This is a genomic window from Paenibacillus wynnii (assembly GCF_030812855.1).
Taxonomy (GTDB): Bacteria; Bacillota; Bacilli; order Paenibacillales; family Paenibacillaceae; genus Paenibacillus_AQ; species Paenibacillus_AQ wynnii_A.
Genome location: NZ_JAUSTK010000012.1, coordinates 57672 through 115342, shown reverse-complemented (window position 1 = coordinate 115342; position 57671 = coordinate 57672). Strand labels below are relative to the sequence as shown.

The 57671-nt window shown below is 44.8% G+C and carries 49 protein-coding genes, 2 pseudogenes and 2 riboswitches (2 of these 53 cut by a window edge); of the genes and pseudogenes, 10 read left to right on the top strand and 41 right to left on the bottom strand.

All coding sequences use genetic code 11. The features are described 5' to 3' along the window. The 3 genes from ribD to J2T20_RS13920 form a co-directional block, all read right to left on the bottom strand. Positions 1-210, bottom strand: partial view of a bifunctional diaminohydroxyphosphoribosylaminopyrimidine deaminase/5-amino-6-(5-phosphoribosylamino)uracil reductase RibD gene (gene ribD / locus J2T20_RS13930; protein ID WP_307589264.1) — the start only. It extends 924 nt beyond the left edge of the window; only the first 210 of its 1134 coding nucleotides appear in the window; its start codon is at positions 208-210; the stop codon falls past the left edge of the window. A gap of 221 nt (positions 211-431) precedes the next feature. Continuing rightward, a riboswitch (FMN riboswitch) is annotated at positions 432-606 on the bottom strand. A 125-nt stretch (positions 607-731) separates the two neighbouring features. Next, on the bottom strand, positions 732-1127 hold the full coding sequence (mscL, locus tag J2T20_RS13925) for a large conductance mechanosensitive channel protein MscL (protein ID WP_307589262.1): 396 nt from the start codon (positions 1125-1127) through the stop codon (positions 732-734). Between the two features lie 179 nt (positions 1128-1306). Continuing rightward, complete coding sequence (locus J2T20_RS13920; RefSeq protein ID WP_307589261.1) at positions 1307-4807, bottom strand: LPXTG cell wall anchor domain-containing protein; 3501 nt, start codon at positions 4805-4807, stop codon at positions 1307-1309. Positions 4808-5231: 424 nt separating this feature from the next. Between J2T20_RS13920 and J2T20_RS13915 the strand changes: the two genes are divergently transcribed. After that, entirely contained in the window at positions 5232-5990 is a 759-nt protein-coding gene (locus J2T20_RS13915; RefSeq protein ID WP_307589259.1) for a YwaF family protein, read from the top strand. A 62-nt stretch (positions 5991-6052) separates the two neighbouring features. On the opposite strand, the gene J2T20_RS13910 is transcribed toward J2T20_RS13915, so the two are convergent. From J2T20_RS13910 to J2T20_RS13885, 6 genes are all read right to left on the bottom strand, one after another. After that, a complete protein-coding gene (locus J2T20_RS13910) occupies positions 6053-6484 on the bottom strand; it encodes a peptidylprolyl isomerase (RefSeq protein WP_307589258.1) in 432 nt (143 codons plus the stop codon). A gap of 200 nt (positions 6485-6684) precedes the next feature. Further along, the gene (gene lysA / locus J2T20_RS13905) at positions 6685-8016 is read right to left on the bottom strand and encodes a diaminopimelate decarboxylase (protein ID WP_307589257.1); all 1332 of its coding nucleotides are present in this window, start codon (positions 8014-8016) and stop codon (positions 6685-6687) included. A gap of 113 nt (positions 8017-8129) precedes the next feature. Continuing rightward, positions 8130-9824: a spore germination protein gene (locus tag J2T20_RS13900; RefSeq protein ID WP_373457801.1), complete on the bottom strand. Its 1695-nt coding sequence runs from the start codon at positions 9822-9824 to the stop codon at positions 8130-8132. Positions 9825-10373: 549 nt separating this feature from the next. Then, positions 10374-10799, bottom strand: a complete 426-nt coding sequence (locus tag J2T20_RS13895) for a stage V sporulation protein AB (RefSeq protein WP_307589256.1) — start codon at positions 10797-10799, stop codon at positions 10374-10376. Then, positions 10796-11458 (bottom strand): stage V sporulation protein AA, encoded by a 663-nt coding sequence (locus tag J2T20_RS13890; RefSeq protein WP_307589254.1) that lies wholly within the window; start codon positions 11456-11458, stop codon positions 10796-10798. The genes J2T20_RS13895 and J2T20_RS13890 overlap by 4 nt, the downstream gene beginning before the upstream one ends. 305 nt (positions 11459-11763) lie before the next feature. After that, positions 11764-12726, bottom strand: coding sequence for a DMT family transporter (locus tag J2T20_RS13885; RefSeq protein WP_307589253.1), 963 nt, complete (start codon positions 12724-12726; stop codon positions 11764-11766). A gap of 126 nt (positions 12727-12852) precedes the next feature. Then, a riboswitch (FMN riboswitch) is annotated at positions 12853-13001 on the bottom strand. Between the two features lie 155 nt (positions 13002-13156). Between J2T20_RS13885 and J2T20_RS13880 the strand changes: the two genes are divergently transcribed. After that, positions 13157-14626 carry an N-acetylmuramoyl-L-alanine amidase family protein gene (locus tag J2T20_RS13880; protein ID WP_307589252.1) on the top strand — a complete coding sequence of 490 codons (1470 nt, stop codon included), beginning with the start codon at positions 13157-13159 and terminating at the stop codon, positions 14624-14626. A 108-nt stretch (positions 14627-14734) separates the two neighbouring features. Here J2T20_RS13880 and J2T20_RS13875 read toward each other — a convergent pair whose 3' ends face one another. From J2T20_RS13875 to J2T20_RS13800, 16 genes and pseudogenes are all read right to left on the bottom strand, one after another. Further along, a complete protein-coding gene (locus J2T20_RS13875; RefSeq protein WP_307589251.1) occupies positions 14735-15211 on the bottom strand; it encodes a DinB family protein in 477 nt (158 codons plus the stop codon). Then, positions 15208-16689 carry a carboxylesterase/lipase family protein gene (locus J2T20_RS13870; protein ID WP_307589249.1) on the bottom strand — a complete coding sequence of 494 codons (1482 nt, stop codon included), beginning with the start codon at positions 16687-16689 and terminating at the stop codon, positions 15208-15210. Before J2T20_RS13870 ends, J2T20_RS13875 begins: the two co-directional genes overlap by 4 nt. 18 nt (positions 16690-16707) lie before the next feature. Further along, positions 16708-17862, bottom strand: a complete 1155-nt coding sequence (locus J2T20_RS13865; protein ID WP_307589247.1) for an AI-2E family transporter — start codon at positions 17860-17862, stop codon at positions 16708-16710. A gap of 129 nt (positions 17863-17991) precedes the next feature. After that, complete coding sequence (locus tag J2T20_RS13860; RefSeq protein ID WP_307589245.1) at positions 17992-18801, bottom strand: GNAT family N-acetyltransferase; 810 nt, start codon at positions 18799-18801, stop codon at positions 17992-17994. A 132-nt stretch (positions 18802-18933) separates the two neighbouring features. Then, complete coding sequence (locus tag J2T20_RS13855) at positions 18934-20808, bottom strand: DUF2264 domain-containing protein (RefSeq protein ID WP_307589242.1); 1875 nt, start codon at positions 20806-20808, stop codon at positions 18934-18936. Between the two features lie 301 nt (positions 20809-21109). Continuing rightward, on the bottom strand, positions 21110-22246 hold the full coding sequence (locus J2T20_RS13850) for a glycoside hydrolase family 88 protein (protein WP_307589241.1): 1137 nt from the start codon (positions 22244-22246) through the stop codon (positions 21110-21112). A 22-nt stretch (positions 22247-22268) separates the two neighbouring features. Next, positions 22269-23357 carry a heparinase II/III family protein gene (locus tag J2T20_RS13845; protein ID WP_307589239.1) on the bottom strand — a complete coding sequence of 363 codons (1089 nt, stop codon included), beginning with the start codon at positions 23355-23357 and terminating at the stop codon, positions 22269-22271. Beyond that, complete coding sequence (locus tag J2T20_RS13840) at positions 23358-24074, bottom strand: hypothetical protein (protein ID WP_307589237.1); 717 nt, start codon at positions 24072-24074, stop codon at positions 23358-23360. 68 nt (positions 24075-24142) lie between these two features. Beyond that, entirely contained in the window at positions 24143-24637 is a 495-nt protein-coding gene (locus tag J2T20_RS13835; protein WP_307589235.1) for a helix-turn-helix transcriptional regulator, read from the bottom strand. Then, positions 24610-25299 (bottom strand): hypothetical protein, encoded by a 690-nt coding sequence (locus tag J2T20_RS13830; RefSeq protein ID WP_307589233.1) that lies wholly within the window; start codon positions 25297-25299, stop codon positions 24610-24612. Before J2T20_RS13830 ends, J2T20_RS13835 begins: the two co-directional genes overlap by 28 nt. A gap of 172 nt (positions 25300-25471) precedes the next feature. Continuing rightward, positions 25472-26018 (bottom strand): annotated as a pseudogene (locus J2T20_RS13825) (carbohydrate ABC transporter permease); the annotation flags it as partial. Positions 26019-26154: 136 nt separating this feature from the next. Then, positions 26155-26517, bottom strand: coding sequence for a (2Fe-2S) ferredoxin domain-containing protein (locus J2T20_RS13820; protein ID WP_307589232.1), 363 nt, complete (start codon positions 26515-26517; stop codon positions 26155-26157). Between the two features lie 97 nt (positions 26518-26614). Continuing rightward, positions 26615-27880 carry an extracellular solute-binding protein gene (locus J2T20_RS13815; RefSeq protein ID WP_307589230.1) on the bottom strand — a complete coding sequence of 422 codons (1266 nt, stop codon included), beginning with the start codon at positions 27878-27880 and terminating at the stop codon, positions 26615-26617. 38 nt (positions 27881-27918) lie between these two features. After that, complete coding sequence (locus J2T20_RS13810; RefSeq protein ID WP_307589228.1) at positions 27919-29478, bottom strand: response regulator transcription factor; 1560 nt, start codon at positions 29476-29478, stop codon at positions 27919-27921. A 19-nt stretch (positions 29479-29497) separates the two neighbouring features. Beyond that, the gene (locus J2T20_RS13805; protein ID WP_307589226.1) at positions 29498-31294 is read right to left on the bottom strand and encodes a cache domain-containing sensor histidine kinase; all 1797 of its coding nucleotides are present in this window, start codon (positions 31292-31294) and stop codon (positions 29498-29500) included. 76 nt (positions 31295-31370) lie between these two features. Next, entirely contained in the window at positions 31371-33176 is a 1806-nt protein-coding gene (locus tag J2T20_RS13800; protein ID WP_307589224.1) for a glycoside hydrolase family 66 protein, read from the bottom strand. Positions 33177-33750: 574 nt separating this feature from the next. Between J2T20_RS13800 and J2T20_RS13795 the strand changes: the two genes are divergently transcribed. From J2T20_RS13795 to J2T20_RS13780, 4 genes are all read left to right on the top strand, one after another. After that, positions 33751-36300 (top strand): glycoside hydrolase family 31 protein, encoded by a 2550-nt coding sequence (locus J2T20_RS13795; protein WP_307589222.1) that lies wholly within the window; start codon positions 33751-33753, stop codon positions 36298-36300. A gap of 111 nt (positions 36301-36411) precedes the next feature. Then, the gene (locus J2T20_RS13790) at positions 36412-36627 is read left to right on the top strand and encodes an alpha-amylase family glycosyl hydrolase (RefSeq protein WP_307589220.1); all 216 of its coding nucleotides are present in this window, start codon (positions 36412-36414) and stop codon (positions 36625-36627) included. Then, positions 36542-36769, top strand: coding sequence for an alpha-amylase family glycosyl hydrolase (locus J2T20_RS13785; protein WP_307589218.1), 228 nt, complete (start codon positions 36542-36544; stop codon positions 36767-36769). The genes J2T20_RS13790 and J2T20_RS13785 overlap by 86 nt, the downstream gene beginning before the upstream one ends. 164 nt (positions 36770-36933) lie before the next feature. After that, a complete protein-coding gene (locus tag J2T20_RS13780; protein WP_307589216.1) occupies positions 36934-37164 on the top strand; it encodes a hypothetical protein in 231 nt (76 codons plus the stop codon). 4 nt (positions 37165-37168) lie between these two features. On the opposite strand, the gene J2T20_RS13775 is transcribed toward J2T20_RS13780, so the two are convergent. From J2T20_RS13775 to J2T20_RS13755, 5 genes are all read right to left on the bottom strand, one after another. Next, positions 37169-38266: a GerAB/ArcD/ProY family transporter gene (locus tag J2T20_RS13775; RefSeq protein WP_307589214.1), complete on the bottom strand. Its 1098-nt coding sequence runs from the start codon at positions 38264-38266 to the stop codon at positions 37169-37171. Positions 38267-38300: 34 nt separating this feature from the next. Next, positions 38301-39509, bottom strand: a complete 1209-nt coding sequence (locus tag J2T20_RS13770) for a Ger(x)C family spore germination protein (RefSeq protein ID WP_307589212.1) — start codon at positions 39507-39509, stop codon at positions 38301-38303. Continuing rightward, positions 39506-41071: a spore germination protein gene (locus J2T20_RS13765; RefSeq protein ID WP_307589210.1), complete on the bottom strand. Its 1566-nt coding sequence runs from the start codon at positions 41069-41071 to the stop codon at positions 39506-39508. The genes J2T20_RS13770 and J2T20_RS13765 overlap by 4 nt, the downstream gene beginning before the upstream one ends. A 193-nt stretch (positions 41072-41264) precedes the next feature. Then, the gene (locus J2T20_RS13760; protein ID WP_307589208.1) at positions 41265-43205 is read right to left on the bottom strand and encodes an FtsX-like permease family protein; all 1941 of its coding nucleotides are present in this window, start codon (positions 43203-43205) and stop codon (positions 41265-41267) included. Beyond that, positions 43195-43965 (bottom strand): ABC transporter ATP-binding protein, encoded by a 771-nt coding sequence (locus J2T20_RS13755; RefSeq protein WP_307589206.1) that lies wholly within the window; start codon positions 43963-43965, stop codon positions 43195-43197. The genes J2T20_RS13760 and J2T20_RS13755 overlap by 11 nt, the downstream gene beginning before the upstream one ends. A gap of 245 nt (positions 43966-44210) precedes the next feature. Between J2T20_RS13755 and J2T20_RS13750 the strand changes: the two are divergent. After that, positions 44211-44615, top strand: a pseudogene (locus J2T20_RS13750) (aldo/keto reductase); the annotation flags it as partial. Between the two features lie 26 nt (positions 44616-44641). Beyond that, positions 44642-44812: a hypothetical protein gene (locus tag J2T20_RS13745; RefSeq protein ID WP_307589204.1), complete on the top strand. Its 171-nt coding sequence runs from the start codon at positions 44642-44644 to the stop codon at positions 44810-44812. Between the two features lie 173 nt (positions 44813-44985). Here J2T20_RS13745 and J2T20_RS13740 read toward each other — a convergent pair whose 3' ends face one another. From J2T20_RS13740 to J2T20_RS13715, 6 genes are all read right to left on the bottom strand, one after another. Continuing rightward, positions 44986-45969 (bottom strand): bile acid:sodium symporter family protein, encoded by a 984-nt coding sequence (locus J2T20_RS13740; protein WP_307589202.1) that lies wholly within the window; start codon positions 45967-45969, stop codon positions 44986-44988. A gap of 224 nt (positions 45970-46193) precedes the next feature. After that, entirely contained in the window at positions 46194-47084 is an 891-nt protein-coding gene (locus J2T20_RS13735; RefSeq protein ID WP_307589199.1) for a copper amine oxidase N-terminal domain-containing protein, read from the bottom strand. Positions 47085-47567: 483 nt separating this feature from the next. After that, positions 47568-48323 (bottom strand): RNA polymerase sporulation sigma factor SigF, encoded by a 756-nt coding sequence (gene sigF / locus J2T20_RS13730; RefSeq protein ID WP_036657416.1) that lies wholly within the window; start codon positions 48321-48323, stop codon positions 47568-47570. A gap of 11 nt (positions 48324-48334) precedes the next feature. Beyond that, a complete protein-coding gene (gene spoIIAB, locus J2T20_RS13725) occupies positions 48335-48790 on the bottom strand; it encodes an anti-sigma F factor (RefSeq protein WP_307589196.1) in 456 nt (151 codons plus the stop codon). After that, entirely contained in the window at positions 48787-49140 is a 354-nt protein-coding gene (gene spoIIAA, locus J2T20_RS13720) for an anti-sigma F factor antagonist (RefSeq protein WP_036657420.1), read from the bottom strand. Before spoIIAA ends, spoIIAB begins: the two co-directional genes overlap by 4 nt. 141 nt (positions 49141-49281) lie before the next feature. Then, complete coding sequence (locus tag J2T20_RS13715; protein WP_373457798.1) at positions 49282-50508, bottom strand: D-alanyl-D-alanine carboxypeptidase family protein; 1227 nt, start codon at positions 50506-50508, stop codon at positions 49282-49284. A gap of 128 nt (positions 50509-50636) precedes the next feature. On the opposite strand from J2T20_RS13715, the gene J2T20_RS13710 reads away from it, so the two are divergent. Both J2T20_RS13710 and J2T20_RS13705 read left to right on the top strand, forming a co-directional pair. Continuing rightward, positions 50637-51662 carry a serine hydrolase domain-containing protein gene (locus tag J2T20_RS13710; protein WP_307589192.1) on the top strand — a complete coding sequence of 342 codons (1026 nt, stop codon included), beginning with the start codon at positions 50637-50639 and terminating at the stop codon, positions 51660-51662. A gap of 11 nt (positions 51663-51673) precedes the next feature. After that, positions 51674-52117: a hypothetical protein gene (locus tag J2T20_RS13705; RefSeq protein ID WP_307589190.1), complete on the top strand. Its 444-nt coding sequence runs from the start codon at positions 51674-51676 to the stop codon at positions 52115-52117. Between the two features lie 589 nt (positions 52118-52706). Here J2T20_RS13705 and J2T20_RS13700 read toward each other — a convergent pair. The 5 genes from J2T20_RS13700 to xerD all read right to left on the bottom strand — a co-directional run. After that, positions 52707-54038: a pyrimidine-nucleoside phosphorylase gene (locus tag J2T20_RS13700; RefSeq protein ID WP_307589188.1), complete on the bottom strand. Its 1332-nt coding sequence runs from the start codon at positions 54036-54038 to the stop codon at positions 52707-52709. Further along, entirely contained in the window at positions 54035-54904 is an 870-nt protein-coding gene (locus tag J2T20_RS13695; protein ID WP_307589186.1) for a purine-nucleoside phosphorylase, read from the bottom strand. Before J2T20_RS13695 ends, J2T20_RS13700 begins: the two co-directional genes overlap by 4 nt. 39 nt (positions 54905-54943) lie before the next feature. Beyond that, positions 54944-55768, bottom strand: coding sequence for a purine-nucleoside phosphorylase (locus J2T20_RS13690; protein ID WP_307589184.1), 825 nt, complete (start codon positions 55766-55768; stop codon positions 54944-54946). A gap of 18 nt (positions 55769-55786) precedes the next feature. Next, entirely contained in the window at positions 55787-56965 is a 1179-nt protein-coding gene (gene deoB, locus J2T20_RS13685) for a phosphopentomutase (RefSeq protein WP_307589182.1), read from the bottom strand. Positions 56966-57159: 194 nt separating this feature from the next. Further along, positions 57160-57671, bottom strand: partial view of a site-specific tyrosine recombinase XerD gene (gene xerD / locus J2T20_RS13680; RefSeq protein WP_307589180.1) — the 3' portion only. The gene runs 382 nt beyond the window's last position; 512 of the gene's 894 nt are visible here — the last part of the coding sequence; its start codon lies beyond the right edge, outside the window — the gene reads right to left on this strand; it ends in the stop codon at positions 57160-57162.

Sequence of the window (57671 nt, the reverse complement as noted above, 5' to 3'; positions counted from 1 at the left end):
CGTGCTTCCCGCGGCCTGTCCTGCCGCCATGTTAAGTGCATGAACTTCAGCATGGCCGCTTCCCCTCTGTAGATGGGTTCCAAGCCCAATCATAGCTCCATTCTTGACAATTACGCAGCCAACAACAGGGTTTATACCTGTTTGTCCTTGCGCACGTTCAGCCATATCAAGAGCCAGGGACATATAAAACTCGTCATTCATCGTGTCCATAACTACCTCCGTTCCGCAGTTGTCCATCTTTATTGGAGACAAAACACATAAAAAAACCACCTTAAGTCTCCAGGGGAGAGCAAAAGATGGGATGCATGAGAGGTGGCGGCAGATTAAATAAAGTTGTGCGGAAATAGCCGTCCAGGACGGTATTGTGAAATAACGCACATGACATTAAAAAAAACTGCAATTCACTTGTCAGAAAAAAAAACAAGCGTCATTCTCTCCTTCTTCCATCCAGACTATACTGTCGGTCCCGGAATTTCACCGGGTCCACCGCCTGCGTTAACAATAACAACAGCCGGGTAGCGGACTAAGTACTGCAGACTAAACTTGTAGTCTATAAGCAGTATCATCACCGCCGGTAGGGAATTACACCCTGCCCTGAAGGATCAAACCTATATTCAATTTAAGAACTAATAAAATTAAATTAACATTTACACTCTTAAAATGCAAGTGTAAATATTACACTTACTTAATTAAGGTAACTGGAATGCCGAAATTCCTCTCGTCAACAATTCTTACTTGGACCCGCTCGTTTGATTGGCATGCAACAAGTCACGAATTTCAGTAAGCAAGGCAACTTCAGGTGCAGGTGCAGCTTCGACTACTTTTACCACTTCTACTTCTTTACGCTTGAATTTGCCGGCCAACTTGATTACCAAGAATATGGAGAATGCGATGATGAAAAAATCTACCACCGTTTGTAAAAAACCACCATAACTCAAAACCACATCGCCCCGGGTGTAATTAATATCCTTCAAATTAATGCCGCCAAAAAGCAGACTGAATACTGGCATAATAATATCATTAACCAGAGAGGTGACTATCTTCCCGAAAGCAGCTCCGATAATAACTGCAATCGCCAGGTCCAGAACATTACCTTTCAGAGCAAAAGCCTTAAATTCTTTCCACATGTTAAATCTCCTCACCGATTATTTTTTTATATTATACCATTCAGGCACTCCTTAATATAGTTAGTAAATGGACAGGTCGTTTGCATCCGGTTATTTTAGCCCTAATAGAAATCATAAAAGGCACCCGGAGTTTCCTCCAGGTGCCACTATATGGAAATAATTTCTAACTATTGTAAGTATTATTCTGATCTTTTCCCTCTTTTAAAGACCCGATTCAGAACATAACCTGCAACGATCAAGCCCATACCCATCAGATACAACGGTAATGAACTTTCCTCTCCTGTTTTAGGGAGCTTCTGTACATCAGGATCTGTATCACTTGGATCCGTTACCGTTCCTTTCGGAACATCATCCTCGTCAATATCGATGCCACCGACAGGAACATTGTCATCAGGCACCTCCTGAACTACAGGCGATGATGTAGGTTGAGTCGTTTGAACAACACCCGGTCCGGCAGGCACCGCCGATTCGACGATTACAATTTCACCAGGAATGGTGGAAGTCGTCGGCGTTGGTGAAGCCGTTTCTGTCGTTGATGTCGGCGTTGGTGAAGCCGTTTCTGTCGTTGATGTCGGCGTTGGTGAAGCCGTTTCTGTCGTTGATGTCGGCGTTGGTGAAGCTGTTTCTGTCGTTGATGTCGGCGTTGGCGAAGCCGTTACTGTCGTTGGTGTCGGCGTCGGAACAACAACCGGCTTCTTATTCGTAACTGTCAACACAACATTTGCTCCCGGACTAAGAGTCACTGCCCGTTCCTGCGAATCAAGTATATAACCATCAGGAGCTGTCATTTCTTTTAGAATATAATTTCCTGACAGGATGCTGCTAAATACGGCAGTGCCATTCGGTTGCGTGGTCTGGGTATCAATAAGAATACGTTCTGCGTTCGAGATGCGGTAAAGATTAAATACCGCCCCGCTAAGAACCACAGTACTATTCTCAGAATCAACCTTCTTAACCGTTAATGTACTTCTTTCTCCACTACCGGTTCCAGAACCGCTGGAAACTCCGACAATCATTAGTTTTGTGATTTCTCTGCTGACCAATGTTACATTATCTCCTGTTAATTTGGCGGTATTAGTAACTCTTTCGCCATGGTTAGCAGCAATTAAGGATTGGTATAACAAGATATACGGAGTCTTGATATCCTTATTAAACTTTAGAACAAAAGTTTGTTTACCCGAAGCATCTGTAAAAAAGTCCAATGTATAATCTTTATCTGTTCCTCTAACCAGTTCGGTTGTGGACATAACAGGTATTCCATTAGAACCTACTGTAGTTGGATACAAATGGAAGGAATTCAGAATAAGCTTTTGATTAGAACTAGGTGTATCCGTAATTACTGCATTTTTGATATATGACTGTCCCCTGTTAATAGGTAGCGTCCATTTAATCTTGTCACCAGCCTGAATGCCGTTTTTGTCTACAATCTCACCGCCGTAAGGGATGTTTACAGTAGCTTTTAAATCCTTAGATTTTAAGTTTTGGCCATCATATAGGTTGGCTTTATTTTCTACCTTAGAACTTGTCAGCTTACCTTCAAGACTTGTTTTAAAGACAACATAGTATGCCGAATTAATGGAACCCAACTTCACATTTAACAGTGTATCATTGGCTACTGTCTCAACGGAGTAGTTGGTTAAATTAACTTCATCCCCTTGAGTTGGGGTGCCATTAACCGCAATATTCATTTTAAAGACCTTGATAGAATTCTCAAGCAGAGTCTGCGGAGCCTTCAACAGATCCGAAACTCTGGCATCATCAAGAGTTCTGCCATTATAGTTTACCCCGACCGTCCAAGTGATTTCCTTAGTCGCCGCATTGTACGATCCGAATTTAAAACCGTTATTCTTCACTTCATCTCTTGGATCAAATAGACCCATGGCCGATGCAGAATGCGTTACTAATGAGTCATCCACCCAGTTAATTAGTGCTGTGTTGTGGAATTGCTCTGTATTCGTGGTAATCCATTCATTATTGAATTCAACGGAATAACTAATCGTGTAACTACCTCTAATCATGGAATGAAAGCTTACTTTGAAACTGTAGTTTGGTTGAACCGGATTAATATAATCCAGGTCGTATTCTGAGGCGTTCACCAAATTACCCAATCCATCCCGTACTACAAGAGTACCTGGAATAAACTTAAGGCCTCCTTCAGGAAAAGTATCCGTTACTTCCACATTTCCCATAGGATAGTTATCGCCGTTAATCGTTATCTTCCAGTCTGCTGTTTTGGTATTGTAATTGACTCCGTTCAAATTCTTATAAATGACAGTCGGACGAATCACTTGGGTTGCATCATCACTATACGTACTGTTAGAGACTGTATTAGTGATCGTAGTATTGTTCAAGATTCGAACTGCTGATTTGGTTTGATATTCTACGTGATAAGCTGAAGAGATATCTGATTCAAAGATCAGCTTAAAGCCGGTTTTATCTACACCTTCTGCGATTCCCAATGAATAGTCTATATCTTCTGTCAGTACGGTTCCCTTTGTGGCATTTCCTGCAGAGTCAAAGGTTACCGGATAAACTTTAAGAGATCCTTCCACCAAGTCCTGAGTATTCGTGAACAGATCCGTTAAAATAGCATTCCCTTGTGCAATTTCCTTCTCACTATAGTTATAGTCGATTGCCCAGGAAATGATCTGTTTACCCCAGTCGTAACCTGTAACATATTTATTTAAATTCTCACCACGAGCCACCGTTACAGTTGCAGTAGAGTCAACAGGTGCAAGATCCTTCCCGCTAAAAGTAGCTTTATTGACAAAACTTTTTTTGGTTTCATCCGTTATAGAACTGGTGTACTCAATCCGATAAGCAGATGTAAGAGTTGAGTTAAAGGAAACCTTAAGAATTCCGTTCGTTACTTCAGCCGAATAATCGGTAGGTGGAACCAGATCTCCTTTTGTTCCAGTGCCGTTAAGAGCTAAATTTAACCGGTACACCGAAACGTCAGCTCCAACGTCTACCAAGGATAAACCCGCCGGGATAGGATCGGTTACCATAGCAGATTCAACCGTATCCAGTTTCTTGTTCACATCAACGGTCCAAGTGATTTTTTTAGCATTAAACCCCTGAGGAAGTCCCTTTTTATCAATCGTCGCACCTGACGGTTTGAAAATTAATGTAAAGGTCTGAACCCCATCAGTAATTGGGAATAGAATCTGCTGCTCAACGTTTTCCTTAATAACCTGCTCATCAAATTTAGTATTGATCCTGAGTGTGCCATGAACATTATCGTGATCTTGTATGTAGCTATTAAAAGTCATGATCACTTTGTGGGTACTCTGATTGATTATAAAGGTTCCTACAGTACCTTCATCGGATTCAAGTGACCCCTGAATATCATTAAAAAGTTTAAACTGGGCCGGGAGTTGAAAGGTAAAATAATCACCAGAATGGTAACCATGTCCGTTGGGCAATGCCCAAGTATAATCCAACGTTACACTGGAACCCTGCTCATATACGGGACCGGGATCGATCTGACCGTCAGGATCATAAACTGAGAGTGAAACACTTGTAACGATGTTAGACGAAATTTCATACACTGCTGAAGTGACACTGGTTGTCTCCCCGGTTCCTTCTGCCTTTACTTGAGCCGGAACACCCAGGCCATAAGTGTATTGTGCGATGAACATTACGATAATGACCAGTATGCTTAGTCTTCGCTTAACCATTGACTCAACCCCTTATTTATATTTTTAAATCTCTTGTCCCTGCCGCACCATCAGGAAAGTGGCCATCACAGCTTCGTTCATAAAATAAACAATAGGTTTGCTGGTTATGTAATCACAAAATTTGCTCAACCTGCACGACACATTAATCCCCTATATTACAGGAGGTTGATATGCTTTTAAGGGCAGTCGACTTAGGCAGCAAAGTTATGTAGTCACTTGCTATAATTTGTTCATTTTATGAACATTCGCAAAATGATATGACATTGATCAATTTATTTAAAACGTATATACTTATATCACCTTCAACTAGCCCTTTAGAATCATATTTTATTAAATAAATAATCGGGATAATATCCTTGATTTCTAGCGATATTCACCCATTGTCTTCGCGTGAATATATACATACTAGGAGGGCTGTCCCACTGTGGACTTTTCGACACTTTTCGACCGCCGTCATTCCGATGATTTTATAATGTTTTCAATGTCTCATTGGTTAGCACTCTTACTTCTAATTGCAATAGCCCTTTTTCTCTATTTCTCAAGATTTACGATCCGTTCAACACGGGGACTTCGAAACGGCCTTCGGGTGCTGTTGGTGATTATACTTATTTTTTGTGAGGCGGGACTCCAACTATGGTACTTGTCACAGGATGTCTGGAAACCCACAAATTCGCTACCCTTGGAGCTGTGCGGAATTACACTAATGCTCTCGGTAGTCATGTTAATAACACGAAGTCGTTGGCTCTACTCCTTCCTCTATTTCGCCGGAATCGGCGGGGCCTTCATTGCATTGGTTACGCCAAATCTGGTCTATCCTTTTCCGCATTTCCGTTTTCTGTTGTTCTTTATAGTCCATGGAGCCATCATACTAGCGTCTTTATATATGACGTGGGTGGAAGGCTTTAGACCTACCTGGAAATCACTCGGGTTCACAATGGTCTCTCTTAATGCTGTTGCTGCAGCTGTATGGGGATCCGATCAGGTTCTTGGAGCCAATTATATGTTCCTGTCACATAAACCCGACACTTACTCTTTTCTTGATTATTTCGGTCCTTACCCTTATTACCTACTGATTGAAGAACTATTTGCATTCGCCGTATTTCTAATGATGTACGTACTGTTCTTTTGGGTGCCGGATCGGTTCAGGACCAGGTATCAAAAAGCCCAGCATTTTCATTCTTAACACAAAAAAAGCCCGATCCGTTAAGGATCGAGCTTTTTTTATTTACAATTTGTGTTTGTTTCTTATGCTTCAAAAACTTCTACAGAAGTCATTTTGTCGCGGCCTTTGAAAGTATCAACTTGGTCCATACCGCTAACAACTTTACCGAATACTGTGTGTACTCCGTCCAGATGCGGTTGTGGAGCATAGGCAATATAGAACTGGCTTCCGCCTGTGTTCTTGCCTGCATGAGCCATTGCAATGGATCCACGCTCATGTTTGTTCGGGTTGATCTCGCAGTTAATCGTATAACCAGGTCCACCGGAACCTGTTCCAGTAGGACAACCGCCTTGTGCAACAAAGCCCGGAATTACGCGGTGGAATACCAAACCGTTGTAGAAACCGGAGTTTGCCAGCTTCTCAAAGTTGGCTACAGTGTTAGGAGCATCTTGTTCGAACAAATCCAGCAGCACTACGCCGCCGTTTTCCAATGTAATCTTCGCTTGCTTAGCCATATGTAAATGACCCCTTTCGAAATTAACAAATGTTAGACACTTTTATTAGTTTACTATGAAATTCGCTGCTAAGCAAAAAAAGGCAAGAAAAATGTTGTTCATAATTTCCGCAAACCCCAAATGAAAGAAAGACTGCCACCCCAAAGGTAAGCAGTCTTTCTGTGGTTCGATTGGACTATAGACTCTATTTCAACAGTGGATTACTTGAGGATTGCTTGCTTCGCGATACGCTCTGGAACAATATCATTAGCAACGATATCACTGTGGCTCTCCCGGCGTACTACAAGATCACTCCGGCCGTTCTGCACGAACACTACCGCCGGGCGGCGAATACGGTTATAATTGCTCGCCATAGAGTAGTTATAGGCTCCAGTACAAGCAACTGCAAGTAAATCACCGCTTTCTGCCTCAGGAAGATCCAGATCCCAAATGAGCATGTCACCACTCTCACAGCATTTGCCGGCAATGGATACCTTCTCAGTAGCTGCATCGTTGGCACGGTTAGCAAGTATCGCTTCGTATTTCGACTCATACAGTGCCGGACGAGGGTTATCCGTCATTCCCCCATCTACAGCGACGTATTTGCGTACGCCTGGAATGTTCTTATGGGTTCCTACGGTGTAAAGAGTAGTTCCTGCATCTCCCACGATACTGCGGCCTGGCTCCACCCAGATTTCCGGCAGAGAACTATTTATTCCGGCAAAATGAGTCTTAACAGCATCCGTGATCGCTGCCACATATTCGGACACTTGAAGAGGAGTATCTCCTTCAATATAACGGATTCCAAAGCCGCCCCCCAGATTGACTACACGAAGCTCTACATTTAATCCTTCTTTGACGCTTCGAGCAAAACCTGCTACGCGCTCAACCGCAAGTTGGAAGCCCTCTGTCTCAAAAATTTGCGATCCGATGTGGGAGTGGACTCCCAACAGTGTCAGGTTACTCTTCGCTTCAGCCTGTTTTACAGCTTCATAGGCCGAGCCGTTTCCGATATCGAAACCGAATTTTGAATCCGTCTGCCCTGTGGAAATATATTCATGTGTATGGGCCTCAACACCAGGCGTTACCCGCAGCAGAATGTTTACGGTTGTTCCCTTATCTGCCGCAATAGCTTGCAATAGGCTAAGTTCTACCAAATTGTCAACGACAAAGCAGCCGATCCCTGCATCAATTGCCATTTCGATCTCATCAGGTGTCTTGTTGTTCCCGTGAAAATGAATACGCTCAACGGGGAACCCTGCTTGCAGTGCCGTATATAATTCACCATCCGATACGACATCCAGGGACAGGCCCTCCTCATCCGCCAAACGGCACATCGCCATTACTGAAAACGCCTTACTCGCATAAGCCACCTGAAAGCCAAGTCCGGAGGCTGTAAAAGCATCTACATATTCCCGGCACCGGTGCCGGACCAGTTGCTCGTCCATAATATATAGCGGAGTTCCATAATCCGCCTTCAATTCCGTTACATCACATCCGCCGATTTCCAGATGTCCAGCATCATTAATCCGGCTCGTCCCGTGTAAAAACATTGTGCAGTCCTCCAATTTCTGTGGAATATCCATTCCATCTGTCTAATGTATTCAGTATAGCAGAGGGAAGGAACGCCATTGAATGGATTAATTTGCAGTTGATTTGTATTTTCCTACGATTGTCTCCGGTTTGATTCAGATTGCGGGACCCTCGTATTGTCAGTAGTTTTATTGAAAGACGGCCTTAATTTGGCACTTAATACAGGCTTACGCAGTAAGATGGCACCCATGCCCTTTGCATTAAAGGGTATAAACGGCCATAGATACGATGAATTATAGGAACGGTTCAGTGTTAGCAGGACAACCAACAGCGTTGAACCGATTACGAATCCTGGCACCTGAAAAGCGGAGACCGCGAGAAGCAGTACAAGCCTGACTATACGGTTTGCGAGTCCCAGTTCATAACTTGGTGTTGCGAACATCCCAATGGCGGCTACGGCCATATACAGTACCACTTCATTCACAAATAATCCGGTCTGGACAGCAATATCACCAATCAATATGGCGGCAATCAGACCCATGGCTGAGCCCAGTGGTGTAGGCGTGTGTACAGCTGCCATCCGTAACAAATCGACTCCGAATTCAACGAAAAGAAATTGTGCGAGCAATGGAATTCTGGCCATCTTTTGCGGACCTATAAACTCAAGTGCAGCCGGTTTGAGCTCAGGATGAAGCACAAGCAGCATCCACAACGGCAGCAGGAACATCGATGAGAAAACACCAATAAAACGGACCCACCGTAAATAGGAACCTATAAAAGGGGTCTGACGGTTTTCCTCAGCATGCTGGCAGAGATCAAAAAATGTTGTCGGAAGTACTATAACACTCGGAGAGGTATCCACAAAAAGAACGATACGCCCCTCAAGCAAATGGGAAGCCACTACATCCGGCCGCTCGGAATAACGAACCAGAGGATAGGGATTCCAACCGCCTCCCATGATCGCCTCCTCCAATTGTTTATCAGCCAGAGGAATGCCATCGATATCAACCGTTTTTATTTTATCAATCACGGCCTTTACCTGTACAATATCTGCTATATCATCAATGTAGGCTACGCAGACATCGGTTCGCGTCCGACGTCCAACGGAATGGAGCTCATACTTCAGCCCCGGATCACGTATCCGTCTTCTAACCAATGAGACGTTACTTAGCAATGTCTCCGTAAAACCATCACGGGCGCCGCGGACAACCCGTTCAATTGTGGGTTCAGATGGGCTCCGCATAGGATATGATCGGACATCCATCAGGATGACTTGAGACTCTCCTTCTACGAAGATCGCGCTCATACCCTTAAGAATCTTATTCACACTCTCACTTAAAAGCTTACCCTTTTCAACCTGTAAGTGAGGGATATATTCGCCTATAAAACTTGCTAGTACGTCAGTGGTAACATCAAGGGGAGTTAGGTAAGTCAGTCGTTTCAGAATCTGGTCCAAAATCGCATCATTTGTAAATCCGGTTATACAGACCAGTGCTGCCTCCTGGCCTCCAAATGACATTTCTCTGAATGCAATATCAAAGGATGCCCCAAGACCCATTACTTCGGTTAATATCTTTTTAGTTCCATCTAGAGTAGTTGGAATTTCGTCATTTCCCTGCCAATACATAATTGATTCCTTGAGTGAATCAGATTGCTCATTATTGTATTTCATTTGCAAAGGTTCTACAGCCTTTTTGGATTCTTTGGTTTTCTTCAGCTTTTTAGATGATAGGTGCTGGGGTTCCCGTTTCTGTTCTGGTTCATCAAGCTCTTCATCATCAGGGTCTTCATCAGAGTCTTCATCCCAGTCTGAATTTAAACCAAACAGTCTCGCGAAGAACCCTTTTTGAGGAGTCTCCTGCTCATCATGGCCCAATTCGTCTGAAGCCTCTGCATCCTGATTGTTGTTTTTTTTCTCTTCCTCGGGTTCCGGGCTTTCTGCTTGATCTTCGTCATCCGGGTCCCCTGAATTTTCTGAAGGCAGTTCTTCATTCTTTTCAGATAATGGAACTGCTAGTGGAACTGCTAGTGGGACTGCTAGTGGGACTGCTAATGCGACTGCTATTGGTTCCGGTTCCGGTTCTCGCTCTTGTTTCGGTTCTGGTTCTTGTTTAGATTCACCGATTTCATCCGAAGCTTCAGTATCCTGATTTCCTTGATCCCTCACCTCTTGTTTAGGACTCTTATCCTCTTGACTTGGTCTCCTATCCTGCTCTATATGGTTTTCATTCTTCTGGTTTACCGTGCTGCCCCGAAATGTTATTACCTCCACATCAATCAGTTGGGTATCTTCAGCTCCACTATTATGATTCTGCTTCTCCTCTTCGTTCATGGAATCGCCGCTGTGAAAATATTTAGTCACACTATTACCCCCCGTTTAATGTCGGTACACAACCCAATCGAACAAAGAACCGGCGACCTTACCACATACCATTGCCATTAGCATTCCAAAAAGATAACGGGTCATATTCAAGCGCTTGGCCAATATCGGCAGTACATTCAAAACCTCAGTTAAAGCTGCAGCCAGCAGACCTACAAAAATTCCATCAAATAACCCTACTCCGAGTTCAACGATAGGCCCTGCTGATATTCTCCAGTTCCAAAAATCGCTCAGAGTCCCTATAAGCGAACCTCCTACCATGGCCCCTTCGTACCAGTGTACTTTGTTGTAGGAGGAGGTTAGCTGGGCCAGTCGTGGAATCATATCCAGCACAATAAATAGAGCGATAACTCCGCTCCCAACGGCGACCCCTCCTGCAATGCCGAGCAACAAAGTTAATCCCAGAGAGATCGGTGCGGTCATCCTGAACCTCCCGGATTCTCAGATTCGCGATCCTCCAGCGGCTTCAGTTTGCTGTATTCCTGGTGGATCACATACTGATCAATATTCTTCTGATACAGGAACATCTCAACTTCCAGGGGTGTGGGCTCTTCATTCCACTTTTTCTTGAACAAATGATTGAAAAAAATAACCATCCCAAATCCGATTCCTAATGAATACGCAACTTGAAATGCATAGGGATGCTCATCTCGATGACCGGTTAACATCTCAACAATTCGAATCTGAACCTCCTGCATGTTGACATCCGCATGGAAATTCATAATCGTCAATGCCGAACCGAAGAACAGAAGCAGCCAAACCAGTATAAATAGTGTCACTGAAGGTTTTTTCTTTCCTGCCGTGTCTGTAATCTGTACAATTGTCCTGCCTTCACCAAACGGCTCAATCGTGGCGTCCGGTACAAGCTCATGAATGCGCGGAATGACTCGCAGCATATCAATCAGAATAAGATTGCCGTCGTTCTGCTCAGGCTGAATCAACAAAATGGAATACAGCAGCTCCTTACACTCCGGCTCTGTAATTAGAATAGCCACATCACGGAGCATAACGCCTTTACCTTTGGGTATGATCACTCTGTTTTTGAGTTGTATATATATGGTGGGAGCAGAATGGCGTTTCATCCGCAGTCCTCCTAAAGGTTGGGTAAGAAGTTCTCAGCTGCAAGATTAACGATAGTATGGGAGGAAAGGCTTATTATTACTCTTGTGAAGTCGAAATCATTGTTCCAAGGCGGTTGGACACACATTACATGTCCAAAAATGCTAAATTATTGATTTTTAAAAGGTATCTACTGCAGTTATTGCAGTCCATTCCGCATGTTGGGATATCTATTGAAAAGCGCCCGTTGCCTCGGAGATTTCCTCCGGGGAACAGGCGCTTTTTGCCGAACGAGCCCTGGGGTATGTCCCCTCAGGCTGATCGAATTCTATGATAAATCAGGTGCTTTTACGGTCTTGGACTGCTGGCTTGAAATGAAGAACAGCGCTGTCCAGATCAACGAAAAGCCGATGATTTGCGGGATTGTTACATGCTGTTTGAAGACCATCCAATTTATCATTATACCAGACATAGGAAAGCTTAACTCTGCCAGAGTAGCGAAGGAAGCCTTAGTTGTGCTAAGCCCCTTGTAATACAGCAGCATACTGAGTAACCCGGGCAGTAAAGCCTGCAACAACAAATTGATTGCAATCGCTGTGGAAGCACCTAATCCGCCATGGATTTGCCAAGGCGCACCTTCCATAGTTGTAATAATGAATAGTAACGGTAACGCCATTATGAAGCGAAGGGATGTAACGGTCTCGTATTTCATAGAACCGAGCAAATATCGGCCCATGACGGTTGACCCCCCCCACAGCGCTGCGGCTCCCAGTGCCATCAGACTGCCTACACCTATAAAACTGTTAACTTCTCCAAAAGGAATACTCCAGCCAAAGGTTAAAAGATAAGTACCGGCTAGTGCCAGTATAATCAACGGTCCAAAATTTTGGGGCAGGCGTTCTTTAAGCAATACAGCAGCTAGCCCGATGGCGAAGATCGGTTGAAGCTTTTGCAGCAAAAGCACCGCGTTCAAATCCCCGCTCGATAGAGCCATGGTAAACAGAATGGTTGCCACAGCAGAACCTCCCCACGACACGATCAGGAGTGCGCCGATCTGGCGAAAACCAATCCCTTTCAGCTCAATACGTTGTTTCCAGAGAACAGGTACAGCTGCCAGAAATAGTACGACATGCTCCAGTAACACGATTTGGGAAGAAGTTAGTGATTGTAGAAGAATGATGCGGAAGAGCGGATCCACACCCCATAGTGCTGCACCCAAGGCAACGAGCCAAAAACCGTTGCGGGTAGGAAACATTCGAGCGTGAGATGATGATGCCGATACATTACTCATAATTCCATTTCTCCTTGTCGATACATACTCTCGATTAGAGACCAAAAAGCCCCCGTGTTATCCTTACAGGCAACACTCAGGGGACATTATCAATAAAGACCCACAGAAAACTCTGCGCCTTTATCTTATGATCCTCTTCCATCCGGACTTTACCGTCGGCTCTGGAATGGCACGAGATCAGTTCCTTCTCAACGAACTGAGAAGAGAGTCGCGGGCTTAGTTCGTATATGAGCCTCACCGCCGGTTAGGAATTTCACCTTACCCCGAGAATCTTGTATTTTGTAATTATTTTCACAATCTCAGGATAAACCACAACTTTCCTTTCGTCCAGTAGAAAAAGGGATTTTCATCTGTACACTTTCTTTTATCCCGGCCCGATATTAATCATATATCTGATCGTGCCAATAAACAGAAATGGTAGGGATAACACATGAAAAAGCATGGTTTTTGGGCAGTGTTGCTGCTGTTCTTGTTAGTATTATTTGTTCCGGGGATAGGTCATGCCGACTCTACAGGGACTCATATCAGTCTGGATGGTAAAGAACTTGTGATTTCTAATGACGCTCAGGTTCAGATTGTGAACGGCACTGTGATGGTTCCCCTACGCCTGGTTGCCGAACAACTGGGATATGCTGTCAAGTGGGACAATGTAACGAAGACGGCAACCATCGAGCAGGCGGGTACAATACTGAAGCTGGTTCTAGACAACCCAAATGCCGAGGCTTCCGGAAGACAAGTGAAGCTGGATACCCCACCTTTTTTGAGTGGAAATATCACGCTCGTACCCCTGAGATTCGTCGGGGAAGAGACAGGAACTAAGGTCGGTTGGGACAACCCCACAAAAACTGTATATTTAACATCTCCGCTAAAAGCTCCAGAGAGCAGCGGGACCCAAGTTACACCTTTGGACACAACGATGGTAAATGAAGCAAACGGTTCAGGGGCTGCCCTTACCAGTCTCAGCTTTATGGAGAACAAACTCTTAATTAACATGACCGGGACTGTAACCCCAAGTGTTTTTGCCATAAATAATAAAGATCGAATTGTCATAGATTTACCGGACACGAGCTACTCCCCTAGCTTTATTCAAGGTCTGTCACTTGGGAACAAACAAAATGGAACTATTGAAGTCACTGATAATCCCGATGTTTCCGCAATTCGGTACTCTTTATTCAGCAATTCTCCTTCTACGATCCGGTTGGTGATTGATCTCAACAGCCCCAAAGCCTACAGTGTCATCAATGCTAATGACGGACATATTATTGTAGACCTTAACGGGGCGGACATCGTTCCAACCCCTCAAGCAAGTATTCCTGCTGTTCCACCAGTGACTCCGCCTCCTGTAATTGCAGCCGGCACGAAACTGGTAGTCATTGACGCAGGACACGGAGGGAAAGATCCGGGAGGAATCAGTGTTAGCAAGTACAATGAGAAGGACTTCACGCTATCAACTGTTCTAAGAATAAAGAAACTGCTGGAGAAGGAACCCAACCTTAAGCTTGTCCTTACCCGGAGCGATGACAGCTACCCTACTCTTCAGGAAAGAGCCAAGATTGCCAATGATATGAAGGCAGATTTATTCGTATCCATACATGCCAACAGTATCCCTGCTGGCAGCAAGAATAATCCTAGCGGCTATGAAACGTATTACACCCGTAAAGAGAGCTTGGAATTTGCCAAGGTTGTCCATAAGTATCTTGTTCCTGCTACCGGACTTTCAGACCGTAGTATTCGCCAAAGCAGCTTATATGTAACCAGAGAAACAAAGATGCCGGCGATCCTGCTCGAATGCGGCTATCTTAGCAACATGAATGATGAGGCCCTACTGTTCAATGAAGACTTTCAGCAAAGGGTTGCCGAGGCGGTTGTTTCCGGCATTAAGGAGTATTTGGGGCTTTAGTTCTTAACCTGCTGAAGCAGGCCTCTACCGATCGGAAACAAAAACTAGCCAGTCTCCATAATCCGGAGACTGGCTAGTTTTTTTAAACGTTGAAGTACGCTTGAATCATTAAATTCTAACAAAGGTTATAAAATCCGTATTTACAGGCTCATGCCCCTTCATCCGGAGATATGAGGAGATCTGACCGCGGTGGTAGCTTCCGTGCAGCGACACATGGCTCAATATATCCAGTATGGAGGTGTGGAACTCGGTGCCTTTGCTGTTTCGGTAAGCAATTACTGTGTGCAGATCTGTATCTCCTAGCGGCTTCAAGAAGCTTTGGTATCCTGTATAATTCTCTTGAACGAGAAGCTCACAGTCCTTCAGACGGGTTATTGGCCAGATGCTTAAGTTTGAACTGTCCCTTTGGTTAAGACGCTCCAGCCAGACCTTTTCCGCTGAAAGCAAATGTCCAAACAGAGAAATCAGCTTCTCCGAAATAGGTTCCGCATTCTGTAAAGCCTTTAATATCTCCTCATTGGCCCAGTGGGCATGGGCGAATAGACGGATCAAATGATCATGTTGAGCCTGGCCTGAAGTTGTCATAAGCTGCCTCCCCTATTGTGAATTAACCGTTTACGCTTCTCACGTTCAGGATCATGTACAATACGTGTATGTTCATCAAAAATAAGGGTAGCCCGATCCCCCGGACGATATTGAGGCCAAGGGACCTCTGGAGTTTCAGGGTTCTTACGATGTGCAAAAGCAATCCATGCCCCCTGCATGATATCCGCCAATCGTTTCATGGAGGTCGTAACCTCCAATCCAAGATGCCGCAAAAGAAATAAATTATTAAAGGCAAAAACGATTTCTGCACCGTGCACTGCTTTATAAAGCAGTGGGTGACCCGGTACTGACCAATCGAATCTGTACATCCATACAGGAGCATGCGCACGCTGTGCCTCAGCAAATGAAACGGAGCTGCGCCAAAAGTATAGATCCGTCAAAATGTCAGCCTGACCCTCCCAAGAAGCAGGGTAATATCCGGCAATCTCTGAAAGATTACCTACACCCATCAACATTTCAAGCGCTCTCAGGGATTGTTCAAAGTCCGCAGAGTCAGAGCCTTCACGGAAAAAGAGGTTCCCCTCGTCACGATTTGTTCCAATAAGCAGTGGAATTCCTTTTGCCGAGCCGTTAGTCACCGCCTTTGCAGGGTCCTCCGGCAAGGTGTTTTTTTCAATAACCGGTTGAAAGAACATGCTGAGCGAGTCTCCAGAGAGCTTCATCGTCATCCGCTCGGCAGCCTCCATAATTTTCTCTGCAGACAGGGTAGTTAACAGACTGAAATCCCCTTTAGGGGAAATTCCTAACTCTGTTAGTAATGCAGCGGTAATTTCTTCTGCATGGTTCGGCTGCAGGGTCTGGGAAGTCCCGCTTTGCATGATCGCACCTGAGAACAAGCTTTTTGCAGCAGGCATGGCCAGCAATGCAGCAATACTCATACTGCCTGCCGACTCTCCGAAGACCGTCACGCGCTCTGGGTCCCCCCCAAAGGCAGCAATATTGTGCTGAACCCACTCCAGAGCGGCAATCTGGTCCAATAACCCTTGATTAGAGGCAAACCCGTCTCCCCAAGGGCTCAAATGAAGAAACCCAAAGGGACCAAGCCGATAGTTGATAGAGACCACAATCACGTTCCCCCGGCTGGCTAGAGGGGTTCCCTCGAACATGGGTTGACTTCCCGAGCCCGTTACAAAAGTACCGCCATGAATCCAGACCATTACCGGCAGTGCTTCTTCACTAGCAACGGGTGACCAAACATTCAGGTATAGGCAGTCTTCTGAATGAACAGGCTGCGTTCCCCCGAATCTCGTACCCCTGTTATCTGCCGGCTGATGACTGACTGGGCCAAACTCAACAGCATCTCTAACTAAGCTCCAAGGCTTTGGTGGCTGCGGTGCATGGAAGCGAAGCGCTCCGATCGGTGGAGTTGCGTAGGGAATCCCGCGCCAGATGTTAATTCCATTCGCTTGTGTTCCTTTGATCTTGCCGTATTGTGTATTTACTATGAGTCCTTCCATGACAGTCATCCTTTCGTATTATTCCTTCTTCTCGTCCATTCGAGGATACAAACCGGAACGGAGACGGAACCACTGGTAGACATGTGTGACTATCACTTTTAATACCGCGTAGCCGGGTACCGCGAGGATAATGCCAAAGATCCCGAACATTTTACCCGCGAATATAATAACAAAGATAATGGTAATCGGATGTATCTTCAGTGTCTTGCCCATGATTTGCGGAGAGATAAACTTCCCTTCAATTAACTGAACCGCCGTCCAGACGATGATCATTTTGAGCAGCATGAACGGCGAGGTTACCATGGCTACAATTAAAGCGGGTGTAATGGCAATTGCAGGGCCGAGATAGGGTACAACCGCGGTACAGGCAGCAGCGATAGCGAGCACCAGCGAATACTCCAGTCCGATAATTAAATATCCTACATACAGCAAAGCCCCGATACAGCAGCTCACTATAATTTGCCCACGTATATAAGACGCCACTTGGCTGTTCATTTCTGACATCACCAATTTGGTCTGCGGCTTCAACCTCGTAGGGATGAATTTCAGTATAAAATCCGGCAATCTTTTCCCATCCCGAAGCAGGTAAAATAAGATAAATGGAGTTGTAATTACCGCCAAAACGATCTCCGTAAGCGTTCCTACAAAGTTGCCGACACCGTTCAGCGCATTATTCAGGAACGTCGTAACCCAGGTGGTAACCCGGCTCGTGATATCAGTAACGTCAGTACCGACATTTTGCTGAATTTTATCGAACAGTTCGCTTCCTGTAAGGCTGATAAACTCCTCTTGGATTTGGTTACTGTACCTTGGGAAGTTATCAATTAAACCGAGGAGCTGGCTGCGAATCATAGGAATAACTGTTAACAGAATCAATGTAATAATACCAGCTATAAGGAGATATAGAATAATAATTCCATATATGCGCTTCACTTTGCTCCTTCTTTCCAACCGGTCCACCAGTGGATTGAGCAAGTAATAGGCGATCCCTGATAGGAGCATAGGTGCAGCAACCGTATGCAGTAATACAGATATAGGTCTAAAGATGAAGGGTACTTTTGAAAACACCAGAACGTTAATTCCTAGTAACAGTAATATAAGTAAAAACACAACGAATCTATTGTTCAAAAAAAACTTTTTGAACTTATCCGGCCAAACCTGCAGCCTATCCATTTCTCTAGCCCCCTTAAATCAAGCACTTAGTTGTATAAGTAAGCGTTGCTATTACATTTTTCAATAGCATAGTCAACATAAGGACCGCAAGTCAAATTTTCAGGGGCATTGCTACTTCTCTCCATAAGCCTAATCAAACTTAATTTCCGTCATCATGCCCTTTTCAACAAAGCCTATCGATTGATAAACTTTATTGGAATCAGGATTTTTGGCATCTGCATAAAGCATCGGAGTGATGTTCTCTTGAAGCAGCATTTCACAGATTTCAGCCACAGTTGCACTGGCATAACCTTGCTTACGATGGGCCCGCGGTGTATAAACTTCGTTAATACGACCACACCTAACACTCAGGTGGGCTATTTTTGCCATAGAGACCGGGGTATCATTCACAATCCACAAATATAAATGACCGGATCGGGCGGCTTCTTTTGCCATGGAGAGGAAATTTTGCGGAGTAGCCGGCATTCCAAATGCATCCTCAGAGAATCCAGCCATAAATTCCGCAATCACAGCGGAGTGCTCCTCATGAGCTTGCAGCAGATATCCATTGACTTTCTCGGGCTTGATTACCACCGGACAGTGATAGGAAACCAGCATCATATGCGTATGGAATGACTTTTCTTTACCCTTGCAAAAAGATTCTGCGAACAACCGCGCCGTATTGGGTTCCGCAGTTATTCCCGGAAAGGCAGTGTCTCTTACATGCTGCACAAGGTTTTCGATCCTAAGTTGCCTTTGTTCTGGTTCTAAGTCTCTGGAAACCCATAGCCAAGGATTATAACCTTTGGATTGTGTGAAGATCAACTGATCATCGCCGGATTTAATCTTGAGAGAGTCTTCAAACGTACTAATCATGTGGATAAGATTATGTTCAATTTCATCTTGTACAAAAGCCTCGCTAACCAGAACCCTGTCATCAGAAGTATATCTCTCAAACATAATAATCCCCCTAAAAATTCCTTTCCTTCAATCATAATCCTCTTCTCCCTAAAAATAAACAGCCCAATGCCGAAAGATCTTCGGTGCTTAGGCTGTAGGCTAGTAGTCCATATTATGAAGGAATTTCATTCCTTATTTGCTGGCTAATTCTGAATCCAACGATAGAATAAGGTTCTTCCCGTTCCGTGTACAAATTTTGATCTCATGATCACTGACTTCGACGTTTAATAGCTCATTCGGTTGATCCAACAAGTTTGCACTTGCGGCTTGACCTGGTTCACCATAGATAGCAGCAACAAGCCAATGCGTTCCGGGTGAAAGTGAGGCTAGAAGCGTTGGAATTACTGTGCGCGGCTGCAGAACGTTGGTGTTCGTATGCGGGCGGATTAGCTGCGCTTCACCATAACCTGCCAGATTGAGAATTCCGCTTCCTCCGAGACTGCAAACAGCGGTAATCCCAGGGCCGTTTTCCGGTTGAATCTCTTTAAGATCTGGTTCAATACTTAAGGCAAAACCTCCCTCAGCTGATTCCAGAGGTCTTTCCGTTTGCACTCGGTGAATGCGGATATGCCAAGGAAGACCCGCCACGACCCAGGTTTGTACTTCTACATCCGACCAAGGCTTCCATTTTGAAAAGAGGACATTGTCTTCGATCTGCGATACCTCATTCTGTCTTCTCACCCGGAATAGATTATCACCAGCTTCGCTCAGGGCCAGCATGGAGTCGAATGCTCCCTGGGACAGCCCCCATTCTGAACGTGGTACGCTGAACCCAAAAGCGGTCGAATACGCAAACTTTTCATATTTGGCCGAGGTGTGTGTATGTTCGTTTGTCGTGAGATGGCCGCTGTTAAAGGCTGTTACATGTCCGGTTTCATTTTGCCGGCAAATGACCAGGTGTGCGGGCTTTTGTACCGATAATTCTGCCAGTTCAGGAAGCGGCAGCTCTTTCGAGCGCCAGAAGAGATGATCATCCGGCAGTGCCAACGGAAGAAAAGTCTTCATCGCCCAATAAGGAGAACCCGGTGAATTATAATTCTCGGCCATTACTAGATTAGGATAGGTATACCCTATGGTTAGAATTCCTTCTGCATCAAATATCCCCTGCCGAAACCACCATCTTAAATTACGAAGAATAAGTCCCTTTAATACTCCGGGGGATAAGACATCTACTTCGGCGTAGGCAATCGCCCCCCAGAAGGCAGACTGCGCGAACCGGTAGGCTAGGCTTCTTCCATAGGGAAGTGCGGAACCGTCCGGCGCAAACCACTGAAGGAACTCTACTGCGAATATACCCGCCCGTTCCTTGAACAACTGAGCCCGCTCGGGGTCCTCGTCTCCCATAAGTCTGGCATAGAGCAGGCCATAATAATGGAGAGCAAACGGAACATAATAATCGACATGCCCGCCGACACCGTCACTGTACCAACCCTCAGATAAATAAAAATCATCCATCCGCCGCAGATTACGCTCCAGCTGTTCAGCATCATAGTTAAGACCAGCTTTGCGGAACCCCATATTGACTAATATATTAAAAAAGAGCCAATTGCAGTCATAACATGGATGCGAATTGATTTGATTCAGCCATCGGTAGAGATTAGAACGCTCCGTTTCGTTCAGCGGACCCCAAATCCGTTCTGGAATCAAAGACAAGCCGTAACCAAACGCCGCCATTTCAACAAGACGCTGATCATAATCCGCAACCTCTCCCCAATACTCTACATGCTCAGGATTGGTTCCGTTACGTATGCCTTCCAAACACCACTCCCAGTGCTCATCCTCTCCCCCTCCCGCCAATAAAGGTACGATTCCCCATAGAACCCGTGAGAAGCCTTCCATCTCTGCAATGGCGGGACCATAATGAACACCTGTTCTTCCCAGCCTCAAACGAGCACGACCCTCGCTATAATAGGACCTCAGAGGATATACAAGCTGCCGGCAAGCCTCCTGCATATCTGCCTTCGTAACTAGCGGATTCGTTGCGATTGTTCCCCTTTGGTTACTCATCCTCACCACTCCACTCCAAATCGTTATACGGAGCTTAGCTCCGCTTCCGTTAGTTGCATTCTGCGCAACTATTTGAGGCTCAACAAGCAGAAATGCATGTCTAGTGCATGTTCTGCAACTAAACTTCCAGAATTAAGCTTTACACGCCAAATATCCAGAATATAACTGCAGAAAATGCAGTTATATTCTTTTACCCGAAGTAAAAAGCGAATATAGATGTACTTTGTGCAATTAAACCGGCCTAGTCCCAGTAAACCAGACTTACTCCCAGTAAATTGGGCTTATTCTCTTTAAATCAGACCTACTCCCAATAAAACGGGCCTTTATCCTTTAGACGGGCCAGGCCTTCGACATAGAAAAAATCACCGTAGATTAAAGGTACGTCAATATTCTGTCCGGCCGGATAGTTGCTTGTACCATGGAGAATTAGCCCTTCCTCAGCATCATTTCCCCAAGTCCCGTAATTGCAATATAAGGATTCCAGAATTTTGGTTGCAGGCACACGGTATACAGGAGCCTCTAACTCTCCGACTTTATCGGCTAAGAGGAGTAAACCGCTTGCGGCACAGGCACCCGCCGAAGAGTCTCGGAAATCCCTCTCTTCAAGCGGTGCCCTAAAATCCCAATGAGGCACATGATCCTCTGGCAAACGAGCTAAGAAGAAATGCGCGACTTTCTGAGCCGCATAAAGATACTCTGACTTCCCGGTGTGGTGGTAGGCTAAGGTCAGCCCGTAAATGGCCCAAGTGGTGCCCCGGGACCAAGCGGAGTCTGCGGCATACCCTTGACCGCCAATTCCTTCAATGAACTCTCCGGACTCCGAATCAAAGCGAACAATATGATACACTGAGCCGTCTGGACGAATAAAGTGCTTCACCACAGTATCCATATGTGCTTCAGCGATATGACGGTAACGTGGATCTCCACTGACTTCCGAAGCCCAGAATAGGAGAGGCATGTTCATAGCACAGTCGATAATGGCATACCCCCGGTTATCTTCACCTTCGAACCATGGATTCCACGCTCGAATAAAGCTCCCCTTCAAATTGAATCGGGCCGCCAGAAAATTCGCAGCTTTCAATGCTCTTACCTTCGAAATCTCATTCCCAAGTAATTTATAGGATGCTACGCTGGTCAAGGTCCACATAAAACCAAGATCATGGTCCAGACGGACATATTCGTTAAGCACATCATCCAACCGTTCCTCACACTGCTCTGCGAGAGTTCTTAACGTGTCATTCCGACTATCATTGAACAAAAGCCACAGTTGTCCCGGCCAAAAACCGGCGATCCACCAGTAAGGCTCCTCCAAGACATATCTTCCGCCTTGACTGGCATGCGGAAACCCTGCACCAATCCTTACGCTGTTGTGCAATGTTTTTTCCAAAGCCTGCTTCCAAGCTTCTTCTACCCATTCCGGCTTTGTTACCGTTGTCATATCATCCAACCGCCATTCTCTATTAAAGTTTATTTATGAATCGAAATTCAAATGTATAATGTTCATTCTTGGCGGGCTTTAAAGAGTGAAAATCAATGCCCAACCAGGTCTTATCCGCCCCAAAGTGATCCCGGTAAAAATGTTCGGTAATGACCGGCATCAGCAAGCTGGCATCATAGCGTATTCGAAGTCCCCGATTATCCTTACCTTTTAGGATCACAGAACCCTTATCCAGCAGGGGCTGGCAAAGGGTTACGAACCGTTCAATTAGAGCGGCTGGGGCTTCAGCAAAGTGAAAATCGTCACTCATCGTAAGCGTAGGGAATTCTCCCTTTTGCCATACAAGAGATCGCGTCAGACTTTGGAGATTGGCCTGCAAATAAGCCCCCGATAGTTCCAATACCAATACATCCTCCATCAGACCTGTCTCAGCTTTCAAGACGACTGCTTTGGCGTCTGCATCTGCAACCTGATATTGACCGTCTATAATCGGTACTGAATGACCCTGCGAACCGTTGCAATCATAAGAGTACCTTGCCGCACCGAAGTAACCAGATGTGTATTCCCCGCTCCCAAGATCAGAGATATAAACCGTTCCACCCCTAAGCAGGATAAATTGTCCAAGATCATTATGATTATGCGGTTCCTCGTTATTTCCGCCTTTGGCTGCGAAGCCAAAGACCCCGTCCTTAAAGACCCCGTCCTTACTGGAATGCCGAGATAGAAGCCACTTTGCATCCGGCAAATAATAGCTGGCGGCACCCCATTCTACGGGGTCCTTGGAGGTATCTTTCCACAGGAGATTGCGGAAGGCTGGGGCCCACCGACTGCAGTGGTCCTCAGTGTATCCTGCTCTCAATGATAATGGAGGCGCTTCCACCTCTGTGAACATCCCTGATAGATAATGGCTGAGGCCAAGCTGTATGCGGCCTTCGGACTGCGAATCAGAGAAGTTGGCAATAAGATCCCCGCTAAGAAAGCACTTTTGCTGAAATTCAGCTATGCTGTGTACCTTTTCACGTTCAAGCCAATCCAGTACACCCATACTCTGTTTACGTAGTAGATCCGCATAATATACAAAATAACCAAAGCCGTAATTCCAGTAGCCCAATCATTCTAAGCAAGCCCCGTCATCACCAAAGCCCTCAAGATAACAATTCATACTGACTTGAACTCTCTTGAGAATATCTGTAAGTACTTCTGGATCTTCAAGCATCAGCAGTGCTGCCGAACCAATTGAGCCCGCACATACGGCTGCCCAATTATGTGTGGCGGTCTCCCACGGATGGGGTCCATAAGTCAAATAAGGGATAAAAAGTCTCTTGTACACCTCTTCCTTGATACGGGATTGTAGTAAGGGGGCCAAACGGTCTCCCAAAAGAACACTGATCTCACTAAGCGCAAATCCCGTCTCCGCTGAGAACAAATCAATCGTTTCCTCTATATTCGTAGCACCCAAATGAGCGGGAAGGCACCAGGTATACTCGTTGCAGATGGACCAAAGAATATCCCCAAGCAAGGCAATGTGTCCTTCACACTCAGGTTCGATCAATGAAAGGAAAACAAATGTATTCAGCATTCTTCTTCGCTCAAAATAGACACTTTCGTATTCGAGCCTAGAGCCCGTATGGCTGTAAATAGAGAACAGTGAATACGTTAATTCCGGAATAGGAACACCTGATAATCGTTCACCTTCCGCCTTAATTTCAGAAAGCTCTGCTTCAAAGAAAGTGGATTCCTTAACGAAGTTCCAGAAGCTATCCTGATCTCCGCTCGGATAATATAGAGTAACATCTGCCTTTCCCATACTAGAGACTATAGTTAACATCTCCGACCTCTCCACCTAACTTCCCCCTTACCAAGAAGACCTTAGTTATCCACGGTACTCTACCGGAGTTACTCCTGTATGAACCTTGAACGTCTTAATAAAATACTCTGATTGTCATAACCCAACTGCTCGCAAATATCACCGACAGTACATTGTGTCCCGTCCAGCAGTTCTTTGGCCCTTTCCATTTTCAACCTAGTTACATATTCGATAAAGGTTAGACCGGTTTCCTTCTTGAACAGTCTACTAAAATAACTTGCATTCAGATGCAGGTGATCCGCTACTTCATCCAGACTGATCCTTGAACCCAGCCGCAGGGATACATATCGACAGGCCTCCGCAACTTCTACTCTTTTACTGGCACCGACTCCGGCTTCTTTAGCGGCAAAAACAGATTCAAGATGATTGTTCAACCACTCCCTAAGTGCCAGAAGTGAATCAATATCGACGATTTCTTTATGCAGTGTATCTGCCGAATAAGCGGGCCGAACCGACTGGAGGGAGTGCAGCTTCAGCTTGAGATCCAGCAGCAGCTTCAGTGTCCAATCCTTGACCGTCTCCAAAGGATATTCTCCTGCCGGATCAAATGGAGCCACTTCTCTAATACTTCACCTGCCTGATCTGGAAGACTGCCAAGCAGTACCTCACGCAGCTCTTCGCTTCCTATTAACTCATTCAGGTGTTGCTTTAGCCCCTCCGGCGTATCACAGCCCTCTCCTATAATAAAAGACATATGAATTTTAAGGACTCTGAGCAGTGTTGAGTGGATCTTCTTAAGGCAAGCTGCTGTATCCGCATAGATATTGGTTTTGAGTCCGGGCTTATATGAGAATAGTAGAAACGAAGTTTTCACGTTGTATCCAACGAACAATCCGCTTGGATTCATGCCGTCAAGCACTTCATTCATGACATTACTTACGGCAAAATGCAGCGTCTGATCAGAGGAGAACCGATACTTCACATGACGGTAGTCCTCTAAATACACTGTTACGGGCAGGCAGGACTCCTCGTTCTCAAATAATCCGTATTCCGAAACTTCGGCCCTCCACTTCTCCGGGGAGAGCAGCGGTTGATGAATAAAATTCTTAAAGGTTTGCTCCTTGCGCAGCTCTCTTGTCTCTCCGAATAAATGCTTAATACGGGATTTCTCCCAGCCCGCTTGGTTCTCCCCATCCATCGTTTCCTTGAACCTGCGCAGCAGCTGTACCAAATCCTCTGGATCCAAGGCATCCTTCAGCAAATAATCCTGAACGTTTAATCACATGGCTGACTGGGCATATTGAAACTCATTATGACATGATAAAATCGCAATCCGTCTTTCCGGCTTCAATTCCTTGATGCGTGCAGATAATTCACAAAAGCCGTATCGTATAAATACCAGACCATCATCGTCGTTGAACCCAATCGGAAATGGAGATCAGTGCAAAATGCGGGTCCGCAATCCATTTGGGAGGATCGGATATTCCGATCGCCTTCAGCATTTCATTAATAATGGGTCCATAGGAAGGTTGGAACAACACTTGCCACACAATAGCTACGGCCACTGTCATGGATACATAGGGGACGAAATAGACGATTTTGAAGAACCCTTTGAAATATACATACCGATCAATCTAAACCGCCAATACCATAGACACCAGGATGTAAATCGGTACGCGTCAGCAAAAATATATAATTGTTGCGCACCGATCGGATAAACATCTCATCCTGAAACAGATTGATGAAATTCTGAAATCCCACCCACCGAATTCCGCTAAACCCTTGAACAAAGTTCCAGTCTGCAAACCCAAGCACCAGCGTAGCAATAATCGGAATCAACACCAGAATAGTTCCCCCGATCAGCATCGGTCCTACGAATAATAAACCTGCTAAGGTCTCCCCTCGCTGTAGTGACCACGCTCTGCGCTTACTCGCCGTCGGTGGCTTTTGTGTTAAAGTCTCCATATTTTGCCCCCTGTCTACACCTCAATTGTTTTTCTTATTTACTCACGCTTGAACATGTATTTATTATAAAAAAATACCGTCAGCACTTTGACGGTATTTTGATCATATTCACTATAATTTTGACTGTTGATCAGGATTACTTTTTCTTCTTGCCTTTAGCACCGCTTTCACTTGCCGCTGCAAGCTTCCCATCCTCATAAGCATAGAGTACATTGTCCTTCAACCGCTCACCCTGTAAATGCTTGCGCACCAGTGCTTTCGCTGATTTTGGTGTAATCTCCTTGTACCATACTCCCTCTGGGTAGGAGATAACTACGCAGGCATCCGAACATCTCCCGTTACAGCGAGTCACCGTGGTATGAATCAAGCTCTGTGCACCCTGCTTTTCAATTTCATCCTCTATCGCTTCAGCTACCTCTTCACCTTTATGCTTTTTGCAGCTACTTCCGTTACAGATCAGTAAGTGACTTGTGGTTCCTTGCAGATTCCATGTTGTCATGGACGATTCTCCCCTCATGCCCAAGTAAACCCCACGCTGTCTTTAGCTAGATTTGACACTGAGGTTTTATTTAATCTACCTGCTTGATTGTAGGCTGTCAATCCGGATCTTCCAAGAGTTTGTCTATTTCAGCGGCTGCACGATCTAATCCATCCTTAACGGACAGCTCGCCCAGAAATATTTTATGCATGTACAAGGTATACACTTTTTCGATTTTGCTCCAGTTCTTCACAGTCGGCCTCAGAAATGTATTATCCATAGCTTCAAGGTATGAATAAAGATACAAATCCTTGTTTACACTCAGAGCTTTGACCGCCTCCCGATTCGTCGGGATTAAACCGGCTCGTACCATGATCATCTGAGCTTCCTTTCCCGTCATCCATTTCATAAAAGCCCATGCCTCCGCAGGATGTTTGCTGCCCTTCATAATGACTAAATTTTCGCCGCCAATAATCGAGGACGGACCATTCCCTTTTGGAAAGGGTACAGGTAAGGTCTGCTTAAGCGCATGTTTAATTTCTGCATCATCCAACAAACCGTAAAACCACGGCGCTTCATCCGTTAAAATCATGTTTCCGTTCCGTACTTCCTCCCAGTTATCGCGATTAAGGGTCACCGCAGAAAGATGAATCATATCTTCCTTATAAAGACCAGCCAACTTCTCCACTGCTCGGATGGAGCCTTTGCTGTTTAAAAAACCAGAAGCCCTGGTGAAATTTCCATCCATAAACGAACCTCCGAGGCTGAAAAGATATGGAAGCGTATCCCAGGCCTCCAATCCCCCCAGTCCAATCGTGAAGTGATGCTTACGAGCAAGCTCCAGAACTTCATCCATAGTGCGTGGAGGTTCTGAATATCCCGCGCGCTCCAGAAGCTCCCGGTTAAAGATGGCCGATTTGGTGTATAAGTTGAGCGGCAGGGAGTAATATTGATTCTTATAAAAACCAACACTCATGGCTTTACGATGAAAAGTATGTTGCAGATGTTCGAACCCTGGAAATCCGTTTAACGGTTCTAGGAGCCCTTTATGTGAAAACTCTGGTACCCAGGAAATATCCATTCGCACCAGATCTGGACCACGGTTGGATGAAGCCCGGGCAATCAGACTGTACTTTAATTCGTTGTTGTTAGCTAAGTTAATGTAATTAATCCGAACATTGGGGTTCTTACGCTCAAAAGCCGGAATCAACTTTTGTACTAACAACCGGGTTTCTGCATCGTTGTAGGTATGCCAGAAGGTAATAACGGTTTTATCATTTCCGTGGAGCGTTTGAACATGATTTGGATCCGAGATCACAGACGGACTTCCACACCCGGCCGTAAACACTAGAGTCAGTAAAAAAGATATCCAACGGATGGCCAATAGGTAGTCCTCCTCTCTTAATCGGTCTGTGAGATCTGTTATTTCATGCTTTCCCTATATTCTACCGGAGTGAGTCCTGTTATTTTTTTGAACACCTTGCTGAAATATTTGACGTCTTTAAATCCTGCGGCGCCGGCTACATCATAAATCCGGCTGTCATTTTGTGCAAGCAGCCGCTTCGCTTCCCGAATTCGAAGTTCGATTAAATAATCGATAAAGTTTCGTTCGGTTTGTTTTTTGAATAAAAGGCTGAAGTAACTTTTACTGAGATGAACGATATCCGCTACGCTTTGGAGCGTCAGGTTCTCGGTAAAATGGTTAGCTATATATTCCAGTGCCTTCGTGATTAGCTGTCCGCCGTAACCGTTATCGGACAATTTGGGAATATAGGGCTTCCCCATCTCCTCCAGCTCACTAATCATAAATGATGCCAGTTGTTCCAATGTCTCTGTCTTGCGAAACAGCAGTTCATACCGTTCGGAGACCAGGGCTCCTGCGTCAGCATGCGACTGATAAACGCCTGTAAGAAGTCTACTCGCCTCTAGCTGCACTTGTCCCGGGTTCAAGATCCCGCTCTTCCAGCGTTCAAGGGCAAAATCAATCGCGGATGAAGCTGGATCACCCTTATGAATCATCTCAAAGAAGGGTGTCCAATCAGGATTGGGTTCTATATCTGTTAAAGTTTGAACATGATTGCTTTCCGATTCGCTCCTTCGATACAAACCACCCAGCCCTTCAAAAAATCGTCTTTGGCAGGCCAAACTGCTCTCGGCATATCCCTTAAGTATTCTGTGTACTCCTTGCTCCTTGGCGAAGCCAATCGACGTCGAAATTCCCCATTTCGCTTCGAGCTGAAGCTTCCACTGGTTGAGCTGTTGTTCAACCTCCCCTTCGAGATCCGGAAAGATGATAAACAGGCTGCTTTCAGCCACCAGCAGTGCACTTCCTTCCCTCATCTGCTTATAAAATGCTTCCTGCAGTTCCTCAAGTAACAGCTGCACATACAGATATCCGTAATTTTCTCTCCATTCCTCAGCGGCATCCAGCATAAGATACACACAAGCATAGGACTCTTCCAGCCATGCCGGATCCCAAACGGTTGACTCGGGAAAGGTCTGTTCTTGGACGATGTATCTTTTTATTTCCTGTTCGAAACGCTTTCGATCCAGATAGAGAGCCCCCTCTTGATAATGATTCAGTTCGGAATCCCTTCTCCTTTCTTCCTCAAGCATGGAAATAGTACGGCGAAGGACGGCAAGAAGTTCTTCCCGCTTCAAGGTCAGCTTTAACAAATAATCGACGGCGCCCAGCTTAAGTCCTTCTTTCACGTATTCAAAGTCACTATAATTACTGATCAAAATCACCTTTAAACTTGGGCAAAGCGCTAGCGCTTGCTTCATCAGTTGTATCCCGTCCATCAAAGGCATTTTGATATCTGTGATAAGAATATCGAAGGAACAACTTTCTAAAGCAGACAAGGCCTCCACACCGTTAGCGTAATGGTCTTCAACCGTCATCCCTTCCTCTTCCCAATCGATAAACGCACTGATACCGTTGCGGATGACAGGCTCGTCATCTACAATAAGAACTCTATACATGGTATTTCCCCCTGATCTGCTAGTTCTCAGATGCCGATTCCTCAAGTTTTTTTAACAAAATGCGTACAGTGGTTCCTTGGTCAGGTCCGCTTACGATAGACCATTCCCAATTTCGGGCGTAATAAAGCCGCAAGGTGTCATAGATATGGCGTAGACCGATACCAACTTCTCCATTTTCAATAGCAGTTCCCGGATCGTTCAATACTTTTAGCTTTCCTTTCCTAATGCCTAAACCATCATCTTCTACTAGAAATTCCAAGTCTCCTCTACACATACGAATCCTTATCGAGATCCTTCCGGCCGTATTTTTCGGTACGAACCCATGGAATATGGCGTTTTCCACCAATGGCTGTAGCAGCATGCGGGGGATCCTAAATTTCTCCGTACCCGGTTCAACGTCCAGCTCCAGATAAAATGTTTTCTCGTAGCGAAGCTCCAAAATGATCAAGTACTTCCGGATGATATCCAGTTCCTCTTCCACTGTTATCATACTCCCACTTTTGCCCATATTAGCCTCTAGCAGATGGTTTAGCGCGAGCAAAACTTGAGATGCACGGTCATTCTGACCGGAATCAATAAGCCACCGCAGCGTGCTGAGTGTATTAAAAAGGAAGTGAGGATGAACCCTGTGCATAACAGCCCGAAGCTCCGCATGATGCTTTTCATTTTGTTCATCCTCAACCTGCTGCATTAAATTACCGATTTCGTGCAGCATTTTGTTAAACTGTTTGCTTAAAAAGCCGATTTCATCAGAGGTTCGAACGACTGCCCTTGCGTTTAGATCACCTTGTTGAACATATAGCATGCTTTGGGTAAGTTGTTTTACGGGCTTTGTCACCCATCCGGCAATGAACAGCCCGATACCGATAGCAATCATGGAGAAAACTGCGGAAGACAATAATATCCAGGTTTGAAGACGTTCCAGCTGTCCGCTGATTTCATCAACCGGAACTGTCCCTACAATCATCCAACCGTTGCTCAGCAGCTGCTTAACCCCGTAATAAGGTACCCCTTTCATGTCAAAATCGAATTCCACTGCGTCATAGCCCACAATCTTTTGATACAAGTCGGGATTCTTCACTTTCTGGTTGATCATTTGGAGGTTGGAATCGATCATGATTCTCCCGATGGAATCCACAACAAAAAACTTTCCCGTTTCCCCGAGTTCCAACTTCCGGATTGTATTTAGTATCGACTGTCCGTCTAAATGAACCTGTACCAGTCCGATATTACGCATGGTATTAAAATCCTTCAGAACCCGTCCGACTGGCAAAACCAGGTCCGTATTGACCCCGCCTCCGCTCAAATGGTCATACTGAAGGCCCTGCCAAACCAGCTCACCGTCTTTTTGTTTGGCTTCTTTCACCCATTCCTGGTCTGAAAGATGGATCTCCTTAAGTTCGGAGTCGGAAAAGGTGCCACTGCCCCACCCTCTTCCCTCCTCTTTCAATAAATAAACGATTTTGACGAAGGAATTGGAATAGACATAGTTATTCAGCAAAGTATTAATATATTGAAAATTCCAGTTTTCTTCGTACGTCTGACTAGTGTTTACTTGCAAAGCAGCGCGCTGAATGTTCGGATCGCTGGAGATAAAGTCGGAGGTATCTATTCCCACGTTTAGAATAAAAGAAAGCGACTCCGCCGTTTGTTCGGCAATTTGAAGGGTGGACTCCCGTACGTTTTTCTTCAGGATGGAGTCGGCCACCCAGTAGAAGGACCAACTGGTAAATATGGTTGGGATTAAAATTACGAGCAGGAGGACCAGTATGATTTTGGCGGTAAAGCGACTTGATATTCTGAATTTTTGAAACATAGGACCTCCTATTTCGTTTCTTCCTAAGAGTGTACAAGATGAAAGCCTCAATACCAATGTAATTTACAGGAAAACCCTACTCCTTATACTCGACAACCACCATGTCCCAATATTTCAGCTTGGGCAGCTCCCATTGCAATATACCGTCCTGCTGCGAGAACGCTAATGATTGGGGTGAGCCCTTATCATAATCAGGGGAAGCGAACCATACTTTGGCAACCGGTTTATCCATTTCCACAGAAACGGAAACATTCAGTCTCTCTACCGGCTCTGTCTGCTTTCCATAGTTATCATTCCAATCCATAGTAGAAGCCTCTGTGAAATTGATGAAATGAAATATGTCTTTACCATCCTTCCGTTTAGTGAAGGACCACACTTTACCTTGCTCAGCCTGATGCGAAACAGCAGGTTCCCCCATTCCTTCGGCTTGTAGGATGGAATCTTCCGTCTGATCCCGCAGCAGATTCTGATAAGCTACCAGAAAGTCATAATAGTGGATTAGCTGTTTTTCCAAATCTGGAGACAGGCTTAGATTCTTATGAGGGAAATATTCTTTGGACAGCATGTTTTCCCCAAGCTCCAGATGAGAGCCTCCGGAGGCAAAAATCACCGCATCCGTCAGCAGGATTCCCGGCGTGTTGAACTCTCCCGGAGAATCGGAAAAATGATAATCCATATAAGCGGCCAGCACCGTGTTTAACTGGTTCTCGCTGTACTTCGAATTTTCATCAATCACTTCTTTTAAATTCTGATAACCCGGGTGATTTCCCCACACCTCTGTGTATAGAAACTTGACGGGAGCATCACGGGCAATAAGTTCCTGACCGAATTGGCCGACTGCGTTCATAACATAATCCACATTCAGTTTCTCTTTGGCTGTTTTTAAGAAAACAGGATAAGTCTCTGCCATGCTGATGCTTCTGCCATCATAGTTCCACAACATACCCCTATCTCCCAGCTGGTCCACATGCCATCCGTCAAAGGGAAGAGCCTCGAATGTCTTGAGTTCCTTGTCGATCAAGTAGTTCTGCCATTCTGGATTAGAGGGATCATACATATAAATATCACTTGCCCATTCTTTCGGAAGAGGATGCTTATCCTGCTCGGCGTGCGTTGGATCCTTAAACAATCCCCATTCTCTCTTTACACCTTCCTTTTCCGCATCGGCATAAGCCCCGAACAGCAAGTTGTAGTTCATAGCCTTCATCCCGTGAATATGTGACAGGTCAATATATCCCTTCACCGTTTGGAATGCCACTGGACGATTAGCAATATCTTTCCATTCCGCCGCGGGCTTACCTTCTTCGAAGCGTATAGGCTCTTGATGCTTATTTTGCCAATCGTAGAATTGGATGCCATTGATGTGGAACCGGTTTAAACGTTCGATAACTCGGGACATCTCGTCCTGATTCATAGCCGGGAAATCTGCCAAGTAACCATAACGAGGGAATTCCCCCCAGTCAGAGGAAACGTCCACAGCAATATTCAGTTGATCGGCCGCCTTACCGTCTTCCTCATAGAACACTTCGGCCATGAATCCTCTTCCCTCGTCCTCGGGCGCTTTCCAGCTCCAAGTCAGCTGATTTCCTTCTGCTTTCAGCCTTTCCTCCTTCACAATCTGGTCCAGGTGCAAATAACGAATATGGAACATTCCACCGGAGACGGGCTCCTTAAATTTTAACTGGAACTTGACGTCCTCTCCGGGTTTATAAGCCGCCTTATCCGTAGACAGCTCCTCAAGCAGGGAACCTCTTTGAATTTGGACATTCTTTTGTTGTAGGTTAGAGACATTGTCAGATACACTCCCACAAGCCGTTGTAGTCCAAATAGCTGTACATGTCACAAGGAACACGGCCATCCTCATCATCCTGCTAGTTCTCATTCTCTCTCACTCCTATCCATAGATTTTTAACATTATCCTCTATGTAATCGCTATCAAACTGTAAGGTGTCTTATATTTTTGGAACGGCATAATATATTACCCCCTCCTGTTTTACCTTAAAATCCCGTAAATCAAAGTACGGTTTTAACAAAAATATACAATAGTCCGAAAACCGTCAGCTGAAGTGTCCTATTTTTCGAAATGTAATAATAAAAAAGGTTGACCTGTAAGCGCTGGACTTTTAAACATTGCAAACCCCTAGCCCTATAGAACTACTATTATCCATATATATCCATGTTATTGGTAAAAATTTGATTGAAAATTGACGCTGCAAAAAAAAACTAAACAAGCGAAAATTCAAGTCAGGCGCCAGTTTCGCTCTGCTTATTCTACCTTTATGAAAACGTTATCTCTTCTGTTAATCAACTGTTTAAGAATGTCCGTAGGAGATTTTCCCCATTGTTCATGCCGTTTTTACTTGCTAACTTTGTAGTGGGCACCGGATACCGGAGTTTTTCACTTACGGAAAAGGATGTCTGCTTTATAAACTAATCGGAGTGGGAGAGAGAAATCTATGCGTAAGAAGTTAAAGGGTTGGAGCATGTCGAAAAAACTGGCACAAACTGCAATGTGCCTGAGTCTGCTGGCAGGAACGGTCGCGGTAGTGCTTCCGGCCAACGTGGCTTTTGCGGAAACGCAGCCTGAGGCGGATACCCCGTTAGACAAACAGAATCTTAAGCCATTATCCGTACAATCTTTAGAGGCTTTGGAAAACGGAGTGAAACTAAATTTAGGAGACTATCAGGGCTTTATCCGTCTTTTTGATGAAGACATGGCGAAAATCTCGGTTGTAAAGAACGGAGAAGCGGAATTCGAGTCCCAGGGAATTGCCAAGAAGAATTGGAAAACACCTGAGTTTAAAACTACAGAAACGGATAAAGAATACACTCTATCCACTAATGAAATTACAGTAAAAATTAATAAAAGCCCGTTCGGAGTCAAGTTTTTGGACAAGCAGGGTAATGTCATTAACGAAGATGCGGCACAAGGTGTAGGTTATGAAAACGGCAAGCCTTATGTGTTCAAGAAAACCGATAGCAATGAAAATTTCTATGGATTCGGTGAGCAATCCGGCGGGTTGAACAAGCGCGGAAAAAGTCTTGGCATGTGGAATACGGACGCCTATTCCTATAACAAGAACACAAAATATCTTTATACTTCTATTCCATTCTTCATAGGTCTTAAGGATAAAAAGGCATATGGTATTTTCTTCGACAATACGTATCGCTCCTATTATGAAATGGCCAGCGAGAAGGACGATTATTACTATTTCTACGCTAATGGCGGCACTCTTACTTACTACTTTATCAACGGCCCGGAAATCGGGGATGTAATCGATAAATATACCGATCTTACGGGAAAATCGGAAACTCCTCCGATGTGGTCGCTGGGATTCCATCAAAGTAAATGGGGATATACTCCGGAAGAACTGGTGAGTGTAGCTAATAAATACCGCGAGAAACAAATCCCGCTCGATACAATGCATTTTGATATTGACTACATGGATGAGTACCGCGTGTTCACTTGGAACGATCAATATAAAGAAGCTCTTAAGACACTAAAGGGTCAGGGATTCCACGCGGTTACCATCAATGACCCGGCTGTAAAGCAGGACGAAAACTATCGTATATATCAAGAAGGAACAAAAAATGACTTTTGGGCGAAAAATCCGGACGGTTCTACCTTTATCGGTGAAGTGTGGCCGGGTAAATCCGCTTTCCCGAACTTCCTGAAGCAGGATGTCCGCAACTGGTGGGCCGACAATCTGGGTATCCTCTTTGATGAAGGGGTGGACGGTATCTGGAATGACATGAACGAGCCTGCTGTTTTTGATGGTCCATTCCATACAATGCCGCTTGATACCGTGTTTGAAGATGACAACGGTGAAAAGGTATTGCACACGGAATACCACAATCTTTATGGACACGATGAAGCGGAAGCGACTTATAACGGTGCTCTGAAAAATAAACCGAATACCCGTCCGTTCGTCTTAACCCGCGACATGTACGCTGGAACACAGCGCTACGCTGCACTATGGACAGGGGACAACGTAAGTAATTGGGAGCATTTGCAAATGTCGATTCCGATGAACTCAAATGTCGGTATGTCCGGTGTTCCGTTTGTCGGAAATGATATCGGCGGCTTTGCAAAATCGCCGGGAAATGTTCCGACGCCTGAGCTGTTCGCGAGATGGATCGAGGTCGGCGCCTTCCTGCCGTTTGCCCGCGACCACTATGACAATAGCGCGAAATCAGGACTCGGAAGCGGTCAAGAGCCTTGGGAATTCGGCAAAGAAGTGGAAGATATCAGCCGGAAATACATTTCGATGCGTTATGAGCTGATGCCTTACTTGTACAATCAATTCAAGAAATCAGCTGAGAACGGTCAACCGGTTCAGCAACCCCTTGTTTATCAGTTCCAGGATGACAAGAAAACCTACAATATTGAAGATCAGTTCATGTTCGGCGATTCACTCATGCTTGCACCTGTAGTACAAGAAGGCCAAACGAGCCGTGAAGTGTACCTGCCGGCTGGCGAGACATGGGTGGACTACTGGACAGGAAAAGAATTTGACGGTAATCAGACTATTACGGTAAATGCCGATCTTGGAACACTGCCTATTTTCGTGAAAAATAATTCGATCATCCCTCGTCAGGAAGTGGAACAGCATACGGATGAGAAGAAGCTGGAAAACCTGATTCTTGACGTTTACCTGAACGATAAAGCCAGCTACAGCTTCTACGAGGACGATACTAAAACGTTGGATTACAAACAAGGTGAATACAATGTCACAGCATTCCATGTGGAGAAGAAAGATAACCACATCGAGTTCGAGCAGGACAAAAAGACTCAAAACTATACTTCCGATATTAAGTCTTACACGCTTAAACTGCATATTGCCGAAGAACCGAAGAAAGTGCAAGCGGCTGATAACAAATATGCCAAAGCCGGCAGTGCAGAAGAATTGAACAAACAGGAAAGTGGTTACTATTTCGATTCGGGAGAGAAAGCTCTGTATGTAAAAATCCCTGTAAACGAAAACCATAAAGTAAAAATTCAATAATACGATTCACGGTTATTGCCGGATAAGAAAAGTAAACGGGTAGGAGGTTTTCGACTTCAACCCGTTTACTTTTTATTAAACAAAGTCCAAGGAAAGAGAGCAATCCATCCTATGAAAATGACTATTGATCTTGCTCTTAACCACACCAGCAACCAACATCCTTGGTTTCAGGAAGCATCAAAGGATAAAGACAGCCCGTACCGGGACTATTATATCTGGGCTGATACGGACTCCGACCTGAATGAAAAAGGACCCTGGGGACAACAGGTCTGGTATGAAACGTATCCAGACCAACATCGGCATGTATCGGCTGAACCAAGGCGCTGACGGATTCCGCCTCGATGCGGCCATGTACATCTATGAAGAAATTATTAAGAATGTCGCTTGGTGGGACGAGTTTAAGCAGAACTTAATACAATTCAACCCAGATACCTATCTGATTGGTCAAGTGTGGGATCACCCGATTTAACGACATTCTAATGCATTGCCCTTCCTTCAGAGAACTCTTGTTTTGGAAGGGCAATTCTATTTATTCATTCTTGGTTACTCTCCTGTGTTCTTGGAAATAATAGCTTTAGCTTTCCATTCGGGGGGGCATGTTCTCCTGAATTAATCAACAAGGAGGTAATGTTAATGAAAAACATATTTCTTTATTTATTACTGGGCCTATTGGGTCTATCTATGATTGTCACCGTCGATCTATTGGCGGGAATCAGTTTTTCAATTCAAGTCCGGACTTTTCAGAACATTTTTGCCACTACCACCGTACAGGAATCTGTAGCTATGCCCATTTTTCTTTCCCTTCCTCTTATAAACCCCATTGTAATGTACTTAAAGAAACGAAACCGTAAACCTAGTAAATAAATCCTTACCGATAAAGGCCGAATTTCTTGCGTATATAATGAACAATAACCAGCAGTAAGGGAATGACCGCACATAGAATGGGCAAAATATATTTCAAAAAAACCTTCCCTTCATCCATATGTACCGGATAACTCTCCGCACTAACAATCGAACTAAACAGAACAACAATCCCAACAGGCAATGTTAAGTTCCGAATCTCCCGCACCTTAAATAAGTCAGCTGTCACTGACATCACTGCGTAGCAGTAAATAGACATTTTAAAAAAAACACCAACCACCAAAGCCAAAATAACTAACGCGTCTAACCGCTGTATAAAATTCGCTAGGTTTACCAGTGTTATCGTAGTGAATATGGGAAACGTAGATCTCGAGTATATGTTCTCTCCAAGTACTGCTATTTCAATAGCATGTGTGAAACAGAGTAGTAACCCACTTAATACAATCGCCATAACCCCTGCTCTTCTAGCCTTGTGACTTTTATTAAAGTGGGGGAAAATCGTTGTGAAGCATACGAGTTCTCCGAACGGAAAAATCAAAATATTCGGATAGGCTGAAGCCAATGCATCTTTCCAGTCCTTCGAATGAAGGGGAAACAAATTTTTAAGATCAACCAAACCTGCCGCGATCACAACAAAATTACAAATCAACCCCATCAAAATGATTACAAAAAAATAGATCTCTGCTGACCTAGCAAACACCTCGATGCCTTTATAGAGGGTATACATCACAGCGATGACCATCATTGAGTTAATGATAAAGACGGGCGTTTGATCATAGGAAGCAGCTATTAATAAGTCACCCGCTTCTCTTAAGTTCCTAGAGCCATTAAACAGAAGGACTGGGATGTATAATAAACTAAGCGTCCAACCTATATATTTCCCTAGAATTTTTTGAGTATATCCGCTGATGTTCATGGTGGGAAATTCCAGATATAAATAATTATAAATAAGATATAGTATAATCCCTCCAGGTAAAGCCATAAGTATCGATACCCATACCGCATGTCCGCTTTCAAGACCTATGGGTACCACTAGCGCCGTCCCAAATTCAAACAAAACAATCATGGCAAATAATTGATAGGAGCTAATGACTTCTTTTCTCATAATGGGGTTACCTCCTTCCTTTCCAGCGAACATACTACTTTGAATTTTCTTTCAGATATGGCTTTAATCTCATACCTGTGCTGCGAATATATGCATCTATATGGACATTCAGTTTTCCTTTTGCAAAAAGGGCAGGCCAATCCTTTTCAACGCTTTTCCATGCCTTTGGGTTCGTGCGTTTTAATTCATTGGCAAAATTAAAAATATCCGTTTGCATCCTTTGAGCGGTTTCTACAGCCTGTGTAACTTCTTTTTTCGTTTGCTCTGCAAGCGAGACTTCCAATTTTAATATTTCATCCCCTTTGCTTAAATCCACAAAACTTTTTGTCTCATTTACAATTCCTTTCTCTTTGATATGGATATCGAAGACGGGTATCCCCTCACGAATTTTAACCTTTACTTTTGTTTTCGAAAGATTAATATCCACGGAAACCGATTTTTTTTTATTCTTATAATCAATATTTATACTGGTCTCTTTGATCTTATCCTGAACCCACACTGTTCCCCTAGCTTTAGGCCCGTCCATCCAATCCACCAACTTCCCATCCTTGAATACGCCTAACCCGCTCATGACAACAAGTGCCTTCACTTCAGTCTGATCCAGATTGGACAACTTCATTCCTTCTTGTTCATCACCGTTAATGCGAACACCGCTGATTACGAAGTCAGATTCTCCGGTAATCCCATTTATGAGCTCAAAAATATTTACATCCCTATTCTCGCCCCATACACCTGCGGTATTTTTGTTCTTCTTAACGATCCCCATTGCCGGGAGGCTCTCTATAGGGAGGATTACCTTTAAAATGGAAGCTGCATCAGCATCTCTTGAAACAAGAACCAAGGAATTAAGTCTCAGCTCGTGAGATCTCTCAAAAACATCAAAAATATCGTTGATTCCACTCCTTGCCAATGATTCCCCTATCACTACAAGTTGGGTATGTGCAAAGAAAAGCTGTCTAGCTGCCTTCTTTGAGGTTTTGCGCAAGGCGCCAAATACAGTTGTGTCTGTTGATGAATAGATTGTAACGGGGGGGTGATTCTTACTAGCTCCCGTGCTTGTTGCCGTAGCTGAAGGATTAACCACTTGAAAAGTAACCCGGTATTCGTCTTTATTGGGTCCTTTATCAATACCAAAACCGCTTACTATGCCTAATTCGCCCAATTCCCTGCTGTTCCAGCAACTTGTCAGCAGTGATAACATAACGAAATAAATAACCGATCGTAATATCCATTTAACTCTCATTGTTTATCTCCCCGTTTTCCCTCATCAGAGTCCATACGCACATTATTCTTTTGGCTAACTAGCCGTGGACGGGTCCTCATGGATTGTAAAGGAGAACGATAGACAGCGTCTTTCTGACTGTCGGGTATAAAGGGGCCCAGAGGAGACATATACGGAACCCCCAAAGAACGCAGGCTACACATATGTGCAATCAGAATAAAGGCCACGATAGAGATGCCGTAAAGTCCCATAAATGCAGCAATGAAAACAATAGCAAACCGAAGATAGCGTATGGAAAGTGCCATATTGAATGCAGGTGTCGCAAAACTGGAAATCCCCGTTATAGAAACGACTATCACCATGGCAGGAGAGACAATTCCAGCTTGTACCGCTGCCTGTCCCAATACTAGACCCCCAATAATAGATACGGTTTGACCAATTTGGGACGGTAGTCGAATTCCAGCTTCACGAATAATCTCAAAGGTAACCTCCATGATGATGGCCTCGACAAAAGCAGGAAAGGGAACGCCTTCTCTTTGCGAAGCTAAATTAATCAGCAAAGGAGTTGGGATCATTTCTTGATGAAAATTAAGCGCAGAAATAAATATCGCGGGACCAAATAAAGAAATTACAAGACACAGAAATCTCAATAATCGAATTAATGACGAAATGTCAAATCGCTGATAGTAATCTTCAACCGCCTGAAAAAACATAATAAAGGTTGCTGGAGCAATTAACACAAAGGGCGTTCCATCCACAATGATAGCAATCCGTCCCTCAAGCAAGTTTGCGGCAACACTATCAGGTCGCTCTGTATTAAACACCGTTGGAAAGGGTGAAAACTTATTCTCTTCAATTAGCTGCTCAATATATCCTGATTCCAAAATAGCATCCACGTGTATCTCTTTTAGTTGTGTTTTTAACTTCTGCAAAGCTTTTTCGCTGGCAATTCCATTGATGTACATGATTGACACGTTTGTTTGGGTCACAACACCAATTTTCATCGTCTCTACCCATAAATTCGGACTTTTTATTCTCCTGCGTATTAGAGATATATTAGTGTCAATGGATTCTGTAAAGCTTTCTTTCGAGCCACGGATGGACACCTGGGTAGTGGCTTCCGAAACAGTTCTGACCTCTCCACCACTTGTACTACCACTTATGGCTTCTCCCAAACCTTCAATTAGTATAAGAGTTTGACCGGATAAAAGGCCCCCACACAGCTCCTTCCAATCCTTGATCATCGTTTCTTCACCAATGCTTAATGCTTTTTCTTTGATATATTCAAAAGCATCCTTTCCCGAAGTTACCTCCTGCTGCCCTTCTGTATGCGTATTAAACGACATGGCATGAGAAACAAAGTCATCAACCTTTATCTTATCTACTAGTCCATCTATATAAACAGCAGCGACTTGGACCCGCGTGCATATAATAGTAAATTTCCGTATGACAATATCAGTGCTGTTGCCGAATTGATTTGAGATTTCCTTAAGATTTTCTGCCAAATTAGTAGAGATCAGGATTTGCTTCTCTGGACTTTGAGTTTCCTTCGTATTCCCGGATTCTTTATTCTTTGGCATCATTAACACCTCCTCCGGTATACTATTTGCTTACCAACTTTTTTTTATACAACTTATGGAACTTCGAGGGGCACTTTGGCGGAAGTGGCGTTCCATGCTAAACACCCCACCTATTTAGATTCTTAAGGTGGGGTGTTTAGTATGCAAGCTCAGTTTTTTAATTCAACGGGCATAAACCTCATAATCATCGGGGGTATTAGCTCTCGAGCCCAATTTCCGCCAACATCCTATGAGTATATCTCCTGATGTAAATCAAGTAAAACAAAAGCTGAAAGCCCAAATAAATCCCCCCAACTAACAACACTTCATTAAGAGGTTCGATAATCTTACCCGCTTCGATTTTCACCGCATACACAAAATAAAAAGTGGAAAGAACGATCCCAAGTATATAGGGAAAGAAAAAAAGAAGCCTAAACGGTTTTGCTATAATTTTCGCTGCTTCCTTGGAGGTGATGCCTATTCTTTTCAGCTTCCGAAATTTGATCTTCTCCCTTTCCCAGTCGGTTAGAATTCTAAAATGCAGAAGTACACCGGATGAGAGAAAAAACAGCAACCCGACGAAGGCAAATAACATAACCCCAAATTCACCAGCTTGCTTAAGCTGAGTATACGTGGCGATTCTGGACTGCGTTTGAAAAGCTGCGGCATCCTGACGGTCATTCCCATACCATGACTCTGTATTCTGTTTATTGTACTTCACTAATGCAGCATTAAGTTTGGCATCTAGTTCAGCGGTCTTCTTCCAATTCTCAAAATTAAGGAGATGAATATGTCCTATTTTTTTGATATTAGCAGGCTTTAAGGCAATGTAATCCTGTTCATTCAGGACCACATAAAGACCGTTCGAAACTATCGGGATACGGTTAAATAACATTTTCGATATTACCCCTTGGGAGACGAGCGTTTTTTTTCCCGCAGGACTATCCAAATCATAAGTGGGCATATCAGGGATTTCCCCTTGGTAGCCTTCACTCTGGTCATATAGGGACAAATTCAGAAAGTGACCTTGCTCCACCTTATAATGACTGCCTGTTATCGTATTCAGGTTCTGGTCTGAGAATACTTTAAAAGGATGTAGATCCATATACTCCAAAACCTGATGTGAACTTAGGGGTGTATCACCATGGTCTGTAATCTGATCCAGCGTTTCTTGTGGGATATGATTCTTACCAAACACTTCAGCATAAGCGATTTGATTTGGGTTCTGTCTAGTGGCCATGTTAAGCGTATCTATGGTCAAAAATAGCACCAAACTACTGAGCATAAGACTAAATGTGACTAGAATCGTGATGAGGAATAGTACGATTTTGGATTGGCCGAAGGAATATCTGATATCCGATACAAAAAGCATGTTTTTATGATTATTCTTACTGAATTGTTTTAGAGCTAAGGAGATCCAGTCACTAAGACTAGACATGACCAAATATACTCCGACGAAACAAATGAACAGACTTCTGAGAACTAAATTGCTCTGTCCTGCAGTAAGACTAAGCCAATCCCATACTGCGATAGCAATAAGTACGATCCCGATAATCCCAGGCACATTGCCATGGATCAAGCTGCGGTCTGCAGTTCTAGATTCTTTTAACAGATTCACAATGCTGTATCTTAGAGTCAACACAAGACTGCTTGCAATGACAACGATATAGATGACTACAAAAAAAATGACTGTGTTCTTATAACTTTCCATCGTCAGTCTAAACGAGATATCCCGGACATCAACGATTAAGGATACTATGCCATAAAAAATCCCCGAAAAGATAGTTCCCAACCCTAACCCGGTGAGGATGGAAGCCACAGCTATCATACTATTCTCAAATAAAAGCATCTTACGAATATTATGATGGGTCATACCGAGTACCATAAATAACCCGTAATCACTCTTTCTGAACTTCACAAAGGCAGTTTGAGCATAGAAGAGGAACAACACAGCAAAGACTTTAAGTATAAGAGTCGGTGCGTATAGATTACCGGATATCATCCCGTTCACTTTGTAAGAATCCATGAAGTCAGGGTTGTTAGACAGCGTGGCGAAGGTGAAAAAAATCATGATCGTAAAGCTGCTGCACAGAAAAAATAACAGATACCTTCTAAGGTTCGCCTTAAAGATCTGAAAAGCCATTCGCCTAAAGGTCATCTTCTCCCCCTCCGATAAAAGCCAAGCTCTCCAAAATGGTGTCAAAAAAGGCCTTTCGTTCACCCTCACGGACCCTTTCGAAGCCGATCTCTCCGTCTTTAATGAAAACCACCCTTTTGCAAAAGCTGGCGGCAAACGGATCATGCGTAACCATGACGATCGTTGCTCCTTTTAAAGAATTAAGCCTGGAGAAGCATTTCATCACCGTACTTGAGGACTTGGAATCCAGATTGCCCGTAGGCTCGTCCGCAAATACAACATCTGGATCATTAATAATGGCTCTGCAAATGGCGGCTCGCTGCTGCTGTCCCCCTGATACGTTATAGGGATATTTGTTCTTTGCCTCATCTAAATCGAACAATGACAATGTCTCGTCCGTTTTGGCATTGATTGCTTCTACCTCCTGTTCGTCCAGAACCATGGGCAGCATTACATTTTCTCGTAAAGTCAGACTATCCAGCAGGTTGTAATCCTGAAAGACAAACCCCATCCTCTGTCGGCGAAAAAGCGCAAGCTCATCCTTGGACATGTCCTCTATGCAGCTCTCCGAAATGCGAACGGTTCCACTGTAGTCGGTATCGATCCCGCTGAGGATGTTCAGAAGCGTAGTCTTCCCGCTGCCGGAAGGCCCCATAATGGCAATGAATTCACCACTGTCCACGCTCAGATCAATCCCGTTCAATGCTTTGAATACATTCGATTTGTTACGGCCTTTACCTTTGTATTCTTTAACAAGGCTTTCTACTTGAAGAATAGACATTCGGAGTCACCCCATCTTTTTAGACTTATCCCAATACTATACAACTTTAGGTATTTTTGTTACGTTATTTTTTTCACATTGGTTAGTTATTGTCATTACAAACAGGCCCATCTATAATCTCAGTAGGATTACAATAGCGTTTAGAAGGAGTTTAATCCATGAAATTAAGACGGTATGGAACTACAGGGAGAATGGTTTCAGAGGTTGGATTCGGGGGCTGGTAGCTAGGTAACCAACAGGATTGGGAGGCTATGGCTGACACTGAGGCAATAACGCTAGTACATGAAGCTTTTGACAGAGGAATTACCTTTTTCGATACTGCACCGAATTATGGACGTGGTAAAAGTGAGGAATTGCTCGGCAAGGCGTTGATAGGTAAGCGTTCAGAGGTTGTCATCAATAGCAAATTCGGTCATACGGCAGATGGCCGTACGGATTATTCTGCGGATACTTTGAGAACATCAGTAGAACAAAGCTTATCTCGGCTACAAACCGACTATCTGGATTCTATTCTGATTCATAATCCACCTTTTGATTATTTGGATGGAAAGTATGGCCACTATAAGGTTCTTGAGGATTTAAAAAGTGAAGGAAAAATATTAGCCTACGGAGTTTCGGTAGATTCCACCGTGACATGCTGGAGGTCATAAACAATAGCTCAATCGGAGTTATGGAAGTGATGTTCAACATCTTTTATCAGGAGACAGCAGAGGCCTTTAAGCTTGCACAGAAAAATGATATTGCCCTTATCATCAAGGTTCCACTGGATTCCGGCTGGCTTTCAGGGAAATACAATAGCAAGAGCACCTTTGAAGGCGTTAGAAGCCGCTGTCCCCTGAAATCATAAGCAAACGTTCGGCGCTAGTGGAGAATATCCAATATATCACCGACAAAGAAACCACGCCCAATTAATCGAGAACATATCTGCCAGTAATGCCGTTATGCCAGAGGATCAGGTCAAAAGGCTACAGGAGTTATGGGAGACAGATATCAAATTTCAAAATCTCGGTTGGTAACCTTTTAACTCACTTTTGTCTGGCGGATGTTGGCATTTTCTGAAATATTATTATGGTTCTTACGCTGGGCTAAAATATACCCCCACAAGGAAGCGGTAAGCTGTTGAAACAGCATGCCCAGCACAACGGGAACAGCTACAGGTGCTGGAAAATAAGAGACGGCCAGAACGGCTCCGGCACTGATGTTGCGCATGCCTCCGTTAAACGTCATCGCCACCACAATATCCTGATCCCATCGCAGCAGCTTGGCGGTCAGGAAGCCTGTGGCATACCCGGAACAGGCCAACGTTAGAATAACTGCTGAAATCAGAAGCAAGCGGCTGTCAAAGCTGCGCAGATATGGGGCAACCACAGACCCGTTTATAGCTACAACTACTCCCATTCCCAGCTTCGAAAAAGGACTTAGACGGGGGCCCCACTTCACCTTTATTTGACCGCGTGTCCACTCATTCAGCAGCATCCCCAAGATTGAAGGTAAGACTACCATGACAAATAGACTCTTCATGATGGCTCCCGAATCCATTTCCACGTTAGCTCCGACCAGTAAGGACAATGTTAACGGTACGATTAAAGGTGAAAGAAGCGTGTCCACCAAAATGATGGCCAGGGTCAGCACGGTGTTTCCTTTGTAGATGGATACCCAGATAAAGCTGCTGATTCCTGTGGGTATGGCAACAGCGAGGACGAGCCCTGTAATTGTAAAGTCATCCCCGGTGAAGAAAACATGTCCAAAAACCAGAGCCAAAAGCGGTATCAGCACATGCAAAATTAACATCGTAAGGATTAAGGGCACAGGTCTGCGTATTACCGTAAAAAAGTCCCTGACATTCGAGCTGATACTCCCTGAAAAGGTGATAAACGCAAATATCCAGGTCGATAAATATGCATAACCCGACAAATAGCTTCCCAGCAGTACCCCAATTAGAACACTGACCGGTGTAATGAGCGGCATCGCCTTTTCCAATCTTCGATTAAGAGCATTCAGCATTCGTAATTACTTCCTTCTATTTGTTTTTCCTATAGTAACATAATCAGTGGTTGACCGTTTGTGAAACAAGCTGCTACGGGTTCGGAGGGTTCTTGCGTTCGCTGTTAAAGCCCGATTTCTGGATTGTAAAGTGAATTATAGGTCTCCAGAATCCCTCCGACCCTCCGCTCTGTTCGCTCATCTAGTCAACCTCTGATTTTAAGATTGAGCCGAAATTTTTCAGTCTATTTCTCACCGGGAATTTCAAATATTTCATTTAGAGTCATGCTTTGTTGGCCATCTGTAGTAAACTTTCCGGTAGAGTCGATAAATCCATAAGTCGCCTCCATAATCGGTAGCATTAAATGATAGTAAGCCATACGTCCCTTTATAGAAGGCTTTTCCCCATCCTGGTCCATGATCTTATAAGGTAAAAAGAACAGACTGTCCGAGGACTTTATGTCAAAATTCAGCTTCGCCGTCCATATTTCTTCTACATGTTGGCCTACCACTTCAAAATACGAAATACCCGGCCCACCCTGTATAAAAAATTGATTGGATATCCCCTCTGGAAAGTAATAATTCTGATTCTGCGTATCATTGGTGATCTCGAGGGTCTTAAGTGAACTAACACGAGGGATTTTCAGAGCAGCAGTACGTGCTTCCCCTAATTTGGCGGAGGTTGCTTGGGCCATTAACTCCTCACTCGCCTTGGCGACATATATACGCCTTGTTCCCGCATTCCAAACCACATAAGCGTCTGCAGACTCGGCAATGAAACGCAAAGGTACCATAACCCTTCCTTTTAGGATGGTGGACGCCACTGGTAATAGGATCTGTTGCGTTCCTATCGTGGCCGTTTTTTGGCCTGCAACCAGTTTGATTGTTTCTCCATCCCGATCGATGGTTACCGTCTTGGTCATATTGTCCCACTGGACAGCAATCCCCGGAATATTCTGCACAACATTCAGCGGAACAATCGTAGTTCCCTGCAAAATGTACGAATGGATATCCGTGTTCATAAAGGTATTATTTACAATGATCTCAATGTTGTTAGTTGAAGCTCCCCGGGCATTCCCCGGCGTTACTACAAAGAGCGAAATCAATAAGCAAGCTAGTCTCACCGCAATTTTCATTCTTCACCCACTCCTTGTCATATATATACAATTTTAGACGCCTACTATTGTTAAAAGTTTCCGCACAAAAAAGGGCTCAACACTAATATCAGTTACGCCCAATAGAGGGGTTTTCTCCCTCTATTTCTGCACCCGCTACCCCGTTTCGGCAATTAGAGGAAATTTCGCCCGCTAATTTTGAGGATATACCTCTTTGGGACGGTATGGGTAAGATTATAGGGATATTTTCCCTTTAATCTCATATTCATGGCGTTTCGGTCGGTATTAGCGGGCATTTCCCCCTCTAATTAACCGAAGGACTGGTCCGCAACCCGGATTCGCTACCTGTAAGACGTAGTTGCCCCAAACCCGGTGAAACATCAGGCGAAGTTAAATCGAAATCGTTCCCGGCACAGTGACGTAAACGGAAAATCAAGCACTGATTTCGAGAAAGAGCACAAAAAAGAAGCTCTAAATTATAGAGCTCCTTCTACTTTTCTTACCTCACTGGGCAATCTGCTCACGTATATTCGCCAAAATCTTTTTCTCCAACCGGGAGACCTGCACCTGGGAAATTCCCAGACGGCTGGCCACCTCGGACTGTGTCTGATCACGGTAATACCGCAGGTAGACGATCAATCGCTCCCGTTCACTTAAAGCACCGATAGCTTCATTGAGAGCGAGCTTGTCGAACCAGCGCTCCTGTGATTCATCAGCGATCTGGTCGATCAGTGTAATCGGATCGCCATCGTTCTCGAATACCGTTTCGTGGATCGAAGTCGGCGGTTTGTTGGCTTCCTGGGCAAACACGATTTCTTCCGGTGTTACTCCCAGCGCTTCCGCAACTTCGTTGATCGTTGGCAAACGATCAAGAGTTTTGGACATTTCATCCTTCATTTTACGCACCTTGTTGGCCATTTCCTTCAGTGAACGACTCACCTTCAAGGTTCCGTCATCACGAAGAAAGCGTTGGATTTCTCCGATGATCATAGGCACTGCATAAGTGGAGAACTTGACCTCATAGCTGAGATCAAACTTATCTACGGACTTCAACAGCCCGATACAACCAATCTGGAATAAATCATCAGGTTCATATCCACGGTTCATAAACCGCTGCACTACCGACCATACCAGGCGGATATTGCAGCTTACAAGCGTATCTCGGGCCAGACTATCACCGGCCTGACTAAGCGCGATCAGACGTTTAACCTCCGCATCGTCCAAATAGGTCGGCGGAGCTTTTTTTGTTTCTGCATCCATGGCTCCAACCCCTAATTGTATAAAGCTTTTTTCGAGACGATGGTTTTCTTCATTGAAATGGAGGTGCCGTGACCCGGTTCACTAGTGACTTCGAACTCATCCATGAAATTCTCCATAATGGTAAAGCCCATACCCGACCGTTCCATTTCCGGCTTCGACGTGTACAACGGCTGTTGGGCAAGCTCTAAATCTTCTATTCCCCGTCCCTGATCCTCAATGGTAAGATGCACAGTTTCATGCTCTATGGATGCAGAGATGGTCACAATTCCGTTCGGATCACTGTCGTACCCGTGAATGATACAGTTGGTGACAGCCTCTGACACAACCGTCTTCAAATCATTCAGCTCTTCCATGGTCGGATCAAGTCGGGTAACGAAAGCTGCCACAACTACACGCGCGAACGACTCATTCTCCGACATCGCTGCGAACTGTACATTCATGAAGTTACTGGCTTGGCTCTTTGTCATAACGCAACCTCCAAATCCGAGAGTGCAGCGCTCTCGTCGTCATATAGGGGCATAATCTTGAACAAGCCCGACATTTCCAACAACCGCCGCACGGGTGCAGTCGCATCGCATACTACCATTTTGCCGCCTTTACTGCGAATCAGCTTATATCTTCCGAGAATAACACCTAGTCCGGAGCTGTCCATAAACTGCAGATGCTTCAAGCTGAGAACCAGATGCTCTACCTGACCTCTCATAATGGCTTCATCCATATCCATTCGTACGTAATCGGCTGCGTGATGATCCAGTTCCCCTGATAACCGGACAATCAGCACGCCCCGGTGATGCTCCATTTCCACATAAGAATTCATGCTTGCCACTCTCCTCTTTGTTGTGCCTTCAAGGACAAGGTTTTCTACGCAGCAAATCAGGAATCCTGCCTCCCGACAAAACTAGAAGTAAACCCCCATGAAATTACAAAGGTTAAGCGGAGAATCTACAAAATAACTGAATTAATCTGCAGTGAATAACGATCCTGCCGTCCGCTTGAACAGCTTCCACCAACCTGCTTTGGCGACGGCTTCGCCTGCTTTCAAATCATATTCCTTTAATACATCTTTTCCTTGATAGACTATAAGCTTGCCGACAGTCTGTCCTTCTGCTACGGGCGCCTTTACACTTTCAGGTAAAATAACCTCATGGCGTATCCCCTCCTGTGCCACACCTTTTTTCAAAAGTATGCTGTAGGTTTCCTTCGCTGTAAGAGGCAACTGAGCTTTGGTACCCTTCTCAATAGCTAAGGTTCCCAACGTGTCTCCTTCTTTATGAATGGTATGAACCTTATACTGCGAGAACAGATAATCGAACATCCCTGACACTTCACTATTTCGGGTCTTGGTATTCGGTTCACCTAGCACTACGGCCACGGCACGCAGTCCGTCTCTTGCCGCAGTAGCAGACAAGCAGAATTTGGCCTCAGCGGTATAACCGGTCTTCAAACCGTCGGCTCCGGTATAAAAGCGTACCAGCTTGTTGGTATTCACCAACCAGAAGGGTTTCTCTGAATCCTTTCGCAAATAGTCCTGATAAGCACCGGTATATTTGATGATCCGCTCATGCTTGAGCAATTCCCGGCTCATTACCGCAATATCATGTGCTGAAGAATAATGATTGTCAGCGGGTAGTCCGTTGCAATTGGCGAAATGAGTGTCCTTCAACCCGAGCTCTTCGGCACGTTTATTCATCAGATCCACAAAGGAGGTTTCTGAGCCGGCAATTTTTTCAGCCATTGCCACAGATGCATCATTACCGGAGGCCATCGCGATGCCTTTTAGCATCTCATCCACAGTCATCTCTTCACCCGGCTCCAGGAAGATCTGAGAACCCCCCATTGAAGCGGCATACTCACTCGTCCGTACCTTGTCGGTTAACTGCAAGCGCCCCTCATCCAGGGCTTCTACGGTAAGCAGCATCGTCATTATCTTAGTAATACTCGCCGGAGGCAGCTTATCATGGCTGTTCTTCTCATAAATAATGGTGCCAGTACCTGCATCAAGCAGAATTGCGGAACGTGCTCCCGGGGCCAAATCTACCGAAGCCGCTTTTCCAGTGGAACTCTTGCTCTTCTCTTCCGCAAAAGCCGCCGAAGCTTGACTAAAGGGTCCGATAACAATACAAAGTACTAGTAACATTGTAATTACATAACCTAGTTTTTTCACAATGGTTCCCCTCCTGAACATTAACCTTCATTTCACAGTTACTGTGTTCCAGTCTTGTCATAAAGAGAGAAAATTATTCCATTTTTCAGCAAATCAATTATGATAGATGTAAATAAATGATTAACATCCAGAAATCGGAGGAGTTTAGCATGCTACAGGGAGATATCGAGAGTTCAATAACCCAAATTGCTGTTGCCAACAGCTTAAATGGAGCAGTAAGTGTAACCTGCAACGAGCTGGAAATCGTTAGTAGAGCTTTTGGATACGCAAATAGAGCCAACCATCTTCCAAATACCCCGGATACTAGATTCGGGATCGCCTCCGGTTGTAAATTGTTCACGGCAGTTGCTATTTGTCAGCTGGTAGACCAAGGAAAGTTGTCCTTCGATAGCAAATTGGCAGAGTGTCTAGCAGAATTAGCCCTCACCCATTTCAGCGGAGAAATTACGATTCATCATCTGCTGACACACACCTCAGGCATTCCGGATTATTTTGATGAAGAAGTCATGGAGGATTTTGAAGAGCTGTGGATAACACAGCCTATGTATGGCATACGCCGTCTTGAGCATTTTCTTCCACTGTTTCAAAACTCTAAGATGAAGTTCTCACCAGGCGAGCGGTTCCATTATAATAATGCAGGATATATCCTTCTGGGCCTTATCATCGAAAAGTTCTCTGGAATGGAATTCTCAGACTATGTTAAGTATCATGTGTTTCAGCCCTGTAATATGGAACGTTCGGGCTACTTCTCCTTGGATCAACTGCCCTCCAATACAGCACAAGGCTATATTGATCATGATGATGGGTCTTGGCGCAGCAATATTTATTCAATACCTGTAAAAGGGGGTTCCGATGGCGGTGCTTTCGTGACCGCTCCGGAGATGCTTTTATTCTGGGAGGGACTGTTCGCTCATAGACTTCTTAGCCCGGAGCTTACAGCCTTGCTGCTCACACCCCACATTTATGTAAAGAAGGAAGAGTACTACGGCTATGGAGTCTGGATTAGTAAAAGAGAGCAAAAGATTTTAAAATTTCATGTGATGGGTTATGACCCGGGCGTCTCGTTTCATTCGGCGGTATATCCGGATTACGGTGTAAAATTAGCGGTAACCTGTAATACCGGCAGAGGTGCTTATAAAATAATGAACGCCATCGAGGATGGACTGATTAGTTAGAGGGGGGTATCATGAAGTACCTATTGAGTTCATTTTTCACTTTACTACTAATAGGATCTTTAATTACTGGCATAGCTAACGCAGATTGGGCTTTTCGTGTTGTAGTCTACGATGGAAATAGCTATATCCCATCAGATATTCAGGTTGATTCTAAGCAAATTGGTGCAAAAATTGGGAAGGTTACTTATTATTCAGATGTAGAAGGTACCTACTCCGGGAATTTTTCGAACACCTATCCTAAAGGCACAGAATATTTCTCGATAAATAATGTGGATGTTATGGATGCTATTGCGGTAAAAGCAGATAATAACAAGTTCATAGTGGCAAATTTCGAAGGTAGGTACGCGGTGAAAAAGTACAGCTGGAGAGAGTTATCACCTTATATTCTTGTAGTTCCCTTATTAGCATTAATTGCCTATTTCATAAATAAGAAAGCTTACCATAGACAACCATAATCTAAAAAACACGACCGTTAGATCGAGAGGCCACTGTAAAAGTCCCTGGCTCTAACTAAAAATTAGGGTTTGACCAAGAGCTTGCTGGACCTAAAGAGAGCACCCGTCAGGAAGCGGACAGAGAAGACCTTATTTGAGCAAAACCGGATGATCGAAGATTTTAACGGACACCAGAGACACTATTGATCAGTTTTCTTCCAAAAGAGACTGTTTTTGCTTGAATAGTGTCTCCTGAGTCCGTTTGAGGTTCACATAACCCCTTGAGACTTAAATAGAGGCTATACAGTCCGCAGTAGAGAAGTGCGAATTGAAAATAGTTAGCGATCTCCATCCTCTACCCCATGGTGCAGAGGATTTCGTCATCCATTAATTTTGGTTTGAACCCTATAAATCCCCGGCAAAATGACGACGAACGGATTAAACAAACCATAAAATAAAGGCGAATTCTCATTCAGAATCGAATGGAATTCGCCTTTATTTTGAAGCTCTTTTCACAAAAGTAGAAAACACACCTTTTTCAGTGGCCGCTCGATAGAACGGTGGTGTTTTACGTAGCTGTTATAGTTTTAACTTATGTGTCCAGCCTAACCTAATACCGGGTTACGCCGTCTTTTGTGACAAGTGCATAGACTAACGGCTGCGGAGCAACCGGCACAGGAGTAATACGGTAAGCTTCGAGCACCTTGCTCATCGCTTCACGAACCTTACTCTCACTCGCCTCATTTACATGCAACACAGCTAAGGTATTGCCTTGTTCTACGGCATCTCCGACTTTTTTGGACAAGTGAATGCCCACCGCCAGATCTATCACAGATTCCTTTGTTTCACGGCCCGCCCCAAGCAGCATCGCCGCAACACCAATCTCTTCTGCCTGAATACCTTCTACATAACCACTGGTTGCTGCCTTTACTTCGATAAAGGTTTTGGCTGTTGGCAGTGTATCCGGGAATTCTATTTGTGATGCGTCCCCGCTTTGTGCTCCAACCATTTGTTTGAATTTCTCCAGTGCCGAGCCGTCTTCAATGTGAGCCTTCAGGATTGCCCGGGCTTCCACATCATCTTTAGCCTTGCCGCCAAGCACCAGCATGTGACTGCCTAGAATCAGGCAAACCTCTTCCAGATCCTTAGGTCCGCGACCCATCAGCGTCTCAATACCTTCTTTGACTTCAAGGGCGTTGCCGATGCCAAATCCAAGCGGCTGATCCATATCACTGATGACCGCAACGGTGTTGCGTCCCAGATGAGTACCGATATCTACCATGGCTTGCGCAAGCTCAATGGATCTATCCAAGGTTTTCATAAAAGCACCACTGCCGGTTTTGACATCCAGAACGATAGCATCCGCCCCTGCGGCAATTTTCTTGCTCATTACGGAGCTTGCAATCAGTGGTATAGATTCTACAGTCGCCGTTACATCGCGTAGTGCATACAGCTTCTTGTCTGCAGGAGTGATATTACCCGACTGTCCGATTACGGCTGCACCAATCTCACCGACTTGAGCGAAAAAGCGCTCACGGTCCATCTCCACAGAGAAGCCTGTGATGGATTCCAGCTTATCAATGGTTCCGCCCGTATGCCCAAGTCCGCGTCCGGACATTTTGGCAACAGGTACTCCAGCAGCAGCTACCAGTGGTGCCAGGACAATCGTAGTCTTATCGCCTACACCGCCAGTAGAGTGCTTGTCCACCTTAATCCCTGCAATAGGGCTAAGATCGATCTGATCACCGGACATTGCCATTTCCATCGTTAAATCTCCGGTTTCCCGGGCGTTCATCCCTTGGAAGTAAACAGCCATTGCCCATGCTGAGATCTGATAGTCGGGGATTTCTCCATTGCTGTATCCTTGAATCAGAAATGCAATTTCTTCACGGGTCAGCTCTCCGCCATCTCTTTTCTTCTGGATAATATCGACCGCTCTCATACTTCAACCTGTACTTCGCGTACGAAGGCACGAACCAATCCGATAAATTTAGGTTTCGTAAGGTTAGCTACCTTAACTACCTGCTCATGAGTTAATGGCTCCAATTCCTCGCCGATCGCCATATCTGTAATGCAGGTTATTCCCAGTACCCGGAGTTGACTATGGCTGGCTGCTATCACTTCAGGAACCGTGGACATACCAACAGCATCGCCGCCAAGGTAAGCGAGCATCTTAAGTTCAGCTGGAGTTTCATAGGTAGGTCCGCTAATGCCTGCATAAACACCCTCTTGAAGCTCAAGAGTTTCACCTTGTGTTCCTTTAACTTCCTTAGCCAACTTTTTGGCAAGACCAATATATTCATGATCATAAGCACGGGACATATCCGGGAAGCGTACACCCAGCTCCGGATCATTAGGTCCGATCAGAGGATTGTCTCCTGTCATGTTTAAATGGTCGGTAATCAGCATCAAGTCACCTGCTTTGAACGCTTTGTTCATACCGCCGCCAGCATTGGTAATCACGAGCGTTTTAATGCCTAGCTTTGCCAAAACGTAAACCGGCAGTACAACCTTGCGCATAGCATAACCTTCATAGAAGTGAAAACGTCCTTGCATAATAATAACGTCCTTGCCTTCAAGCTTCCCGATGACAAAGCGGCCCGCATGGCCTACAACTGTAGAGTGTGGAAAATGTGGGATCTCTTCATAAGGCAGGTATACTGCATCTTCAATTTGGTCGCCAAGATCGCCTAGACCCGAACCCAAAATCAATCCGATCGTTGGAGAATATGAACCCAGTTTAGATTTTACATATTCAGCCGCTTCCTTAACTTGTGCTCCGTAAGCAACAGTGGCAGTTTGTGTCATGTATTTTTCCTCCTGAATTAAATTATGTGTAATTACAGTCTACATTTTAGGAATGAAACCCAGTACCAGCTTCAAGAAGTGCTCGCGCACGCGCTCAGCCGTTTCCATAACCTCGCTATGATTCAAGGGTTGATCCAGTATACCTGCTGCCATGTTCGTGATGCAGGAAATCCCAAGCACCTCGATACCGGCGTGGCGGGCAACTATAGTCTCGGAGACCGTAGACATCCCCACTGCATCTGCACCTTGACGACGTAGCATAACGATTTCTGCCGGTGTTTCATAGGTAGGTCCGAGCAGACCCGCATATACGCCTTCCTTGAACTCGAAGCCTTGTGCTGCTGCCGTTTCTTTGGCGATGTTGATCAGGCGGCGGCTGTATGCGGAAGACATATCAGGGAATCTTACGCCAAGTTCAGCATCATTAGGGCCGGTTAGCGGATTATGTCCCGTAAGATTAAGCTGGTCGGTAATCAGCATGAGATCGCCTGGAGTGAAGCTTGTGTTAACACCGCCAGCCGCATTTGTAACGAGCAGACTTTCAACTCCCAGCTCTTTCATGACGCGTACAGGGAATGCGGTAACCTCCGGTCCGTAACCTTCATACATATGAAAACGGCCTTTCATCATCACAACACGGCGTCCTTCAATTTTACCGATCAGCAATTCTCCTTCGTGGCCTTCTACCGTAGACACTGGAAAATGTGGAATTTCATTATAAGGGATACTGATTCCCTCTGTAATCAAATCGGCCAGAACACCGAGGCCAGAACCGAGAATCAGACCGATTTCCGGTGCCTCCGGACTTTTGCTTTTAATATAAGCGGCTGCTTCTTGAATTGTACTTTTACTTACTACGTTCATTGATTGTTCCTCCTATGTCTATTTCAATTCTCCCAAAAAGCTTGTACCGTATTGCGGCGCTTTTGCACCAAAGTTATCGGCAATCGTTGCAGCAACATCAGAGAATGTTGTTCTAATCCCAAGGCTGTCCGGTTGATTTAAGCCCGGGCTGTATACAAGTAAAGGAACAAATTCACGCGTATGATCAGTTCCACTATGGACAGGATCATTACCGTGGTCGGCTGAGATGATCAAGAGATCCTGCTCCCCAAGTGTAGACATAATCTCCGGCAGGGACTCGTCAAACACTTCCAAAGCACGTCCGTAACCCTGCGGATCGCGGCGGTGTCCGTAAAGAGAGTCAAAGTCAACCAAGTTCGTAAATAGGAATCCATTAAAAGGCTTCCGCAGTTCCTCAATCGTAATTTCCACACCATGCTCGTTGCTCTTGGTAGGATAACTTGCGGTAACCCCTTCGCCTGTGAAAATATCGTTGATCTTGCCTACGGCAATTACATCCTTGCCGATATCGGCCAAGGCATTCATCACTGTCGGCTCCGGTGGCTTCACAGCATAATCATGACGATTCGAGGTCCGTGCGAAGCTACCCGGTTGACCGACATAAGGGCGGGCAATTACGCGGCCTACGGAGAACTCGGGAGCCATCGTCAGCTCACGGGCGATTTTACAAGCGCTATATAGTTCCTCCAGCGGGATAATATCCTCATGCGCAGCCAATTGAAATACACTGTCTGCCGAGGTATACACAATCCATGCTCCTGTCTTCATTTGCTCCTCGCCGTATTCAACGAGAATCTCGGTGCCCGATGCCGGTTTGTTGCCGATCACTTTGCGGCCTGTTGCCGCCTCAAATTTCTCGATCAATTCTGCAGGAAATCCATCAGGATAGGTATTGAAAGGGACTTCTATTTTAAGACCCATCAGCTCCCAGTGCCCAGTCATTGTATCTTTACCTACAGAAACCTCTTGCATTTTACCGTAATATCCCGTTGGCGACGTGACCGGTGCAAGCGGCGGCAAAGGCGCAATATTCGCAAGTCCTAGCTTCTGCAGGTTAGGCAACTTCAGACCGGGAACCTGTTCTAGTATATGCCCAAGTGTATGTGACCCAGCATCTCCGAAACTTTCAGCATCCGGTGCCTCACCAATTCCCACACTATCCAAAACAATAAAGCAAATCCGATTAAAAGAGGACATTATTGTCTTCACTCCCTCATAAATGCATAAATTAAATTTTTCAAATCCAACAAGAAGAAACGGTTTGCCGTATCATACAGACCGGTACCCGCTTCCAACACTCTTATAATACCCTTTTAGGCACAATGCTTCCCTCATACTACGATAAATTTGCTAATTTTCTCATAAATCACCTTGCAAGATTCCAAGGTCATTCACTTTGCTCTGGGATGATGGCTCTCATATACTTCCTTCATGTTCCTACGGGCAATCCCGCTATAAAGCTGAGTGGTCGATAGATCAGCATATCCCAGCATGTGTTGAACAGAACGCAAATCTGCACCACCCTCCAGCAAATGGGCAGCGAAAGAATGCCGCAGCGTATGAGGTGTGATATCCTGAACAATATCCGCTTCCCGCGCGTATTTCTTAATGATTTTCCAGAAGCCTTGCCGGGTTAGGCGCCCCCCCAGACTATTCAGGAACAGTGCCGGCTCCAGTTCATCCTGACGAAGAAGCTTGTCCCGTATGCTTCCGACATACTCCGCTACACACTCTGCCGCAATATTGCCTATAGGAACCACCCGCTCCTTACCCGCAGATCCTGAACACCTTGCATACTTCATTTCAGTATGAACATCTTCCACATTAAATGAAATCAACTCAGATACTCGTATTCCAGTCGCATATAATAACTCAAGCATGGCCTTATCCCGCATACCCTGAG

Coding starts and splice junctions, on each gene's coding strand:
- mscL (WP_307589262.1), bottom strand. CDS start 1,127: ATGTGGAAAGAATTTAAGGCTTTTGCTCTGAAAGGTAATGTTCTGGAC.
- J2T20_RS13920 (WP_307589261.1), bottom strand. CDS start 4,807: ATGGTTAAGCGAAGACTAAGCATACTGGTCATTATCGTAATGTTCATC.
- J2T20_RS13910 (WP_307589258.1), bottom strand. CDS start 6,484: ATGGCTAAGCAAGCGAAGATTACATTGGAAAACGGCGGCGTAGTGCTG.
- lysA (WP_307589257.1), bottom strand. CDS start 8,016: ATGTTTTTACACGGGACGAGCCGGATTAATGATGCTGGACATCTGGAA.
- J2T20_RS13895 (WP_307589256.1), bottom strand. CDS start 10,799: ATGACCGCACCGATCTCTCTGGGATTAACTTTGTTGCTCGGCATTGCA.
- J2T20_RS13890 (WP_307589254.1), bottom strand. CDS start 11,458: ATGAAACGCCATTCTGCTCCCACCATATATATACAACTCAAAAACAGA.
- J2T20_RS13885 (WP_307589253.1), bottom strand. CDS start 12,726: ATGAGTAATGTATCGGCATCATCATCTCACGCTCGAATGTTTCCTACC.
- J2T20_RS13880 (WP_307589252.1), top strand. CDS start 13,157: ATGAAAAAGCATGGTTTTTGGGCAGTGTTGCTGCTGTTCTTGTTAGTA.
- J2T20_RS13875 (WP_307589251.1), bottom strand. CDS start 15,211: ATGACAACTTCAGGCCAGGCTCAACATGATCATTTGATCCGTCTATTC.
- J2T20_RS13870 (WP_307589249.1), bottom strand. CDS start 16,689: ATGGAAGGACTCATAGTAAATACACAATACGGCAAGATCAAAGGAACA.
- J2T20_RS13865 (WP_307589247.1), bottom strand. CDS start 17,862: ATGGATAGGCTGCAGGTTTGGCCGGATAAGTTCAAAAAGTTTTTTTTG.
- J2T20_RS13860 (WP_307589245.1), bottom strand. CDS start 18,801: ATGTTTGAGAGATATACTTCTGATGACAGGGTTCTGGTTAGCGAGGCT.
- J2T20_RS13855 (WP_307589242.1), bottom strand. CDS start 20,808: ATGAGTAACCAAAGGGGAACAATCGCAACGAATCCGCTAGTTACGAAG.
- J2T20_RS13850 (WP_307589241.1), bottom strand. CDS start 22,246: ATGACAACGGTAACAAAGCCGGAATGGGTAGAAGAAGCTTGGAAGCAG.
- J2T20_RS13840 (WP_307589237.1), bottom strand. CDS start 24,074: ATGTTAACTATAGTCTCTAGTATGGGAAAGGCAGATGTTACTCTATAT.
- J2T20_RS13820 (WP_307589232.1), bottom strand. CDS start 26,517: ATGACAACATGGAATCTGCAAGGAACCACAAGTCACTTACTGATCTGT.
- J2T20_RS13810 (WP_307589228.1), bottom strand. CDS start 29,478: ATGTATAGAGTTCTTATTGTAGATGACGAGCCTGTCATCCGCAACGGT.
- J2T20_RS13805 (WP_307589226.1), bottom strand. CDS start 31,294: ATGTTTCAAAAATTCAGAATATCAAGTCGCTTTACCGCCAAAATCATA.
- J2T20_RS13800 (WP_307589224.1), bottom strand. CDS start 33,176: ATGAGAACTAGCAGGATGATGAGGATGGCCGTGTTCCTTGTGACATGT.
- J2T20_RS13795 (WP_307589222.1), top strand. CDS start 33,751: ATGCGTAAGAAGTTAAAGGGTTGGAGCATGTCGAAAAAACTGGCACAA.
- J2T20_RS13790 (WP_307589220.1), top strand. CDS start 36,412: ATGAAAATGACTATTGATCTTGCTCTTAACCACACCAGCAACCAACAT.
- J2T20_RS13785 (WP_307589218.1), top strand. CDS start 36,542: ATGAAAAAGGACCCTGGGGACAACAGGTCTGGTATGAAACGTATCCAG.
- J2T20_RS13780 (WP_307589216.1), top strand. CDS start 36,934: ATGAAAAACATATTTCTTTATTTATTACTGGGCCTATTGGGTCTATCT.
- J2T20_RS13775 (WP_307589214.1), bottom strand. CDS start 38,266: ATGAGAAAAGAAGTCATTAGCTCCTATCAATTATTTGCCATGATTGTT.
- J2T20_RS13770 (WP_307589212.1), bottom strand. CDS start 39,509: ATGAGAGTTAAATGGATATTACGATCGGTTATTTATTTCGTTATGTTA.
- J2T20_RS13765 (WP_307589210.1), bottom strand. CDS start 41,071: ATGATGCCAAAGAATAAAGAATCCGGGAATACGAAGGAAACTCAAAGT.
- J2T20_RS13760 (WP_307589208.1), bottom strand. CDS start 43,205: ATGACCTTTAGGCGAATGGCTTTTCAGATCTTTAAGGCGAACCTTAGA.
- J2T20_RS13755 (WP_307589206.1), bottom strand. CDS start 43,965: ATGTCTATTCTTCAAGTAGAAAGCCTTGTTAAAGAATACAAAGGTAAA.
- J2T20_RS13740 (WP_307589202.1), bottom strand. CDS start 45,969: ATGCTGAATGCTCTTAATCGAAGATTGGAAAAGGCGATGCCGCTCATT.
- J2T20_RS13735 (WP_307589199.1), bottom strand. CDS start 47,084: ATGAAAATTGCGGTGAGACTAGCTTGCTTATTGATTTCGCTCTTTGTA.
- sigF (WP_036657416.1), bottom strand. CDS start 48,323: ATGGATGCAGAAACAAAAAAAGCTCCGCCGACCTATTTGGACGATGCG.
- spoIIAB (WP_307589196.1), bottom strand. CDS start 48,790: ATGACAAAGAGCCAAGCCAGTAACTTCATGAATGTACAGTTCGCAGCG.
- spoIIAA (WP_036657420.1), bottom strand. CDS start 49,140: ATGAATTCTTATGTGGAAATGGAGCATCACCGGGGCGTGCTGATTGTC.
- J2T20_RS13715 (WP_373457798.1), bottom strand. CDS start 50,508: ATGTTCAGGAGGGGAACCATTGTGAAAAAACTAGGTTATGTAATTACA.
- J2T20_RS13710 (WP_307589192.1), top strand. CDS start 50,637: ATGCTACAGGGAGATATCGAGAGTTCAATAACCCAAATTGCTGTTGCC.
- J2T20_RS13705 (WP_307589190.1), top strand. CDS start 51,674: ATGAAGTACCTATTGAGTTCATTTTTCACTTTACTACTAATAGGATCT.
- J2T20_RS13700 (WP_307589188.1), bottom strand. CDS start 54,038: ATGAGAGCGGTCGATATTATCCAGAAGAAAAGAGATGGCGGAGAGCTG.
- J2T20_RS13695 (WP_307589186.1), bottom strand. CDS start 54,904: ATGACACAAACTGCCACTGTTGCTTACGGAGCACAAGTTAAGGAAGCG.
- J2T20_RS13690 (WP_307589184.1), bottom strand. CDS start 55,768: ATGAACGTAGTAAGTAAAAGTACAATTCAAGAAGCAGCCGCTTATATT.
- deoB (WP_307589182.1), bottom strand. CDS start 56,965: ATGTCCTCTTTTAATCGGATTTGCTTTATTGTTTTGGATAGTGTGGGA.